At 35.6% G+C, this 57,671-nt stretch carries 49 protein-coding genes, 1 pseudogene and 1 CRISPR repeat array (1 of these 51 running past the window's edge); of the genes and pseudogenes, 5 read left to right on the top strand and 45 right to left on the bottom strand.

From position 1 onward, the window contains the following. From KHY58_RS03815 to KHY58_RS03830, 4 genes are all read right to left on the bottom strand, one after another. Positions 1 to 330 carry the 5' portion of a site-2 protease family protein gene (locus KHY58_RS03815; RefSeq protein ID WP_004698228.1) on the bottom strand. 297 nt of this gene lie to the left of the window's left edge, so only the first 330 of its 627 coding nucleotides appear in the window; the start codon lies at positions 328 to 330; the stop codon falls past the left edge of the window. 9 nt (positions 331 to 339) lie between these two features. Then, positions 340 to 1,110, bottom strand: coding sequence for a carboxymuconolactone decarboxylase family protein (locus tag KHY58_RS03820; RefSeq protein ID WP_174892416.1), 771 nt, complete (start codon positions 1,108 to 1,110; stop codon positions 340 to 342). An 89-nt stretch (positions 1,111 to 1,199) separates the two neighbouring features. Continuing rightward, positions 1,200 to 1,598, bottom strand: a complete 399-nt coding sequence (locus KHY58_RS03825) for a hypothetical protein (protein WP_004694522.1) — start codon at positions 1,596 to 1,598, stop codon at positions 1,200 to 1,202. Positions 1,599 to 1,752: 154 nt separating this feature from the next. Continuing rightward, positions 1,753 to 2,271, bottom strand: coding sequence for a MarR family winged helix-turn-helix transcriptional regulator (locus KHY58_RS03830; RefSeq protein ID WP_024061573.1), 519 nt, complete (start codon positions 2,269 to 2,271; stop codon positions 1,753 to 1,755). Positions 2,272 to 2,651: 380 nt separating this feature from the next. Between KHY58_RS03830 and KHY58_RS03835 the strand changes: the two genes are divergently transcribed. Beyond that, on the top strand, positions 2,652 to 3,242 hold the full coding sequence (locus KHY58_RS03835) for a nitroreductase (RefSeq protein ID WP_024061572.1): 591 nt from the start codon (positions 2,652 to 2,654) through the stop codon (positions 3,240 to 3,242). A gap of 186 nt (positions 3,243 to 3,428) precedes the next feature. On the opposite strand, the gene KHY58_RS03840 is transcribed toward KHY58_RS03835, so the two are convergent. Next, the gene (locus tag KHY58_RS03840; protein WP_278472104.1) at positions 3,429 to 3,746 is read right to left on the bottom strand and encodes a hypothetical protein; all 318 of its coding nucleotides are present in this window, start codon (positions 3,744 to 3,746) and stop codon (positions 3,429 to 3,431) included. Next, positions 3,707 to 3,862 carry a hypothetical protein gene (locus tag KHY58_RS03845; protein WP_219565827.1) on the bottom strand — a complete coding sequence of 52 codons (156 nt, stop codon included), beginning with the start codon at positions 3,860 to 3,862 and terminating at the stop codon, positions 3,707 to 3,709. Before KHY58_RS03845 ends, KHY58_RS03840 begins: the two co-directional genes overlap by 40 nt. Before the next feature lie 350 nt (positions 3,863 to 4,212). Between KHY58_RS03845 and pgtP the strand changes: the two genes are divergently transcribed. Continuing rightward, positions 4,213 to 5,535 carry a phosphoglycerate transporter protein PgtP gene (gene pgtP / locus KHY58_RS03850; RefSeq protein ID WP_012864979.1) on the top strand — a complete coding sequence of 441 codons (1,323 nt, stop codon included), beginning with the start codon at positions 4,213 to 4,215 and terminating at the stop codon, positions 5,533 to 5,535. Positions 5,536 to 5,643: 108 nt separating this feature from the next. Here pgtP and KHY58_RS03855 read toward each other — a convergent pair whose 3' ends face one another. The 8 genes and pseudogenes from KHY58_RS03855 to KHY58_RS03890 form a co-directional block, all read right to left on the bottom strand. Continuing rightward, entirely contained in the window at positions 5,644 to 6,417 is a 774-nt protein-coding gene (locus KHY58_RS03855; RefSeq protein ID WP_021148765.1) for a hypothetical protein, read from the bottom strand. Between the two features lie 484 nt (positions 6,418 to 6,901). Further along, positions 6,902 to 7,255, bottom strand: coding sequence for a Spx/MgsR family RNA polymerase-binding regulatory protein (locus KHY58_RS03860; RefSeq protein WP_004694510.1), 354 nt, complete (start codon positions 7,253 to 7,255; stop codon positions 6,902 to 6,904). An 86-nt stretch (positions 7,256 to 7,341) separates the two neighbouring features. Continuing rightward, positions 7,342 to 7,662 carry a HigA family addiction module antitoxin gene (locus tag KHY58_RS03865; protein ID WP_004694508.1) on the bottom strand — a complete coding sequence of 107 codons (321 nt, stop codon included), beginning with the start codon at positions 7,660 to 7,662 and terminating at the stop codon, positions 7,342 to 7,344. A gap of 401 nt (positions 7,663 to 8,063) precedes the next feature. Beyond that, on the bottom strand, positions 8,064 to 8,780 hold the full coding sequence (locus KHY58_RS03870) for a DUF554 domain-containing protein (RefSeq protein WP_008602003.1): 717 nt from the start codon (positions 8,778 to 8,780) through the stop codon (positions 8,064 to 8,066). Between the two features lie 450 nt (positions 8,781 to 9,230). Then, the gene (locus KHY58_RS03875; RefSeq protein ID WP_024061242.1) at positions 9,231 to 9,830 is read right to left on the bottom strand and encodes a DNA-3-methyladenine glycosylase I; all 600 of its coding nucleotides are present in this window, start codon (positions 9,828 to 9,830) and stop codon (positions 9,231 to 9,233) included. After that, positions 9,830 to 10,273 carry a hypothetical protein gene (locus tag KHY58_RS03880; protein WP_042977428.1) on the bottom strand — a complete coding sequence of 148 codons (444 nt, stop codon included), beginning with the start codon at positions 10,271 to 10,273 and terminating at the stop codon, positions 9,830 to 9,832. The genes KHY58_RS03875 and KHY58_RS03880 overlap by 1 nt, the downstream gene beginning before the upstream one ends. Before the next feature lie 38 nt (positions 10,274 to 10,311). Then, entirely contained in the window at positions 10,312 to 11,034 is a 723-nt protein-coding gene (locus tag KHY58_RS03885; RefSeq protein ID WP_024061240.1) for a hypothetical protein, read from the bottom strand. Between the two features lie 53 nt (positions 11,035 to 11,087). After that, positions 11,088 to 11,345, bottom strand: a pseudogene (locus tag KHY58_RS03890) (TonB-dependent receptor); the annotation flags it as partial. A gap of 144 nt (positions 11,346 to 11,489) precedes the next feature. Here KHY58_RS03890 and KHY58_RS03895 point away from each other — a divergent pair. Next, a complete protein-coding gene (locus KHY58_RS03895; RefSeq protein ID WP_008601994.1) occupies positions 11,490 to 12,824 on the top strand; it encodes a hypothetical protein in 1,335 nt (444 codons plus the stop codon). A gap of 205 nt (positions 12,825 to 13,029) precedes the next feature. On the opposite strand, the gene KHY58_RS03900 is transcribed toward KHY58_RS03895, so the two are convergent. From KHY58_RS03900 to KHY58_RS03950, 11 genes are all read right to left on the bottom strand, one after another. Further along, a complete protein-coding gene (locus tag KHY58_RS03900) occupies positions 13,030 to 13,566 on the bottom strand; it encodes a flavin reductase (RefSeq protein WP_024061238.1) in 537 nt (178 codons plus the stop codon). A gap of 460 nt (positions 13,567 to 14,026) precedes the next feature. Further along, complete coding sequence (locus KHY58_RS03905; protein WP_195213380.1) at positions 14,027 to 15,286, bottom strand: hypothetical protein; 1,260 nt, start codon at positions 15,284 to 15,286, stop codon at positions 14,027 to 14,029. A 640-nt stretch (positions 15,287 to 15,926) separates the two neighbouring features. Beyond that, a CRISPR array of direct repeats spans positions 15,927 to 17,216; the repeat unit is 36 nt; unit sequence GTTTTAGAGGTTTACAGAATTACACTACTCTCAAAC. A 64-nt stretch (positions 17,217 to 17,280) separates the two neighbouring features. Further along, complete coding sequence (csn2, locus tag KHY58_RS03910) at positions 17,281 to 17,955, bottom strand: type II-A CRISPR-associated protein Csn2 (RefSeq protein WP_024061234.1); 675 nt, start codon at positions 17,953 to 17,955, stop codon at positions 17,281 to 17,283. Continuing rightward, the gene (gene cas2, locus KHY58_RS03915) at positions 17,952 to 18,272 is read right to left on the bottom strand and encodes a CRISPR-associated endonuclease Cas2 (RefSeq protein WP_324249867.1); all 321 of its coding nucleotides are present in this window, start codon (positions 18,270 to 18,272) and stop codon (positions 17,952 to 17,954) included. The genes csn2 and cas2 overlap by 4 nt, the downstream gene beginning before the upstream one ends. Further along, positions 18,262 to 19,137, bottom strand: coding sequence for a type II CRISPR-associated endonuclease Cas1 (gene cas1, locus KHY58_RS03920; RefSeq protein ID WP_042977425.1), 876 nt, complete (start codon positions 19,135 to 19,137; stop codon positions 18,262 to 18,264). Before cas1 ends, cas2 begins: the two co-directional genes overlap by 11 nt. 28 nt (positions 19,138 to 19,165) lie before the next feature. Continuing rightward, entirely contained in the window at positions 19,166 to 23,362 is a 4,197-nt protein-coding gene (gene cas9, locus KHY58_RS03925; RefSeq protein ID WP_278472115.1) for a type II CRISPR RNA-guided endonuclease Cas9, read from the bottom strand. Between the two features lie 419 nt (positions 23,363 to 23,781). Further along, the gene (locus tag KHY58_RS03930) at positions 23,782 to 24,357 is read right to left on the bottom strand and encodes a TonB-dependent receptor (protein WP_278472118.1); all 576 of its coding nucleotides are present in this window, start codon (positions 24,355 to 24,357) and stop codon (positions 23,782 to 23,784) included. 35 nt (positions 24,358 to 24,392) lie between these two features. Next, positions 24,393 to 25,613, bottom strand: coding sequence for a hypothetical protein (locus KHY58_RS03935; protein WP_195394940.1), 1,221 nt, complete (start codon positions 25,611 to 25,613; stop codon positions 24,393 to 24,395). A gap of 662 nt (positions 25,614 to 26,275) precedes the next feature. After that, a complete protein-coding gene (locus tag KHY58_RS03940; RefSeq protein ID WP_004698126.1) occupies positions 26,276 to 26,704 on the bottom strand; it encodes a hypothetical protein in 429 nt (142 codons plus the stop codon). 5 nt (positions 26,705 to 26,709) lie between these two features. Next, positions 26,710 to 27,279 carry a hypothetical protein gene (locus KHY58_RS03945; RefSeq protein WP_278472121.1) on the bottom strand — a complete coding sequence of 190 codons (570 nt, stop codon included), beginning with the start codon at positions 27,277 to 27,279 and terminating at the stop codon, positions 26,710 to 26,712. Positions 27,280 to 27,287: 8 nt separating this feature from the next. Beyond that, the gene (locus KHY58_RS03950) at positions 27,288 to 27,860 is read right to left on the bottom strand and encodes a hypothetical protein (RefSeq protein WP_004694476.1); all 573 of its coding nucleotides are present in this window, start codon (positions 27,858 to 27,860) and stop codon (positions 27,288 to 27,290) included. A gap of 273 nt (positions 27,861 to 28,133) precedes the next feature. Between KHY58_RS03950 and KHY58_RS03955 the strand changes: the two genes are divergently transcribed. Beyond that, the gene (locus KHY58_RS03955; protein ID WP_278472124.1) at positions 28,134 to 29,552 is read left to right on the top strand and encodes a sodium:solute symporter family protein; all 1,419 of its coding nucleotides are present in this window, start codon (positions 28,134 to 28,136) and stop codon (positions 29,550 to 29,552) included. 567 nt (positions 29,553 to 30,119) lie between these two features. On the opposite strand, the gene KHY58_RS03960 is transcribed toward KHY58_RS03955, so the two are convergent. The 14 genes from KHY58_RS03960 to KHY58_RS04025 all read right to left on the bottom strand — a co-directional run bounded on the left by KHY58_RS03960 (position 30,120) and on the right by KHY58_RS04025 (position 44,091). Further along, entirely contained in the window at positions 30,120 to 31,343 is a 1,224-nt protein-coding gene (locus KHY58_RS03960) for a hypothetical protein (protein ID WP_278472127.1), read from the bottom strand. Between the two features lie 125 nt (positions 31,344 to 31,468). Next, positions 31,469 to 31,873 carry a hypothetical protein gene (locus KHY58_RS03965; protein WP_278472130.1) on the bottom strand — a complete coding sequence of 135 codons (405 nt, stop codon included), beginning with the start codon at positions 31,871 to 31,873 and terminating at the stop codon, positions 31,469 to 31,471. Next, positions 31,861 to 32,823 (bottom strand): hypothetical protein, encoded by a 963-nt coding sequence (locus tag KHY58_RS03970; RefSeq protein WP_278472132.1) that lies wholly within the window; start codon positions 32,821 to 32,823, stop codon positions 31,861 to 31,863. Before KHY58_RS03970 ends, KHY58_RS03965 begins: the two co-directional genes overlap by 13 nt. Before the next feature lie 161 nt (positions 32,824 to 32,984). Further along, the gene (locus KHY58_RS03975; protein ID WP_278472136.1) at positions 32,985 to 33,716 is read right to left on the bottom strand and encodes an outer membrane protein assembly factor BamE; all 732 of its coding nucleotides are present in this window, start codon (positions 33,714 to 33,716) and stop codon (positions 32,985 to 32,987) included. Positions 33,717 to 33,781: 65 nt separating this feature from the next. Then, on the bottom strand, positions 33,782 to 34,363 hold the full coding sequence (locus KHY58_RS03980; protein ID WP_278472139.1) for a hypothetical protein: 582 nt from the start codon (positions 34,361 to 34,363) through the stop codon (positions 33,782 to 33,784). 102 nt (positions 34,364 to 34,465) lie between these two features. Continuing rightward, positions 34,466 to 35,089: a hypothetical protein gene (locus KHY58_RS03985; protein WP_278472141.1), complete on the bottom strand. Its 624-nt coding sequence runs from the start codon at positions 35,087 to 35,089 to the stop codon at positions 34,466 to 34,468. A 67-nt stretch (positions 35,090 to 35,156) separates the two neighbouring features. After that, positions 35,157 to 35,525: a hypothetical protein gene (locus tag KHY58_RS03990; RefSeq protein ID WP_278472143.1), complete on the bottom strand. Its 369-nt coding sequence runs from the start codon at positions 35,523 to 35,525 to the stop codon at positions 35,157 to 35,159. Between the two features lie 23 nt (positions 35,526 to 35,548). Further along, positions 35,549 to 36,130: a DUF5780 domain-containing protein gene (locus KHY58_RS03995; protein WP_278472146.1), complete on the bottom strand. Its 582-nt coding sequence runs from the start codon at positions 36,128 to 36,130 to the stop codon at positions 35,549 to 35,551. A 219-nt stretch (positions 36,131 to 36,349) separates the two neighbouring features. Beyond that, positions 36,350 to 38,599 (bottom strand): hypothetical protein, encoded by a 2,250-nt coding sequence (locus KHY58_RS04000; protein WP_278472148.1) that lies wholly within the window; start codon positions 38,597 to 38,599, stop codon positions 36,350 to 36,352. A gap of 116 nt (positions 38,600 to 38,715) precedes the next feature. Continuing rightward, positions 38,716 to 39,252 (bottom strand): hydrolase, encoded by a 537-nt coding sequence (locus tag KHY58_RS04005; protein WP_278472150.1) that lies wholly within the window; start codon positions 39,250 to 39,252, stop codon positions 38,716 to 38,718. Between the two features lie 26 nt (positions 39,253 to 39,278). After that, positions 39,279 to 40,226 carry a DNA-processing protein DprA gene (locus KHY58_RS04010; RefSeq protein WP_278472152.1) on the bottom strand — a complete coding sequence of 316 codons (948 nt, stop codon included), beginning with the start codon at positions 40,224 to 40,226 and terminating at the stop codon, positions 39,279 to 39,281. 1 nt (position 40,227) lies between these two features. Further along, positions 40,228 to 40,890, bottom strand: a complete 663-nt coding sequence (locus KHY58_RS04015; RefSeq protein ID WP_278472153.1) for a phosphoribosyltransferase — start codon at positions 40,888 to 40,890, stop codon at positions 40,228 to 40,230. A gap of 274 nt (positions 40,891 to 41,164) precedes the next feature. Further along, a complete protein-coding gene (locus KHY58_RS04020; RefSeq protein ID WP_278472155.1) occupies positions 41,165 to 42,235 on the bottom strand; it encodes a response regulator in 1,071 nt (356 codons plus the stop codon). A gap of 8 nt (positions 42,236 to 42,243) precedes the next feature. Then, on the bottom strand, positions 42,244 to 44,091 hold the full coding sequence (locus KHY58_RS04025; protein WP_278472158.1) for a sensor histidine kinase: 1,848 nt from the start codon (positions 44,089 to 44,091) through the stop codon (positions 42,244 to 42,246). Positions 44,092 to 44,411: 320 nt separating this feature from the next. Between KHY58_RS04025 and KHY58_RS04030 the strand changes: the two genes are divergently transcribed. Further along, a complete protein-coding gene (locus tag KHY58_RS04030; protein ID WP_278472161.1) occupies positions 44,412 to 46,742 on the top strand; it encodes a WYL domain-containing protein in 2,331 nt (776 codons plus the stop codon). 104 nt (positions 46,743 to 46,846) lie between these two features. Here KHY58_RS04030 and KHY58_RS04035 read toward each other — a convergent pair whose 3' ends face one another. The 6 genes from KHY58_RS04035 to KHY58_RS04060 all read right to left on the bottom strand — a co-directional run bounded on the left by KHY58_RS04035 (position 46,847) and on the right by KHY58_RS04060 (position 57,360). Then, positions 46,847 to 50,755, bottom strand: coding sequence for a hypothetical protein (locus KHY58_RS04035; RefSeq protein WP_278472163.1), 3,909 nt, complete (start codon positions 50,753 to 50,755; stop codon positions 46,847 to 46,849). Positions 50,756 to 50,802: 47 nt separating this feature from the next. Then, entirely contained in the window at positions 50,803 to 51,630 is an 828-nt protein-coding gene (locus KHY58_RS04040) for an HNH endonuclease (RefSeq protein WP_278472166.1), read from the bottom strand. A 33-nt stretch (positions 51,631 to 51,663) separates the two neighbouring features. After that, positions 51,664 to 53,847 (bottom strand): hypothetical protein, encoded by a 2,184-nt coding sequence (locus KHY58_RS04045; protein ID WP_278472168.1) that lies wholly within the window; start codon positions 53,845 to 53,847, stop codon positions 51,664 to 51,666. Between the two features lie 360 nt (positions 53,848 to 54,207). Beyond that, entirely contained in the window at positions 54,208 to 54,816 is a 609-nt protein-coding gene (locus KHY58_RS04050; protein ID WP_004694448.1) for a hypothetical protein, read from the bottom strand. Between the two features lie 319 nt (positions 54,817 to 55,135). Next, entirely contained in the window at positions 55,136 to 56,002 is an 867-nt protein-coding gene (locus KHY58_RS04055; protein WP_278472170.1) for a sigma-70 family RNA polymerase sigma factor, read from the bottom strand. 293 nt (positions 56,003 to 56,295) lie between these two features. After that, positions 56,296 to 57,360 carry an ATP-binding protein gene (locus tag KHY58_RS04060; protein ID WP_278472172.1) on the bottom strand — a complete coding sequence of 355 codons (1,065 nt, stop codon included), beginning with the start codon at positions 57,358 to 57,360 and terminating at the stop codon, positions 56,296 to 56,298. Positions 57,361 to 57,671 lie beyond the last annotated feature (311 nt).

The raw sequence follows: 57,671 nt of genomic DNA on the forward strand, positions 1-57,671 counted from the left end.
GAGCATATATATAAAGGTGAATATAAAGCCTGCTATAAGACCTGCCACAGGACCTGCAAAGGCAAGCAAGCTTATATCACGTCGTGGATCTTTAAAGTAAGATGGATTAATTGACATAGGTTTTGCCCAACCAAAGCCAACAAGAATAATACAGATGGTACCAATTAGATCAAGGTGTGCCATTGGTGACAATGTGAGGCGTCCCGCCAGACGTGGCGTTGGATCACCAAACCAAGTTGCTACCTTTGCCTCTGCATATCCAAAGATAGAAAAAACGATCATAATAGCAGGAATACTTGCTAATATCTGAACCGGATTTAAATCAAACATAGAACTCCTTTATTGTTTAGCTTCCCATGCGGTGTAGCCTTCTTGAATACAACGAAGGGCATTTAAGGTACGAGGATAGCCGATATACGGCACGCATTGGGATGCGATATTAATCAAATATTGTTTGCTGTTTCCTACGTTCAAATTGCCTTGTACATGAGCCTTGAGTTGAGATTCACAGCCACCTTGAGCCGCAAGGAAGCAGAAGGTAATCATTTCACGATGAGCCACGCTAAGGCCTTTACGCGTATAGTAATCGCCGAACATATTGGCAAGCCATTTGTTGATATGACGAATATCTTCTGGCCCTTCTTGGTAAGAATTGCGCATAGACTCCCCAAAGATTTCCACTTGTTTTTCTACGCCCTTTTCTAGACGAGACTCACTAGTAATAGTGCTGCGAGAGGGATCAACAATAGCCTCTCCTCGATAGTCAAAAATCTTATTGGTCACCTTAAAGAATGGGCGCACACGTCCGATGCCAAGATAGGGCACCGCTTGATAAATGAGCTCTACCACTTCATCAGGAATAAGGCCAAAGTTTAATGCTGCCGGTAGCATTAATGCATATTCATCAACAGCTGAGGCGCCTACTAATGTAGCGAGAATGGCTAAGAAGCGATCCTTTGCCGGTACATTACGGCCTTCTTCGGTGATGACTTCATCAAAGGCAAAATTATCAAACAATACTTCAAACTCTGGATCAATATAACCTGCTGGGGCTGCAATATCAGGGAACATACGCTCCGTATAGGCTTGAGCAAATTCAGATTTAGACATAAAAAACCTCCATAAACAACACTGGTGAAAGCCCTAAAGGAGCTTTCACCAGCAATAGTTATGTAATTATTACGGCACGGGCCATCAGATTATAACGCTGGGAATTCGAAAGTTGTGCCGTATACTTCTTTCCAAGCAGCCATGAACATATTGAACTCATTTGTTCCAGGTTGAATTTGGTAAACTTGACCATCTGGAGCGTAACGATATACAGTATGTAAGCTTGGATTAACAAGATATTTGAACAATGTAGCTTCCCCGTATTGGTTATTATGCATGTTAATCACATTAACACCAAATACGTTGTTACGGCTGCTATCGATACCTTTAAACTCAGATGCTTTATCAAAGAAATACGTTTCTGTACCATTTGCACTATTTGGAACCTCTGGGTAGTTAGCTAACCCATTCCAGTTTTCTGCGTTTGCAACACCACCTACTAATAATGTACCGGCTAATACAAATGCACCTAATAAATTTTTATTCATAATGATCTCCTTTGTGCCACGAGGGCAAATCACGAATCAGTCATACTCTCACATGACTTGAATACAATACGCTATATGTATAGTATATCACATTTTTAATAAAATTTTTAGATTTCCAAAGTTACAGAATATATGCATATGAGGTTGTATCAAATTAGCCCTTCATGTTCTCTGCTGTTTTTGCATTTGCGTTATCGATTGCTTCTAGCAATTTATTAAGCAACATACGCAATTGACGTGTCTCTTCTACGTCAAATATAGGACCTGACGATTCAGCCAAGCGGCGTGGTATATGAACCGCTACATCACGTAATGCTTTGCCCGTATCAGTAAGGGTTACCATAACTACGCGTTCATCTTGACGACTGCGTTTGCGTTTCAAGAATGCTTTGGCTTCTAATTTCTTTAAAAGCGGTGTTAATGTACCGGAATCAAGGCGCAATACTTGTCCCAATTCCTTAACGGATAAATCACCATATTGCCACAATGCCATCATTACGATGTATTGAGTATATGTCAAATTTAAAGGATCTAAGTGATTACGATATGCATTAACAATTTCCTTTGCCACTACATAGAGTGGAAAGCTCAATTGATTTTCCAATCTTAAATATTCTGAATCAGGAACATCTTCTTTATGTTTGTACCCTTCAAGTACACCAATTTCTGCCATATTCTACCTCCATATGCACACAATTATCTACTAATTAATTGTACACAATTTTACGGTAAACAGTCAACGCAAAAAGCCCACTTTGAACAGATATTTTTAAATTTGTCAATTAATTAATATTTATTTTCTTATTCGTTAAGAATTAGGCGCTTCTATAGAATTTATGGGTAAAAATCATACCATAAAGTTGTTACTTTATTTATAAATTAATTTGATATTAAATTAGAAAGTTATAACTTCTGTTTTCAATGAAATCTTCTTTCGTTGCAGGCCCGTCTCCTAATAAATGACTTAGTAAAAATACGCCCCCTACTAGGTCCTTCCTTGTAGTATAATAAAAGAAATTCTATATCAAAGCTAACTTATAATAGGAGGCCTATATGAACACCTTAGAGTGCATCAAAACTCGTCATAGTACACGTAAATTTAAAGCAGATCAAGTATCTCGAGAACTTATCAATCAAGTCCTCGATTCTGGGCGCCGCGCTCCATCTGGCGGTAATACACAATTAACACATTTCATGGTCATTACAAACCAAGATGTGCTTCAAGAACTAGTAACACTCATTCAAGAAGAATACGGCAAAATGCCGATTACAGAAAATACTTTACCTTACATGGTGAATATCATTAAGATGTCCGCCGAAGGCAAATTTGTATTCCACTATAATGCGCCTGTACTCATCGTATTGGCTAGTAAACCAAGCTATGCCAACAACTTTGCTGACGTGTCATGTGCTATGCAAAACATGATGCTTGCTTGCAATGAACTTGACCTTGGTAGTTGCTGGGTTAACCAAATCCGTCATCTTCAAGATAATGAACGCATCCAAGCCAAAATGCGTGAACTAGGTCTTAGCGAAGACGAAAAAGTCTACGCTAGCCTCGCTATCGGCTACCCAGATCTACCAAATGGTCTTAACCGCCGTGAAATCGAAGCCAAAGGTTATCCTGTAACATATATTGATTAATCAACACTAGAAACCATCGATTTCATACTATAAGTGAAACAAAAGCGCTATCTATCCCACAACTCTAATTGAGTTTCCTTAGGGATAGATAGCGCTTTTTATTGACTATATTATTTTTTAACGCTCATCGATTTAGTAATCAAATCGATACATACACTCCATACTTATATTTATAATGAACTACTATTAAGCCTCAAACACGCGTTTACGAGCTGCGTTCATGAGAACGGAATGATCATCATCTACTATGTAATTAAATTTGTAAGCCCAACGCAATAGTAATGCAGAGTTTGCAACTACGAGAAGGCTCCCTCCGTTATGAACAAGGGCCCCCCACACTGGAGATAAAGTACCAACCATTGCCAAGATGATAGCTACGAAATTCAAAAGCAAGGAGAAAGAAAGATTAATTTTAATAGTAGTCATCATGCGTTTAGATAATGCCACTAAGTGAGGAATTTCCTTTACATTATCGCTGCCGGCGTTGCCAATACGAGAGCACAAGGACAGAACACAACGAGGATGGTTACGGCACGAATGATTTCTCCAGTTACCACATAGGTGCCAACCGCGGCTAATAACGCAATCACTACAATCCATGTAGCCCAACGATCAGCCAAGCTAACGATTTTCGCATTACCTTATGTCAATAACAAAATATGTACAATTATTCATATATACTCAAAAGTACAGGAAAAATGCGGATTCAATGAGATTATATTATTCATGCATAGCCTCATTACGCAAATGCATGAACAGTTATTCATATATGTATTTGCAAATCTAATAATTTTTACATAGAAGATATTTTGATATTTTCAACCTATTCAATACTATTTCACCCTAATCAATGTTATCCATAATTCAATTTTCTAATAACTATTTATTATAATAGAAAATTAAGTATAGTCGACTACATACCCTACATGGTATTATTACAAATGACATGTTGTAGAAAGGATGTGTAACGATGTCGATTTTCTCTCCTGCTCCTCATATTGAACGTTTACCTGAGGCGCAAATCGATTCCACCTACAAACGTCTTCGTCGCGAAGTCTTTGCAGGTACATTTATTGGTTATGCTACATTCTATTTGATCCGTCAAAACTTTAGTTTAGCTGTTCCGTACATGATTGCTGAGTACGGCTACACCAAAGCGGATCTTGGTATAGTTATGACCATCTTATCCGTAGCTTACGGCGTAAGTAAATTTGTTATGGGTAATGCGTCTGACCGCTCTAACCCAAAATACTTCTCCACAGTAGGTCTATTGCTTAGTGCTTTAGTTATGTTATTATTCGGCACCTTACCAGGTGTTATGAGCAGTATTCCTATCATGTGTGTTCTTGCCTTATTAAACGGTTGGTTCCAAGGTATGGGCTACCCTCCATATGCGAAAAACATGGTAACTTGGTTCTCCCGTTCCGAACGCGGTGCTTGGTGGTCTTGGTGGAACGTGTCCCACAACCTAGGTGGCGGCATTATCGCTCCTCTTGCTACGCTTGGCATCTACCTATTCGGTACATGGCATAGTATCTTTTTCTTCCCTGCCCTTATCTCTATCGTGTTAGCGATTATTACCTTTGTATTGTTGAAAGATACGCCTCAATCTTGTGGCTTACCGCCTATCGAAGAATACAAACATGAAGTAGTTCATACACATACAGCAAATGAAGAAAAAAGTACTTTCAAAGAAATCTTCTACAAATATATTTTGCATAATAAATACTTATGGTATCTTGCGATTGCAAACATTTTTGTATACTTCATCCGTTACGGCGTAGTTAGCTGGGCACCGACCTATTTAACCGCTGTGAAAGGCTTCACAAAAGAAGGTTCCCGTTGGGCTTACTTCTTATACGAATGGGCTGGTATTCCAGGCATGCTCGTAAGTGGTTACTTGAGTGACCGCGTATTCCGCGGCCGTCGTGCTCCAGCTACAATTTGCTTCATGCTATTCGTTATCTTGGCGATTCTCGTGTACTGGTTTAACCCTGCAGGCAATATTCTCATCGATAACTTAGCACTCATCGCTATCGGCTTCCTCATCTACGGTCCTGTTATGATGATTGGCCTTCAAGCAGCAGATATGGTGCCACGCGTAGCAACAGGTGGAGCTACTGGCCTTACAGGCCTTCTTGGTTACCTCATCGGTTCTGCCGGTGCTGGTGCTTTCATGGGTCTCATGGTTGACCTCTACGGTTGGGATGGTGGTTTCATTGCCCTCGTTGGTGCATGTATCCTATCCATCGTATTCCTACTCCTCACCCTTGGAGACAAAGGACAACAATAGAATACGTACTGTATAATACGTAATGTATAAATACGTACTGTACAACTCACTGTTGTATATACAAAACTCCCCTAGTAATACTTATGATTACTAGGGGAGTTTAATTATTTATGCGACGCACAAGGAACCGTTTAATACTTTCAAATTATACACGAGACCAAGTCGAGCCAAGCCATGTAATGCAGCAGCTGTTACTGGATTGATAGATCCTAACACACCAGCACCGATGATGGCAACGTGGAACAAAATAGACACGATAAGTAGGCCCAAATGGCATTGTTTTGCCTCTTTTGAAAGCCCCGCTGTTGGAGAGTTTTCATCTACGAGAGAACCCATCATGAGTGCCACAAGAACGAGTTCCAAAGAGCATGGGCAAAGGATAACTAGCAATGTAATGGTATGCATAAAGTTCTGCGTCAATGCATAGGAACCCATGGAAAGCAACATAACAGCCACAACAATAACAGATGAATAATTGTTAATGCCCTGACGCAAGGCTACAAGCTGTGTAGGCATGGTCGGCAACATATCATCATCCAATGTATAATGTACGTCACCCGTAATAAGCTGCTCTAAGAAAAAGCCACCATGTACGATGAGTCCTACATAAGCCGCCGTATGGTAATCTCCAATCGCAATAAGCGCCACCATGGCTATCACGATGAGAAAATTAGCATGAATCTCTAAATGATCCAAAATACTTTGCACGCTGTTAATGAGCAATGGCAAGCCACAAATGATGACCGTTACCCACGCCAAATCAATAGCTGGGTTCATAGGCTCCGTAAGCGCATCTAATATAATAAATAACAAGCCGAGTGCCAAAATAGCCCCCTGCGTACGCAGAGAAACCTGCGCTGATAAAGACTGTAAAAACTTCATATAGACCTCTCTATAAATGAGATACCGGCCTTACTTAATCCGGAAATAAAATACAAAACAATTTATTAAATAGTAAGGTACACCCATGCACTATGACACTAATCTTGTGTTAATATCGTACTAATATTAACCTAATAGTAATCAACTACCGATCTGAAGTACCTTTTGTTTCTATTCTAAATTTTTATAGTACCCATAGGGGTATATCTATTGTGTAAATATTATACAAAATATATAAGTTATATACAAATCAAAATTTTTGATAAATGAGAGCCCCAGTTGTTACTCTAATTTCATATTGTATAAAAAAGGAACGGACCTATCTCTAAAAACGACTTAGCTCGCTTTGTAGGCTATTTTAATAGGTCCTAGTTGTGAGCTCTAATTTCTTTATTAAAAAAGTAGAAAGAACAGGTCCCTAAAAACGACTTAGCTCGCTATGGAGGCTTTTAGGGACCTGTTCTTTCGGTTAACTAATATGAAATTAGAGCTTCAACGCCTCAACCCATTCTGCTTCTTTAAATCCAACGAGTACTTTGTCTTCAAGAACCAAGATAGGACGTTTTACAAGCATGCCATTAGATGCTAATAAAGCTAGTTTTTCTTCTTCACTAAGGTTCGGCAATTTATCCTTTAATTGTTGTTCACGGTAAATCATACCAGAAGTATTAAAGAATGCTTTCAAATCCTTGCCAGATTGTGGATACCAAGCAGCGATTTCCTCTGCTGTAGGATTTTCGGACTTGATGTCACGATCTGTGTACTTAATTTTGTGATCATCTAAGAATTTCTTTGCTTTTTTGCATGTTGTGCATTTAGGATATTCAACGAATAACATAGGTTCTCCTTATATCAATATTCAATGTTGTAACAACTTACTAATTTAAGATAATTGTACCAAACACATCGAAAACTATCAATCTCTTATTGACAGTCTACGGGTTCTAATGAAGCACAATGTGTAATAGAGGATAATACTTCATCCATCCCCTCACTAAGTTTTGCTGTACGCAAATCAACATCCATCTGTAAACGCAAGAAATACCCTTCCGAAACACCAAAGTATTTCGCTAAACGCAACGATGTATCTGCTGAAATAGATCGTGTACCATTCAATATTTCTTGAATCCGTGAAACAGGCACATGTATATCCTTAGCCAATCGATATGCAGATAGTCCTAATGGATCCATAAACTCTTCTTTTAATATTTCACTAATGGTAGGTGTAGGAATAAACTTTTCCATATTAATTTCCTCTCTATTAATGATAATCTACAAATCCGATAATCATAGAATCTCTCCTTTGATTATACCTGTTAAACAGGTATAATTCAATAACATATACTTGAAGAATAACTATGTATAAAATTAAAATTATTCTACAAACAATTTTGGTAAAAAGATTCTATAAAACATTATCTAAATCCTACACTCGCGATGACTCTATTGGTCACCTATTTCGGAATGTAATAAATTTAACCTATCATCATAATTGAACTAAAACTATCATTATTTCCCCCTCAACTAAATTGATTTTAAAAAGTAAAAAGACCTACAACCTCGACCGTATCATGTACAAAGTACACATCAAAGGTTCAGAGAATATAGGTCTCTTATAAAAATCTATGTATTATTTATAATACTAGTTATAGCAAAAATGTAAGACCCATTGCCACGAAGATGGCTGGCAAAAGGTTTGCAATACGTACTTTACCAGGCCAGATGAGGTCGATACCAACGCAGAAAATTAGAATAGATCCAACGTAGGATAGGTTATCGATGGCACTAGGTGTCATCAACGGCGCTGCAATATGTGCCATAGCCGTAATGAGCCATTGCGTAATACCTACAGGAATAAAGGAGAACAGCGCCCCTTTACCCATAGAGGATACCATAACCATAACGATGATGCCGTCGAGGATGCCTTTTAAAAGTAATGTCTGATAATTTCCAGTAAGGCCATCTTGAATGGAACCAAGTACACCCATAGCACCTACGGTAAACGTCAAAGATGCCGTGATAAAGGCGTGCGTAAACTTTGGATCACCAGCGTTGCCAGTGCGAGCTTTCACCCAGTCACCAAATACGGTAATCCAATGATTGAGGTCAATAATTTCGCCAATAACGGCACCTACAACCATGCTAATAATCATCAATAGAGGGCCCGTTGTTTGTAGAGATCCATTGACAATGACGAGCATATACTGCATGGCCCCGCTCATACCGAGGAGAAGCACGATAATACCGCTCACAATCATGAGCGTTTGCTTTAAATTTTCTTTCATAAAGCGACCAAACGCGAGGCCACATAGGCTGCCAGCTATAATGAGGCCAACATTAATGGCCGTTCCCAAACCAATCATATATTTCCCTTCTTTAATTGTGAAAGTAACACTATCAATTTACTTCAGTATAACAACTATATCGAAACAAATCAATTTATATAGCATAAAATATATAGTTGAAATTGGATTAATTAAAGTTTTTTAGGACCATACATATAGCCTGATTAATGCTGCTATAGCTTTCCCTAATACAGTATGGCTCCTTTCATAACATTATATACAGCAAAAAGCCTCTACCCAATAAGGGTAGAGGCTCTGTATAGTTTATAGCGTTGAGAGAGAACTAATGATAGACCCGCTTAGGAGAGAGAGAGTATATGTGTTTATATATAAAGCGGGCCGACATGAGATGAGTCGCTATCGCCTCATCGACTTTAGTGTACACCCAATTCCACATAACAACAAATTCAATTATGTAAACATAAGTATGAATAAAAACTATTGTTAACTAATTTATACTTATCACCCTTACGCTTCATCGTCTACAGGTAACCGTACGATATCTGCTGTTTTATTAATCTCCTCAAAGCAAGGACAGTCTTTACCGTGATCATTGATAAGGCCACTAGCTTGTAGATGCGAATAAATTGTAACAGGACCTACAAACTTAAAGCCCCGCTGCTTTAAGTCTTTGCTTATCCGCGTAGATAAACCATTCTTTGTAGGAAAATGACCTTCTGGATGGTTTTCATAAATAATCGTTTTATGATTTGTAAATCCCCAAATATAGTTACAAAACGAACCAAATTCAGATTGAATACGTTTAAAAGCAGCAGCATTATTGATAATGGCTTCAATTTTAGGACGATGCTTAAGCATCCCCTCCGTCTGCATGATGCGTTCAATGTCGCTTTCACCATAAGCAGCCACCGCATCAATATCAAAATGATCAAAGCATTCTCGAATGATGTTCCGTTTATTCAAAATCGTAAGCCAACTGAGACCACATTGGAGACTTTCAAGACAAAGATGTTCAAATTGATGTTGGTCATCATGAATTGGTCGGCCCCACTCGTAATCGTGGTATTCATGATATAAAGGCGTCGTCGGCCATTCACAAGTCGTCATCACACACCTCCATGTGCCCATACGAGGACGTCATACATGAGCGCTACTACGAGGCCCATTACGAGATAACCACCCACGTAAAATGGCACTAAATAATAAATGAATAAAAGCAAGGAATGCAAGGCTTTACGAAGCCATACAATCGGCGTAGATGTGTCGCCACCCACCTTACTATCAAGCCAATTATGGACGGTGTAAATAGGCGTTCCTAAACGGCGAATCCAGTCTGGAACACGTACCCCAGGATTCAAACCAGGGCAATAGAAGATCACTAAGGGCAACGCCACCACATCAATGACGAGCAATAGGGTTAACATAAAAGCAAACCAATCTAATTCGCCTTCCCACGTGAAGGGTTGTGCCATGAAACGGGCACCCCACAAATAGGCTTTGTATACGATATACGGTTCTAATAGCCATAATAAGGGCTTCACTACATGCATAATAAACACACTCTCTAAATTTATAAACAGTATTTTAATTATAGCATATTTCCTCTTCTTAACAACGTTTTTTGATACTTACCCACTAATCCATAGTATTTCATCAATTTTGGAAATCTACAGGCAGGATGATAATAATCAAGAACAAGAATATTTGTATTATTTAAGTTTATATATGGATCATCTCCTACCCATACTAAATTTTCACCAAATATGTCGCTTAAATATCTAAATGTTCCACCACAAATGATAACTGTAGGCTGAATAAAACCAATCTCATCTCTTAACTCAAATTTATCAAACTCAACATATTCCTTTAATACAGCATGATTAGATGTCTTTTGCCCCCCACTTTTACGTAAATTTACAATAGCAATCTTATCTAAATAGGACACTCCTGTCTTTTTTTGCTCATCTTCATTTGGTAAATGATGTAACGTCTCTACATCTGTATGTATAATACCTTGAGCCCACAAAGAAATTGTCATCCATGTATTAATTTTACTAACACCTTCTAAGTCGCTACGAATCCATTCGCACAAATCCCACGAATCGTTAGAGCCATTACCATTATAAGCTTCTTTTAAAATAAACAAAGGTCTGCAATTCGAATAAAACCATGTACTTGGGTTAATAATACCATCTCTTATAAATCCATCTGCATCATGGTTAATATCATGAGAGGCATCCTTTAATTTCCATACTAAAAATAATTTATCTATCTCTGTATTATAAAAATCAACCTTAGCATTTACCCCCATACATAATCCCCTCTATAAATACCCCTATCAATAATCTTATCTAAAAATGGAACTTAATTATCACTAATAATAATTTTCGTCACCTTGCTGCCATTGTGCTCGAAAAATATACCTACAATATTGTCACTGTTATAGCGTAGATATCCATAGAACCATCGATTATTAAAGTCTATAAAATCAGGACGGCCATAGATGTCCATCACTTTTTTCAAGGAATCGCCAACAGCAATGCCACGGGCAGTCACGGCATCACGATTGCTGACAGTCATATACCATACGATAGGACGACTATCTTGCATCAAAGAATGTCCTACAGGAAGTAGTAGCATGTAAGCAAAACACGCTCCATGTCACTTAAAAATATAGTCATTTAGTTATATAATTATACTTAATAACATAACCTACGGATTACTACAATACCAATAAATACAGAAATGTAAGCGGGAGATACCACCATGACTAAACTACCACTATTAGCGTGTACTTTCATCATGAGCACTATATTATCACCAATAGGAGCCATCGATGTTAATATTCCTGGTGCAGATTCGAAGATTCCAAAGGATGCCTACGTAAACTACCAAACCACAAACCCTGATATTGAAAAGGATGTAGCAAACTATGTGAAAACATTAAAGTTAACGGACAAGGCTAACGGTATTAATAAAAACGAAATTAAGTATACTAAAGCAGCCTCTATATATCGCGGTCAACATTACCATAATACGGTCATTTCCGTTCATGATCAATACAACCAAATTCGCCTTTCATTCCCCGTAGCAGGCATAAAAAGTGATTATCATATAGGACGTTACCAAAATCCAAGTCGAACCATTGAGGACTATCGAGTGTTAACCAATAATGGAAGTCTCAATTTAGAAATTGACTACGCAGATTTTAAAGACTACGACTGGCGTAACACCAAAACAGCTTATGAAAAGCTAACAGACAAAGACGTCCGTAATTTCTTGCAAGACAATGCAAAACGAAAGTCCTCAAAACAGATTTCTGATATAAAGGGTACTGTATTTTCATATCCTACTGTTACCTACAGCACTTGGGATAGCATGAAGATGCCACACTTTGAAAACGGTAAAAAAGCAACGCTCACCATCGACACGATTAATTTTAAATTTAAGGGCTATAACATGCGTCATCCCTTATATCACGCAGGGTTTGTCTATTATGATAACAACCCCGTTCTGAACAAGGTTCCTACAGATAAATTATTGGCTAATTATGTGCTTCCCTCTGTACAAAACCTAAATGAATTAAATCAATATTCACGCATAGAAAGCTTAAACGGTGTACAATACCGCGTACCAAAAGACGCCATATACGAAGGTGAAAGTAAGGGCTCTGAACACCAAGATATTAGATACTACAAAAAAGGAGATATAACATTCTTTGTTTCTACTGACAATGTTCCTAGAAACCCATATGCGCACGAACTTGTTATAAACGGTCATTACAATTTTAAAACTGATTTAAATACGTTCTGGGATATTTACCGTTACCATCCATCAGCATCAGACTATATCAATTACTCAGTTGTATGGAACAATAACATCCCTGGTCTATCCATACACAGCTATGAACCTAATAAGGATGATCACATCCTAACCTTTAACTCCTATGATGGGACCTATAGCTTTACCTATATCATCTTTTATCCAAGTTTTTTACATGCTAAAGAGGTTCAAAAATTACGAAATATGATTGAGTTCTTTGACTCTACCAATAATCCTAGTTTTAAAATGCAAGAACACGTTCTATTTCCAGAAGCATAGACGATTTATATCAACACCATTATAAAATAGCTTTCATAAGCATTATATTATACAAATATATAAATTAACTAACAAAAGTCGAGCAACTAAACGATAGAAGCTCGACTTTTTTAGTACTAGAAAACTAAAATATACTTAGTTAAGATGCAGCATTCACGGTATCCCAAAGAATTGTATGTATGTCTTCATTTGTTATGTGGACAGACTAGTCCTCTATGGCGTCAACTACTTCGCCAATGTACATATAATGTGGTTCCCAACGATCATGCCCAGCTTGTGTATATACAGCAGGATTAGATGCGTAATAATCTTTTACCTTTTCTGCCAAATAGGCTTCATCGAATTGGTGTTCATATAGCTTTTTACATACAAAAGTTAACTCTGCTTCTTTGAAAGTTACCCCATCGCCTGCCACAACTGGTGTTAGGCCAGAATTTGCCACCTTATTTTCGTCGCGGCCAGAATGAGAACCTAAATAACCAAGAGCCTTGTGATAGCTTTCAGGGAAGAAACTAACTGTAAAAGTATCATATTTAGCCATAAACTCTTGAGTGTAACGCGCTGGATGGATGTACACCGTCACAGTGGATATATCGCCACCATTAGGGCCCCATATGTTGCCCATACTGCCCCAACTAACCGTACATGTATTAAAATCATCAAGCATTCCAGCCGTAACAAGAGCCCAACGATTCTCAAACATGGTAAAAGCTTTATAATCCTTTGTTTCAAATGCTTTCATAAGAACCTCCAGTTTATCTCAATTTGACGATATAAATCTTTACCCCTATAATATAGGTAGATAGTCAGACGAGTCATACCGTCAGGCTCATCTCTGAAAACAAAAAAGCTTGAGAAATGGCCTTTCAGTTATCGAATCATCTAAGATAACGAAGGGCTATTTGTCTTTTGTGAGACAAATAAGCGCTATTAAAGCTCCAAAAGCAATAACCACAGTTATCACCTGTAATAAGAGCATGATTATTTCATAATCACTCATAGGCTTATCCCTCCCTTCGATGACGAAGAGAGGCCCAACCTCGTCTAACTATCCTATGCTTATTATATAGCGAACTAATATACGATACAATAAGTATTATATTATACAAATATATGAATACAGTAATAAAAGCCGAGCTAATTCTATGAATTAAAAGCTGGCGGTAATCGCTTACACCATAAAAACTTTAAAACTACATTTCTTATTGAGTTAATATATTAATCCATTCCATATACCACGGTATAAATACTGGGCTCTCTTCAAGTTTCTCCTTATAAGACCCTTCTTCTCGCCATTGTGGCTCTTTTCGTAATCTTGCCGCATCATCAAAGCCCACATATTCGATCATATCTCTCAGTTGTTTATGTGTATAAGATGTTTTACTTTCATCATAATTAATACGATAACTGTAAACGTATACAGAATCTCTCACAACATGACGAAGATAGGATTCACTATTAGGCTTATAGGAATCAACTAAAGAGCCTGCAATCCCATTGTTCCATACTACTGCATACTGTGTAGGTGTGTCTAAATCATTATATTTATGTAAAAAATATAATGTTGGGATCTTAATAATCGTTACATCTGGCTTTTCTTTCTTGATTAAGCTACGTATTACCCGCATTTTAAATCCTGTATCCTCATAGGTTCTTACATCATATGTCTCGTCTTCCACAGTTTCACTGATGAGCTTAGCCGTTTTAGGAATACGATAGTTAAAATTACCCCAATGCTCAATATTAGTATAAGCATCTAATCCAGATAATGATTCGATAGATGGAATAATATAATTACTCATCACCACTTCAGGCGCTTTATCTTGATATGGATCCTCTGTATTTACCCAACCGCCATAGGTAATGCCATAAGATGTATTTGTATCATTTGGTGTAAATTCCGTATACATTACATGGGCATTATTTGACATGAGCTTCCAAGATGTGTTCCGTAATCCTGGATACATATATTTTCCTTTACTTTCAGAATATTTATTAAGCTCTTTAGCATGCGGTGGACCGACAACTAAAAACGCACTAAGGCTTCGAACAGCAAACAAGGGCCCTTGTTTTCCGGATGGAGACTCTACAACATCACCCCGTAAGCTAACATTTGGTACGGATAATCTGATATTCTTATCCCCTTCATGAAGCAACACAACTGTAGACTGCGAATAATCTGCAAGCTCCGAAGCCTTAACAAAACCAGACCGTTCTCGATATAACTTATCCAGTTTCGATGCCGGATTTACAGACTTCGATTCTACAAATTGAATATATGACTCTACCTCTTGCTCCGCCACCTTATTAATATGTCGATAATCTTCATACGCATTAGCAGGAATACTCGCATCCGCCCCAGGCATAGGTGGCTGTCCGGCTGGCACTTCAATCTGTACAGCACTTACATTTATGGTGAAAGCAGTTGCTAGTGCCATCATAATTACACTTTTACGTAACATAGTACCCTCTCTCAATTTTTATAAAATAAATAAGCACAACCTTGTTAACATAAGTATACTATGCAGATAAGGCTGTGCCTATGATTAATAATTTTATAATTTTATAATTTAGTATATAGGATTTACCTATATTGATATTTATAAGGTTTATCTCAATTTGACGATATAAATCTTTATCCCTATAATATAGGTAGATAGTCAGACGAGTAGTGCCGTCAGGCTCATCTCTAAATCAGTAAAACATTAGGAAATGGCCTTTCAGTTATCTAGTTACACTAGGCAACGGAGGGCTATTTGCTTCTTGTAAGGCAAATAAGTGCTATTAAAGCCCCAAAAGCAATAACAATAGCCATTACTTGTAACAGGAGCATGATTATTTCATAATCGCTCATAGACTTATCCCTCCCTTCAAAAACGAAGAGAGTCCCAACCTCGTCTAACTATCCTAAATCTATTATAGAGCGAACTAATATACGATACAATAAGCATCATATTATATAAATATATAAATTAACAAATAAAGCCGAGCTACTAAAACAAGGTAGCTCGGCTTTTTATGTCATTTCACAAATTTATAATCTACTAAATTCTAATTACATTACTCTCAAACCAAATCTTTAAAGAAGGATCTAATTTGCTCGTTTTAGAGGTTTACAGAATCACACTACTCTCAAACCCTCTGCTAGTTTTGCATAATCCCAATCGCATTTTAGAGGTTTACAGAATTACACTACTCTCAAACGCGTTAGGTAAAGGGTGTCTAATTATTTCAGTTTTAGAGGTTTACAGAATTACACTACTCTCAAACATCAGGCAGCCCTTTCAGCACTTCTACGGAGTTTTAGAGGTTTACAGAATTACACTACTCTCAAACCAGAAAGCTCGGTTCATATCCTGTAGTTTTGTTTTAGAGGTTTACAGAATTACACTACTCTCAAACTACAGATTTGAGCTTATTCCTCATTAATGAGTTTTAGAGGTTTACAGAATTACACTACTCTCAAACGAATGCAGTCGGATATCAGTATGATAAGGGGTTTTAGAGGTTTACAGAATTACACTACTCTCAAACGGGGAAATAACAATATGAATGATATACAGCGTTTTAGAGGTTTACAGAATTACACTACTCTCAAACGGAGGTATTGTCAAATTCGGTGCAGAAGCTGTTTTAGAGGTTTACAGAATTACACTACTCTCAAACTGCGTATATGGGATTGCAAAAGAACCTGTTGTTTTAGAGGTTTACAGAATTACACTACTCTCAAACAAATTGTAGCCCATATCCACGACGAAGTGGGTTTTAGAGGTTTACAGAATTACACTACTCTCAAACAACAGTATCGCTGATTTAACAAAGAGCAATGTTTTAGAGGTTTACAGAATTACACTACTCTCAAACCTCCTGCCAGACGTTTAGAAAGTGTAGAGAGTTTTAGAGGTTTACAGAATTACACTACTCTCAAACGGTGAATTATATTCGGAATGTGAAGTTATCGTTTTAGAGGTTTACAGAATTACACTACTCTCAAACGTGTTCACGATAATATAAAGTAGGGTTGTTGTTTTAGAGGTTTACAGAATTACACTACTCTCAAACAATTAAGCTCGTTTTTAAGTTAGAAAATCCGTTTTAGAGGTTTACAGAATTACACTACTCTCAAACAGGCGACGAATTCCGTTCTATCATGGAAAAGTTTTAGAGGTTTACAGAATTACACTACTCTCAAACTAAATCAGCGGTAATAGTGATAGTTACTAAGTTTTAGAGGTTTACAGAATTACACTACTCTCAAACTAAATTTGCTACTATAAACTTAAAGACTTGGTTTTAGAGGTTTACAGAATTACACTACTCTCAAACTAATGGACTAGTTGTTACACGTAGTGGTAAGTTTTAGAGGTTTACAGAATTACACTACTCTCAAACCCCAAATTAAATTTGAGGCTCAAGAGTAACTCGGGCTACCACCAGGTGTAATTCTGTATACTCCTTAAATAACACAAAAATCATTATCTAAAATATACCCATTAATAAGACTTTTATCAAGATTTTCTTTAACAAAAGATCCTGTCGTTAAACAAACTAATCGTAATTGTCTACTCAACATGTTGTGATAAAATGCATTAATCTCATCATCATTTAAAACTAAATCTAGATTTACCATAATATATACCATGGGAGATAATAATGTATCAACCACTTCTATGTAGGACATGAAATCCATAATATCCCCTGTACGATTAAACTCAAAGTTAAAGCTACCTAACTTAATAAGTTCAGCAGTACCAATTTCAAGTTTATGTTGGATTGATAAAGGATATCCAAATTCTAAAGAATAGTAAAAGGCATGAAGTCGATTTACAATATCCGCTACCTCTTCAGTCATCAATAAAGCGTCTTTAGATAGTTGGTTTTGTAATTTAGTTAATAAAGTTTTACTATTTACATCTACATATAATGGATTAAGTATCATATGGCTATACTTATCTATACTAAAAGCTTTATTATTATCGTTTAAGATCCAAGGCCCTTCACCACCATCACACTGTATATCGAGCTCTGTAACCATATGTCGAAAAGCTTTACAATCTTCAAAAGATATAACGGTTACCTTATCATGAAATATCTCAAAGTCCAATATAGAATCTTGATACATTAATTTCATATCACGAGCACCCTCTCCGTTGAGTCTATAACCTCACTTTGCTTATCTCCTACTACAATCTCCATTCTTGAAAACTGTTTTTCTGTAACAGTTAACATAAACAAGCTACCACTAGGTGGCTTATTTTTACGTACATGGTCCATTATAATGTTGGCACTAGTTGTATTAAGAACTAATTTTGAGTACACAGATTCTTGTAACATGAGGAATCCTGATACAATTAAATACTTTCTAAAATTCCTATATTCTTTTCTATCTTCCGAAGTCGACGTCGGTAGATCAAACATCACTAGTATTCTCATAAATCTATAGCTCATATTCTATAAACCTAATCTCTGAAGCATCTTGATTCCGCAATGCATCAAATACACTTTTACAGTAAATGCGAATAGCAGCACTAAATGTCTGAATAGTATCATTAATTTTTACATCTTCAGATAGTAATTCTATAAGTGACAATTTAACATCTCGATTGAATTCTGTAGGTATCGACTTGATAACAACCGCATCAACAAAGCCTCTCAACGGTTCCATCAAATCAGAACCTAAATTATACGGATTAAATTGATTACAATGATTAAGACCTAGCTGAGTAATATAACCTAACGATAAAATCTCTCGATTTACCGCAGAAAGCAATATCGCATATCCATAATTCAGTGCTGCATTAATAGCATTATCCTGTTCGCGAGAAAATGATTTTCCAAACAAAGCATTAAAATATACTTTTGCAGCATGCCCCTCACGTTGAGTTTCATCATTTAGAGTCAACTCATCAAGATATTGGTATAGTAAATCTGCTTCAACTAACTCCTGATACTGTAATAGCTCTGCTTGATTCATAATCTTACGTCGTACAATTTCTGTCCATATAGAAGCTTTCAACTCTTTAGACCATTCAGCCTGTTCAAAACATCGTTTACTACTATTGTGACTACCATGTAACGGAAGAAGCTCACTGGCTGGATTCCGTTTCTCATCACAAAACACAATAGCCACTTTTTTCTTAATCAACTCGTTTAGTAGTACGGCGGTGAGACTCACCGCCGTAGATTCAACAATCAGCATATATATTTCATCAATATATACCTTAGTCGTCTCAAAGTCTTTGCGAATAATCATGTAATTCATTTTAAAATCTAACTTAGAACGACTACTTATGACTACCGTACGCCAACTCATAATAACCCCTAATACTAACACATTCGTTTTAAACTATAGTTACTTCATTAGAATATAATCCTGTAATGGATTCATTGATAACTTTAAATTCATCTTGATTACTTATTTTACTCCCCACAGTTGATCTAGATGCTGTTATTCCTAAAGGCTTAACTTCAAAAGTAGTTTTTTGATTTGTTAATAAGTTTAAAAGCTCTATCAAATGAATACTCTGTTCTTCTAAAGACATTTTTTTAAATAAACCATATCCCTTTTCTGATAATTCAGCTGCTTTATTCCCTTTCATCTTTTGATATATAGGCATTTTAAGTTTACTTACCAAGTAATCAAAGAACTCTATATTTTTCTCTTCTACGATTCTAACCTCTATCGTATGCTTATTATCAAGAGCTCTTGTTGATACAACATTTGCCTTCAAATCCTTATTATCTTTTCTCATATTATTAAACTTCTCAAGCACTTTGAGGTATGGAATCCATTCATTTGAAACAATGACTTGAATCGCATTATCAATACAGAATTTACTATTAGTTTTCCCACCCAAATAATAATAGAATCCATTAACCTTAACAAGTTGATTAATACATAGCTTTCTATAAATAATAGAAATATCTTTCGCTTGTGGAATGATAGATGCTACATAATCAATTAAATCTTGATCTGTTGTATTTCGATTCGTTAAATAAATTGGTAGTGGCACAATTTCTTTAACAACTTCTCCCTTTTTGCCGGCATATTGAACAATGATAGAGTAGGCATTCTTAATTTTTGTCATACCACCATATTTAGATACATCCGCAAATACACTAGATTTTGTTTTCATCCCAATATAGGCGCCATCTTTAGCTTTTTCTGCAACAGCAGCTTTATATACAGTCGCATCAGCTAATGCACCAGATTGTTCTAATAATCGCTTCGTAACTCGAACATCATTGCTAGCCATCATTTTCTTAACAGTGTCCATGCTTGTTTTTACATCCCAAGCTTTTCCATCTTTAGCATTTGTGCAATTTACATCATAATTGAACATCTTCGCTAAGTTATATGTACGATTAGCTCCATTCTTTTTAAAGAATGCACGGAAGTTACGAGTAAATCTTTCATGATATACATTACCAACAACAATATTTAAATAAGCATCTTTAGCATGATGGTGATGATTCAATGAGCGAACTTTGATAAAGTCATTATCATGACGGAAGTCTGTTACATTTTCAGCCTTTACAAAAACTACATCAACACCTGGGTAAAGACGACGGAGTAATGTTGTCGCTGCCTTAACTGATTGATTAGTTTCAACTAATTGACGAGCAATAAAACCACTTAAATCATCAGCTGTAAGCGGTGTAATGCGAGTAAGGCGCTCATATTTCCGTTCACTAATAAGACCTTGTTGCTTTAAGAATATCCAGAATGCCTTTTGTGCCTTTTGAATTTCTTTACTAATTGGATATGTATCTGATTTCTGAGCATTTGCAGTTCGTTTACATAACACTAAGTTATCAAAACTATCATCCTTGGTAAGGCTACGAGGATAAATATGATCAATATCATAGTTATCTGTATTTAACTGACTTAAATCTATAACTTCACCAGTATAAGCACAGCGTCCCATTTGAGTGTAGTATAAATAAAGCTTTTTACTTCTTAAAGCCGCATCATCATATTTAGCTAGTCCTGATTTTAGCCCTCCAAACTCTTCGTTCGTAAGTCCACTTAATAATGCATCATCTTTTTTTATTGCTGCATATAAATCTGATAATCGTTTTTGGCGAGAATCTTTTTTCTTTTTCTCCGCTTTATTTGACCGTGTTACTTCTACAAAGATACGAGCCGGTAAAATTTTTTTAATATGTACAATTTCATCAACGATGCGCAATGCTTGCCATACCGCACGTTTAACAGCAGGTGAAAGCGCTAAATCATCGATAATATCATGAGGGTTCACGATTTGACCTTCTGTTAATTTATCATTTATCTCTTGAATACGTTCCATAAATGAAAATCTATCGCCTAATAGTTCCATCAAGTTATAGCTAAAATCACGCATTGCTTCAATAATGGTTACAGAAGTACCGTCTCCAGCCTTATCACAGCCATCGATACCATTTAGTAATTTCTTAGAAAGACGTCCCCAATCTCGATATCTTAATTTTGACAATTTTTTGATAGCTTCATCATCAAGGCACGAAGCGAATTTTTTACGTAACGTTTCACGTAACATTTTTTTACTTTCACCAAAGATAGTAATATCCGTAATAATCTCTTCGGCCATAGACAAATCAAAATTATTACCAAGAATACGAACCATATCACGATAAGAGGCTAAATCATTTTTAATTTCTCCATCAAGACCTGTAATCTCAGGTTTATGCTTCTCAGGGATATAATTATTATCCTTTAAGAATTGCTCTATACGATTTTTAGTCATCTTCTTATGGTCTTGCTTAAATACGGCCTCAATAAGATGTTCTTTTACTGCTTTCTCTAATGGCTTACCATCAATACGCACATTATTTAGCTCGTTAAGCAACATGAACTCACTATATAAAAGAGATGATTTAGGCAGCACATCTTCACCTAACAAATAAGTACATTTATTCGTAAGGTTTTTAATAAAAGCAGCTGCTGATTTTTCCCGATCAATTTTATCATCAAAATTCCACGGAGTTACTCGTCCAGATGCTTTCCGAACCGCCCAAGCAAAACCACCATTATCTACATTATGAGAAGTGTTTAAAGGCCCTACGTAATACGGAATGCGAAACTCAAGCATTTTAATAAGTTTCTCTGCTACAGAAAAACCATCCGCCACTTCATTTAAAAATGGGAATTTAGGACCACATTTAGCAAGAATTACTTTAAGTTCTTCTAAATGTAATTGATACGGAATTACGCCATTATCTTTAATCCGTTGTAGTGGCAATAAGGTTTGTAATTCAATTTCACTAAGAATATACTCTTTATCCTTAGAATCTGGTAATCCCTCTACTACCTTTTTAGTGTACTTATAAAAATCTTCACGGTTACAACTCGTTTCCTCTGTACGACCTTGTTTAATATAGTGCACATAGTTATGCAAACCTTTTTCATCAACTTTGAACATCGCATTGTAAATGCTTCTATCAGACTTTAGTAAAGATTTCAATATAGCTAAATCATCTTTATGCTTGTTAAAAGCTTTTACCTTAGATTCAGAAATAGTAAGACCAGGTTCTTTAATAGACATGAGGATAATAGCATCATATACAGATTTACAATCATCAATAATATGAATCTCATCTCCCCAAGCTTTAGCTAGGTCATCACGTTTCTCATCATATGTATCCCCTACAATTTGTAACTTTTTAAGATCTTCATCTAAATCCTCTACAGAGCCGAATAAGTCAGTAAGGCTCGCAGATAAACCTAACACCAAATTAGCAAATGATTTAAGTCTTTTTTTATCCTCCTTGACCTGTTCTTTTTGAGTCTTACCAGAAGTATTCACTTCATCAGTAATTATATATGTATCAACAAGACGTTCTATAACCTTTGCTTTATCAGATTTTGTTTTACCTGGCTCCATAAGGATTTGACCGATAGAACCAATTGCAGCACTAGAATCAAAACAATTGAACGTAATATTTTCTAAGGCTTGTTTAAGCACATCATCAAGCGTTGAAGCATTTGAATCAAATGAAGCCCCTTCATAAAGGAAATTACCACGGTATTTTAAAATATGATGTACTGCTAAAAATAGTTTGCGAATATCATCAGTACCAGATTTCATCAATTTTGCACGCAAATGATAAATAGTAGGATACTCTTTAAAATAATCTTGATCAGTATAGTTTTTATCGATAAACAAAATATGTTTTGAGCTTTGACCGGTCGTTTTATCCTCATAGTGGTACTTACTTTCACGAAGGCGCATAAAGAATGTAGGATCCACCTGTGCCATAGCATCAGCAAACAATTCTTCTAATAGTTTTAAGCGTAATTTACGACGTTCCAAACGACGACGCATGGACCGGAATCCACGACGTGCTACAGCGGATTCTCCCTCATCAAACAAACGACTTCCCCACATTTTATGAGATCGAAATTTCAGCAACTCATAGGCCTTATTGGTTACTGCCCAGCCCACTGAGCTTGTACCAATATCTAACCCCACAAAATAATCTTTAATTGGATATCCTTTCAAATGACTTGAAATAAGTTGGTTCGATGCTTGCGTTTCCATAAGTCCTCTCCTTTGGAAATTAATAATTGACATTCATCAAATGCTTAACTATACTATAATTAATCCAACTAGTTTTGGAGGTTTACAGAATTACATTACGAGTTCAAATACAAATTAATTTACAATGCCTTCGGGCTGCCCGACGTAGGGCACCTACTCTCAATTCTTCGGAATTGAGTTTTTTATTGCCAAAATTTACTATTTAAACGTGATATATAATCTATAAGTCGCCAAACACCGTATAATTAACTTCATTTTAGCATAAAACAATAAATTAATTCATATGTTTTTCATAAATCTTATAATTATACTCATAATCGAGTACATAAAAGTTAATAAATAGTTATGTTTATAAGTAAAGCCGAGCTACTCAAAATTTAACGTAGCTCGGCTTTTTCGTCTCTTTTATTCTAATATAATTATCTATAAATCATAATTTTACTTACTTTATCGCCTTTTTGTTCAAATTGTATGCCATGCATCATATCCGTACGATAGCGATATTTCCCATAAAACCATCGATTATTAGAGTCTACTAAATCAGGTCTACCGTATACATTAAGCACTTTTCGCATGGAGTCGCCTACGGCAATGCCTCTATGTGTTGTGGCATCACGATTCTCGATCATCATATAGGTAACAACTGACTCTACACCATCCATTTTAAAACTCCCAAAGGTAACACCACCATAGGTGAGTCCTCTACTAGTTTCTTTAGTAGGCTGCCCCAAACTTGCTTTCACACTATCAAAGGTATTACCTAATGAAACACCAAGAACCATCATATCCTCGTCTGGTAAGTTATCACCTACAAGTTGTCCTCCCGCATAATGAGTATACTGCTCAGCTTTCGGCCAATCGTAAGACTGTTTCGCTGCATTTGTTTCAAGGCGATCCCACGTTTTGCTCAACCAACTTGCATCTGTCACATAACTATAACCACTTACCAATTGCAGGCCGATAACAAGCCCCGTAATCATGTATTTTCTTTTCATGTTCTCTCTCCTGAACGATCTTATAAACAACTGAATTACATTTTATCTTTACTTTGCATACGGATTACTTTATTCCGCAGTGTCTCAACATTTGCAAAATCAGAATATTCTACCGTATTACGCAGCTGAATATGAGAATATGGCGTAGCCCCATCAATATAAACTAAGCTCATTATATATACATTCTTGTCATCACGTAAGAATCGATGCATTAAAGACGTTTTTCCTGGTTGATAGTTATCTACTAAAAGACTAGGAACGCCATTATTCCAAACAGATGCTGATTGAATAGGTGCATCACCTATGATTTGACTTTCTGGCTTTATTTCCGAAATCTCGTCAATAAATGAATAGATATATTTATCATCTACTTTTACAGGTTTCTTAGCTACAATAAGTCGGATACCTGATCCACGATAGTCTCTCATTTCGGCAGAGTCCTTTAACGATTTCTGTGCTATTAGTTTGAGCCCTTTAGGAATACGATATGTGAAATTATCCCATTGAATACTTTCACTATAATGATCCATGTCATCTAACGATCGAATCGACGGAATTACATAATTACTCATAACGTGCTCGAGCTTGCCGGTAACAGGCTGATTTTTGTAGCTAAGACCTACCATATATTCTTGATTCGGTTGATTAAATAAACCAACTACAACAACCATAGCAGGCGTATTCTCACCGAAAGACTCAGTTTCAATAGCCCATTTACCATGTGTGATACCCGGATATGTAAACTCCCCTTTTCGCTCTGATTTTAATTTGCCTAATGCATCATCATAATTCTGTTTTGTACCAATCGCAAAAAATATGGAATTCTCTCTTACAATAGATAAACGTTCACCATCACTGCGTTTTGGGTAATACTTACTTGCTAATAGTAGTCCAGGAACAGATGCCCGAATGTTATTACGCTCATCATGCAACAACACAACTGCAGACTCATTAACAAGTAAGTCCATCAACTTCTCCGAATCGCTTGCTATCTGATTGACTTCATCTCGTGTTAGTCCCCAGTCAGTTACATACATGTCCATGCGTTTTTTAGATTCAGAATGTAATTTTATAACATCACTAGCTCCTACATTGCTCAAGCTACCGGCCCGATAGTTTTCATAGGCATTGGCAGGGATATTCGCATCTGCCCCTGGTATAGGTGGCTGTCCTGCTGGCACTTCTATCTGTACAGCGCTTACATTCATGGTGAAAGCAGCTAGTACAGCCATGATAATCAAACTTTTACGTAACATAAAACCCTCTCTTTTTTCTCTCACATTACAACATAAATAAGCACAACCTTATTAGCATAAGTATACTATGTAAACAAGGCTGTGCCTATTATTAATAATTTTATAATTTAGTATATGTATGATATATCTATAATTGGTATATATAAGGTTTATCTCCATTTGACGATATATCCCTTTATCCCTATAATATAAGTAGATAGTCAGACGAGTAGTGACGTCAGGCTCATCTCACAAACAAATAACATGTAGAAATGGCCTTTTCGTTTTATCTAATTTCCGAAGAAACGAAGGGCTATTTTGCTATTTCTAGACAAATAAGCGCCACAAGTGCTCCAAAGGATATCATGACTGATAAAATCCCAAGGATAATCATAATGATTTTATAACCACTCATAAGCAACCCTCCCTTCAAAAACGAAGAGAGGCCCAACCTCGCCTAACTATCCTAAGTCTATTATAGAACGAACTAATATGCGATACAATAAGCATTATATTATATAAATATACGAATAAACTAATAAAAGCCAAGTTATTCCTAACTATGAATAGCTTGGCTTTTACATTATGTAAATAAGTTAAAAATATATCAGAAATCTAATATGCGTATTTAGGAGCTTTCAAAAGCTAATGAAATATCAGTCCAATAATAATCAGAATCGGAGCTAGGTAAGAAACACAAAAATAACAATAGCTAAAACAATAATAGTGCCATACATTAATATCCCTAGCTTTATAACAAAATCTATACTATAAAAGATAAATGTCCCCACTAAAGATTGGTCTTTCAAAGAAAAGTACCAAGCTTTCACTCTATAATAAATTTTTGGTTTATCAAACGCTGGATATAGTTTCTCATGCCACAAAATAAGCCACGGTAAAACCCAAATATTCCCGAAGGTAAATATCAATACTGGCAAATAATCCCTTAATGGATATGCTTCTAATACATATCGATCATAGAGCAATGTATAGAAAGCCCAAATAGAGATTCCCCAAATAAGTAAAAGCACAAGCTTTATTAGGAGTCCAAAAACAAGTTTTATCTTTAATCTATGTTTATTCACTGTTTTAACCACTCTAGTGCCATACATAAATATTACAACTCATCATCATAAGATAGTCCAAAGATCTTTTTATAGATCAAATTAGGCAATTTATATTTTTCATCACCAAATTCAGCAGGTAGAATCATAGCTTTTAGATTTTCTGCATATATACGTTGTTGGCGAATTTGTCCATTATTGTAATAGGTACCGCCATCATTAACGGTCCCTGTAATTCCTGAACTTCCTTGCTTTGCACGCCAAATAGAGATATATGGGGTCTTATCACCTTGTTTTAAACTTCTATCATGATCATTAATCAAATGGCGCAAAGAACGATCCATTTGGTAATCGTATTGTACTGAAAGTCCTTGAATCATATTCGCAGCAGGAATGGAAACATAAATGACGGCTTCAATACGACGATGGCCATTCGGCGCCGTTACAGACTTAACAGATGAAAGATCCAAATATTTTCCATCTCCTCTTCCAGAGTCAGCACTCGAATCGATGTGTTCAAATCGTTCTGCGTTTAATAAGTCAGCTTGTGATACGGCTTGGATTTGCATTGGCAACACGAGGCAGCTTAGTAACCATAGTGAAAGTAAATATATGCGTTTCATCATCCACCTCATTGGGCCACAATATCATCAAAATGCTGCTGATATACAGATACAAACATAGCATCCGCTATATCATATATAATAGTATTATTACGGTTAAGTGGGACCTTACGCGTATCGTTTACATAATGCATTGGCTTTGTCGCCCCATCAAATGTATATCTCGCTACATCTACCCCTGTCATAGCTAAACCAGACTTACTTTCACTAGCCTCAATCAAAGCCAGCATAGACGGGCTCGGATTCATGATACGAGACGAATGAATAAGTGTCGCTAACGAATAGTTAGTATCATAATCCACGGTGAGCTGTCTCTCATTGATGATAGATTGATAAGACGTATCCATCACAATATAGTAAGTCCCGCGCAAGGAATACTGTGGCGGTGCATAGCGTAGGGCCTCAATCGAATAAGTGTTTAAATAGATATACAAGCCACCACTCTCTATGGGCCCATTCATCGACTGAGAATAAACAAGCTTAAACTGTGGCGACGTTTTCAATTCCTGATAAGTAATTGCCTCTGTAGGCATGGTGAAAGCCAGCAACACAAGAGCTAGCATCAAAATACGTTGAATCATAAAAACCTCTCTCAAAAAATGAATCTTGTCTCTCAATAAAATAAGCACAGTCTTATTAACATAAGTATACTATGCAAACAAGGCTGTGCCTATGATTAATAATTTTATATTTTAGTTCCTAATATATATACATTCTCCAACGTTCCAAGAAACTCCTCTTTGTATTTTCCCCAGTTTTTATGGATAATTAAACTATACTTGATATATGCACCGCAAGTAGTAAGGGTGATTTAGTATGAATCTCTAGATCGTGTAAATTTTTGGAGGTGTCATATGGATTCTCTGACTATTATTTGGGTTATTGTTTGCGCCTATTTATTACTGAATTTATTAGTCGGCGTGTATTGTCATATTCGTGTAAAAGATAGTACTGACTATCTACTCGCAGGTCGTCGTATTGGGGTTCTTATGACGGCAGGCACATTAGCAGCTACAGAAATCGGTGGTGGGAGCACCGTAGGTGTAGCAGCGAAAGCGTATGGTTCTTGGGGCTTATCTGCAGGTTGGTACGTCGTATCTGCAGGGATTGGTGTTATTCTCGTTGCTTTCATCGCACCGCTCTTACGGCGTGCCATGGCAACAACTGTACCGGAGATCATCGGCCGTCGCTTCGGCGCGTCTAGCCATCTCATTACTTCTATTCTGTCCATGCTGGCAACGATTACACTAGCAGGCGTACAGATTACAGCAACGGCAACCATTATTAGCGTTCTCACCGGGCTTTCAACAGAGCTCGCCATCCTCATCTGCGGTGCGGTACTCGTAATTTACACCATGTCCGGCGGCATGTGGAGCGTAACGATGACGGACGTTATCCACTTCTTCGTTCTCGTTGGGGGCTTCTCCCTCGCGGTGCCGTTTGTGTTGCACAATGTAGGTGGCTGGGAATCAGTTGTAGCTAAATTACCACCTGAACAGCTTGGCTTCACAAAGGTGGGTTGGAAAACCATCATCGGTCTCATCATCATGTACTTCATGACCTTCTCCACTGGGCAAGAGTCAGTTCAACGGTACTTCGCAGCGAAAAATGAAAGAACGGCCGTTCTCGGTTCTATCATTTGCGGGATTATTATGGCTCTATTCGCCTTTGTTCCTGCCGTATTAGGCCTTGTAGCATTAGCTGAGTTTCCGAACATCGAGGCGAACAATGCGGTGGCAACGGTAGCACTTAACCTCATGCCTCCAGTAATGGCAGGCTTCGTTATGGCCGCGGTCGTATCGGCCACACTTTCATCAGGCGCAGGCGACCTCTTAGGTGCCGCAACAGTATTTACCAAGGATATTGTGGAACATCATTTTGGTAAAAGCCTCACTGATGCTCAACTCACTAGATATAGCCGTCTATGCGTGCTATTCCTCGGTATCATCGCCATTATCATCTCCCTCGTAAGCAAAGCCATCATTCCGATGCTCGTATTTGCTTTCACAATGAGATCCGCTGGCCCATTCGCAGCATTCCTACTAGGCCTCACGTGGAAAAATGCAACAGCTGGCGCTGGCATTTGGTCCATCGTGCTCGGCTCCATCGCAGGCGTGTACTGGGAATTTGTTGGCAACCCATATGGCATTATGTCCATCATCTTCGGTTCCATCGTCAGCCTCATCGTCTTTGTGGCTGTCGTATGCATTGAAAGAGCCATGGGTAAACCACCGGCTCCTCCGGCTATACCTGATGATGTAAAAGAAATATAATCAATTTATTATAAGCTGTAACTTAATAATAGACTTAAAAGTGCTATAAAATTACAATTACAATTATAAAATTAAAACTCCTATCGGTGAAAGCCAATAGGAGTTTTCTCATTTTACAATACCATCATCAAACTGTATGCCATACACGTGTTCATCATAATTTGACGATATATAATAACCTTACTATAATATAAGAAGATAGTCAGACGAGTCGTAACGTCAGGCACATCTCGAAATTGAAAAAAGATTAGGAAATGGCCTTTCAGTTATCTAGTTACACTAGGCAACGGAGGGCTATTTGTCTTTTGTGAGACAAATAAGCGCTATTAATGCCCCAAAGGCAATAACAACCGTTATTACCTGTAATAAGAGCATGATTATTTCATAATCACTCATAGGCTTATCCCTCCCTTCGATGACGAAGAGAGACCCAACCTCGTCTAACTATCCTAAACCTATTATAGAGCGAACTAATATACGATACAATAAGGAACGAATAATAGGGATATATAGATAAATGTAGCAAAGACCGTACCAAAAGGTATGGTCTTTATGTATTTCTTTTGCTTATTTCTTTGTCTTTATTTCTGCTTTTCTTCTTAACTCTTTAGCATTTTTAAAATCTAAATATTCCATTATATTGCGTAGTTCAATATGATTATACTTTGCCTTTCCATCCTCATAGGTAAGATACATATCATATTCATACTGATCGTCTTGTATTAATTGGAATATACGTGATTGTTTACCTGGATTATGTTGATCCATAAGATATGTGGGTACACCGTTATTCCAGACTATGGCCGATTGAATTGGTATATCTCGTAATAAAGGTGATGAAGAACCATAGAGGTAATCCGCAAAAATACGATTAAAGTATCCACTCATTGCACTATCATCATGTACAATAGAACCTCTATCAATAACTAACTCTAACCCTTGACCATAATATACTCGCCTACTATACTCAGAATCAACCTTTTCTTCCGCTTTCAACATCATCCCTTTAGGCAAGCGATACGTAATATTATCCCATTTAACAAAATCACTAATACGTGCTAATTCATCTAACGGCTGGATAGAAGGAATCACGACATTAGCCATTTCTGTTTCTAGTTCCTTTACATTTGGTTGGTGAAATTTACTTAATCCAACAATATAATGTCGATTAGAATCACTATCAAATGTAACATAAGCTAGCATCATAGGACTATCATTTCTTACTGATTCATCACTTATGCTCCAATAGGCCGATTTAAAACCAGGATAAATAAACATACCTTTACGCAATTCGCTATTTTCATTATAGTTGTCCTCAGTTGTTACTATAGTACCTGAAAGCGATGCAAGTGCATAACGGTCTACAGCAAAAGACGTAATACCATCAGACTTTAAAGGAGTAAATATCCCAGTTACAGCTCTAATAGGTGCCGTCATCTTAGCATTAAAGCCATCTTCATGTAGTAGTATGACCGTAGAATCATGAGAAGTCAAATCCATATACTTAACATTTACTTTCTTAAGTGCTTCTGCATCTTCTAGACTTATCTTACGATTACGAACAAGCTCATCTATCTCTTTATATCTGAGCTTAAGTACCTCTTGTATTTCAAAATCAGGCGCTTTACGAATATCACCATAACGATAGTTCTGATACGCATTATCTGGAATACTTGCATCAGCCCCTGGCACAGGTGGTTGCCCTTCAGGAACAGTATACTGCGCCGCATAAATAGGCATGGTAAAAGCTAGCGCTACAGCCAATCCCAACAATATACTTTTTAATTTCATATAACACCTCTCAAACAACAATAAGCACGTTCTCGCAATTAGTATTAGTATACTACACTCGTGAGAACGTGCCTATGGATTAACCTAACATAAAACATTGATGTTAAATATACTTTCACTAGCAATTATCTATATAGATACATCATATGTGCATTAAAGTACTCTTTATACTCATCAATAGTGGAGAATTTCCCTTTATTCTCTTGTATAACAGCCTCAAAATCTGGTTTGTCAATTTGAGCCATCGTGTAGAAAGCAAGTGGAGACCATTGATAGGCGCTTGAGTAATTACGTCTATGTAGTAGTGGTTCATCAAAGGTTATTGCTAAATCCTGCTTGATGCGTTCTGCCGCTTCCCGATCCCCCATGTGAACAGCGAGCACAACCATATACTTAGCACATAACCACTGTACGTGATAATCTTGGAATTTTCGTTTTTCATACATAGACCACAACCGCAACAGCTCCTGCCATAGGTTTTGGTCTAATTGGTCTAAATAGAAACGATAGATTGCTTTTAAAAGAAGCATAGAATATCATTGCTATCCTCACAAGACTTAAGGTCTACGAGCCCATGTATTTTGCCATATGCCTCGGAAGGCATCTTGAAATACGGATGATCGATAGACTGAACATACTGCTCGAAGCTTTCACAATCACCTGTTTCAATATCATGATGCAACAGTAAATATTGCAAGCACTCGAGATTAAACACATTGTCCTGACCGTCCAAATCACGAATATAGTTATTAAAATATGTTTCATGAATTAATGGACTTTCTTCCTGAGCTGTGATGAGCTCTTGCAGCAACCGCTCATAGGTATCATTGCCTGTGAAAGCATGCGCCAACATGCGATACCATTTGGATAGGTGAGATATCCGCTGCACATACTCAGCCTGCCAAGAGGCAGGAGATTCGATATCTACCTCACCGATAACCGTGTCCAAAGCATCAACGATAGGCAGTAGAGAACCGTACGCCCCATACTTTCGAATAGCAGTAGAGCAAGCTTCAAGCAAACAATATATCTGGTCATAGACAGATAGACCTACTGTTGAATTAGCTAATAACTCAGTACCTTCAGCTTCATATGTAGGAGAGCTTTCATCCTTGTGCTCAGTCATACTATTAGAACTGCCCATTGTAATCTCTATGACGTCAAGCATCTCCTGTGCCTTAGTCATATGATGGATCAGGAAGTTCAAATACTCCAACGTTTTATCCAATGTAGGATATAGATCAACATGTAGCTTCTCCTGAGACAGTTGATTAATCAGATTATTTGCCAAAGGTAGGAGAATACGACCTTTCACATAGGCGAGTACGCCTTCATCTCTCTCTTCAAAAGATGACTCAGAATCCACTCTATACACTAAGGCATTCATGAACGTAAGCTCTTCCTTGCCCTCTACGAGAGGGAACAAAGACGGACGAATTTCATCGAATATGCCTGTCGTCGTAATTGTTACATTATACATACAACATCCTTTTACTATAAAACTATGTACATACTAAGAATGATACGTAATATATACCTATTGTAACATTAAACATCAGAAACGATAATTTAATGGTTTATAGATAAAAAGGCTCTACCTCAAAATAAGGTAGAGCCTTTAGCTAATCATAACTTACATCATTATGTGTTATGAACAGTCAATGAAACCTCTTTACCATCAAAGAATATGTATTCACCGTGACCGATAGAGAATGGTCCTTGGTATTTATCTTTTGAAAGTTCAGATGGCATTCTATTAAATTGATAGAAGTTGTAATAATCTAACATTGATGAATCGATACTCAATCCAGATTTTGTAAAGCGAACACCTTTACCAGTAAGAGTAATAACTGTAACCATATTATGCTCAGTCACCACTTTAAGTCCTAAATTCGTATACTTTAAAGTTTCACGACTATGCATTTTTTCAATAGAGCTTGGCGTACCAAGTAGGTCAATAACTGCTTGTCGATTCATCCCTAAATAAACGCCATTAACAGATTCATAATGCACTTTTTGTAGTTTATTGGTTAATTGATCTTTTTTATTCATGATTAGGGTTTTATGCTCACCATTACCTAACCATTGTAAATGAATTGCTTTTCTACCTTGAGCCTCTTGAATAATAAAAACCCCTGCCCCAGGATAGCCACCTACAAAATCAGCACCATCAACAATACGGCAACCATTAATATATCCATTGGAAATACTTAACACCTTATTCCCATTAGCATCATACCAATCACCTGTAACCTTTTGAGATGTGCGAATAATTAAATCTAATGGCATCTGAGCTGCTTCAACTGTTAGTGCAGAAAACAAGCATATAATACTAAAACACATACAAACAAATAACTTCAGTTTTACTTTCATTTTTATCTCCCCAATAGCCTATATATGGCAATAAATAATAGTTAATTCTTATAGTTATAATAATATTAGAGCAAATAAGGTAATAGATTATAACGCTCAACATCACTCATTACACGGCTATTACCATGTCTATTTTGTTGATATCTAATCAAAACAACTGTATCAGTATATTTGTTAAAGACAAATGACAAGCCACTATTATGTGCCCCTACATATTCACCAATATAATAACCTTTGTACTTGTCATATCCTTCTGATATCTCTCCATAAGGTTCTGTTGGGGTTTGATAAATTGAATATTTCAGTAAAGGGCCATAAGCAGCTTCTACGTCACTTCGACTCATACCTACAGTTATACCTTTATTAGTAGCATAACCGGGCTTTATAATATAGATATCTGGTTGTAATCTATTACCCCATAAAGAAACTATGACCGCATTGTCAGCTGAAATATACATATCATGATGAGAATATCTGTGGTCTGCTAACATTAATGAATAATTATAGTTATTTAAATACCCATATATATCAGGATTATTTTCTAAACTACCTAATACACCCGAATCATCAGTATGTGCTATTACACCTTGAGCTAAGCTAACACTAAAAAAAGATAACAACAATAACTTACTTATAAAGGATCTCATCACAATCCTCCCGTTATTTACACATATGAAATAAAATATCTACAAAAAAACTTATACAATACGAATAGCCAGTAACTATTATCAGGCACTGGCTTCGTATATTTAATTCTTGTTTGTTTTGTTCTTTTCGTCCTTATCAACTAATTCAAGGTACTCTTTGAAGTTATTAACTTTAATAGCTTGCCATGTGCCATCTTCAAGTTTTTTCATAAGAAGATTAAATGTAATATCTTGATTAAGATCTTTTGAGCTAAAAATAATCGGTACAATTGCATTATTTCCATCAATAGTAGCAGAGCCAATACTTTTAAACTCAAGGTCATTAACACCAGTTTTTTCTTTTACTTCATTGGCCGCTTCCTTAGACTTAGTATTTTGATTAGAATCCTCAGATTTCTTTTCAATACCATTATAGATTTCTTGGCTCAATGTTGGTACAATCTGAGATTTTAGGCCTTTAAGCATTACTTCTGCAAAACCTTTAAATGGATTATCTTTAATCAATGGATCATTCATTTGTACATCTACAAAATCATCATAACCAGCTCCTATGATACTTTCTACATCAACATGCTTTTTAAAGGTAACAACATCATGCTTTTCTACGGATTCACGAGCAAGATTTAATGAGTATACTGGTGTTTTTATAAAATACAAGAAATACCAACCTAATACGATAGCAGTAACAGCTATAAGAATAGCAATAATGGACTTCTTTTTAAACATATATATCTCCTTTGTTTTCTATCAACTACTTAATTTTCTATACTTATGTTTTAATCAATTATTAATATTACTCTTCAGGTTTGGAAATTTGATTATTAAAAGTCCGACCAATAAAAAATACCAATAAACCAAACAGGATAAATGCTATTCCCCAGACCATTAAGTCTTTAAAGAATGTTGCTGTAATAATATCTAATATGCCTGTAACTATTAATAGAAAGCCTACACGAGTAAGAACACTCATACTTTTAGATTTAAATAATAAAAAAAGTCCTCCTACAAAACCAATAGCTGATGAAAGTATTCCTATATATCCATCCACAAGACTAGCACCAAACATTCCCCCTAAAGCTCTAGCAATATTAGCTTGCCCATATAAAAAAATAGATATGATTATAATAATCAACGCACTAATAATAGTAATTGCTCTTTTCATACAATACTTCTCTCCATGTATAACTAGTTATAACTACCTTTTTCTTTATCTACTTGTTCTTGGAATTGACTATTTCTCCAAACAGAACCATCTGTAAAATGTACTTGTTTTAAAATAATCTTTCCCTTCGTAGCTCTATCAGATAAATATAATGCCCATGCACCAGATAATACACCATTTGATGCTGCTTCTCCTTGTAAGGTAAGTGGGGATGTTATATTTCCATCTCCTTGGCTAATAGCAGGTCGACCAAAATTATCAAACTTCAAAATCACAAATTCTACCGCGTCAATAGTCTTTGAGGTTACATTTATCAATTCTATGCGAGTTCTTGTAATTCCTATATCATCAGGTCCAATACTAAAATTACCAACTTTCATAGGTTGATCTGGCAGGTCAGTAACCGGCTTACCTTTTAATTCACTTGGCACATACATAGCAATTTTATCTTCTAAATTCTTTTTATCTGCCTTTAATTGTGTAACTTCTTTTTGTAATGAGCTGTTCTCACTTTTTAACTGATCTAGTTCAGCTGAATTGCCACACCCTACCATGACCAATAGTGACGTCCCTAGCAGCACTGTGCTAATCATTTCCTTCAACATATTTAATCTCCTTTTACAATACAAACATATTACTTAACTCCAATATACTATATACAGTTAAACAAATAATTATAAATATGAAACCCTTTCATAAAATGAATATAAAATGAAATAAAATAAGAGCCACCTAGAAATGTACTAGGTGACCGTTATTTATAATTAGTTATATCTATTAGTCAAATATCTGGCAAATATTAGTTGAATATAACATATACATTACTAATCAAATATATAAGTCATATACTTGCTCAAGTTTTCTTTATATTCATCTATGGTGTCACATGTTACGGTATTATCTTTAATCCAGTCTTTAAGTTTCAGTTCTGGACCTCCAAAGTTAGAGTCTTCATCACTTTTCCAAATTCCACCGTTATCGGATTCATATTGTTGCCAGCATGCTTTAGAGAACATAGCTAGATTATACGCTTTATGGTATTCTTCTTTAGCTAAGTCTAGATAACCCAAGGTTTCATTAATTTGAGCCATTATATAGTACTCGAATAAAGACCATTTATAATCACTAGATGCATCATCAATTTCGCATACGACTTCAGTAATAGCAGCAGCTATCTCTCGCTTATACCGTTCTGCTCGTTGAGTATCTCCAAAACGCATGGCAAGCTTGACCATATATTTAGTACATAATGCATAATAATCTACGCCAAACAAATAGGATATTTTATCTGGTTTCTCCCATAGGCTAGCCATTTCATTCCAAAGTTCTTTATCAATATGGTCTAAGTGGAACGTACAGAGTACTTTCAACCATAGATAAAAATCCTTGTTGGAATAGTTGGCATGAACCCCATCTTCGCTAAGGTCTAATAGAGCATGCATTTGTGCGTAATAGTCAAATTCTAAATCAAATACCGATGGATACATCTCTTTTATATAATGCTCATAGCCGATTCTATTCTTTGTTTCCACATAATATTGCAATAGTGCATACCGTAAACTATCTATACTAAAAGCATGTTCAGGATTTACGCCACCCATAAGAATAGGGTCTAGATATTGGCTATGTTTGACAGGATCTCTTTTCTGCATATCCATTAAATCTTTAAATATTGTATCTGCATTTTCATTGCCAGTGAAAGCATAGGCCAATGCACGATACCACTGGGATATGCGTGATAGTTTAACCACATACTCAACTTGCCACGTATCGGTAGTCGAGATTTGAACCTTAGCTAACTTTTCATCTAATTTATCCACAATGGGTATGATAGCGGCATACATATATTTATTAAGAGCCACACAACATGCGTCAATCATACAGTAAAACGTACAACATAGGCGTGCATCTAATGTCAGAACATTGGCTAAATCCTGGTACTTATAGATATCGCGGCCATCGCCACCTTGTTCACATATACCTTCAATAGTTGACTGTAATGAATTTCCATAACGCAGAATAAAATCAAGGTATGATTGACGTTGGTCGGGTTTCGGATACAATGGAATATTCAACCTGTCTCTTGTAAGATCATTTACAAGCTTATCGAGCAAAGGTCCAATATGATAATTCTTTACATACCCTATAACTCCATCGTTATAGGATGGCACCTCATCCTGTAACAAACGTTGTAGCTGTGAATATTGATTTCTTGAATAGATGTCTAACAATTTATCTACCCAAATATTCCACTCATCATAAACAGCTATTTTAGAGCATTCACTAATAAAATGCTTATACAAGCTTTCACAAATATCAGAGAAGAACGAATCCTCAGTTAAATTCGCTAACTGCTCACTTTCGGTAGTTCCTTCCATATTTTGTACCATATAAGCACCTAATGCATCAGCGATTAATAAAAACTCCGAATTAACTAATGTAGGCTCGTTCATTGTATACGTATTAGGAATAGATGAAACAGACACGAAATCAGGCATGGAAGCACGCTCAACATCCTCCAATATTTGTTGCACAGTTGTAACGGATAAAGGCGTATCAATATGATCCACGCCCGTCATACAGCCACAAATTCCATCTGTTGAAAAGAATCTATTTAGAAAATATCGAAGCATATGGTCATGTATATATTGAACCTCGTCCTTAGGTGATCTATGCTTTTGGAACAGCATCTTACGACCTCTGTAGCTTTTATACATAGGATACACCCTATACGACCCTTTACGCGGTTTGGATAATAATGGTTCACCATCATAGGTACCATGCTTGATAAACTCTGGCAAACAATTAATAATCTCTGTTCGTAGTTCCTCAATAGGTTTTCCAAAATCATTGCAAAGTGCCTTTACATAAGCTCGAATACGTTGCCGCTCCAACTCAAGGTCCTCACGAGCTGCCGCCACCTCCTCTGCATCATCCTCCAAAAAGGGGATAATGGGGACATTGTACTCCAAAGCAAGCAAAAATGTCATTGTTTCTTTTCCTTCTATAGGTGGAAACAACGATGGTCGAATAGCATTAAATATACCTGTTGTACTTAAGGTTAAAAATCTCATAAATCCTCCCTATGCATAACACTACATAATAACAAACTCTCTTTATTCAAACGGTTTAACATATAACAGCTATTTGCTCAATTATTACATTAAATCTTATTTCTCTATTTAATACCCTATGCAACTGTTTCCACTTTCACTTCAACAGCCATTACGGTCATACCTAGCTTTCGTAGGTGGTTAATAACCTCAGGATTATCTTCGTGAAAGCATAGTTCCTCTGGTTCACAGTCAAAGAGCACACAGAAATCTTGCACCGCATGGGATATATCATTCTCTGTTTTATTGCTAAAGCGTATCGCTCTATAATCAGTGACCATATGGTGTCTTAGCAACATGCGTATCCGTTCAGGATTAGCCGCTGTCCATAAGGCACATCGCTCACTACCATATGTGCTGAGCACACGAGCTACAGAGGAATTCAACTGAGACATATCTAAGTGGCTTTCTACATATGCTTGTTTTAGGGTAGCGATATGAACTAAGTCATACTCTGACAGCTGTGAATACCATTCCTGTACGATTTCACGAGTAATACGTGGCACGACCTTACGGGGTTCTAGTGCCATACATGCCAAAGCGTGTACATAGCCAGCTGTATTTAATTCGTCGGTAAATACCAATATATTATCTACATCTACAATATGAAACATGAGAACCCCCTTTAGTCATATACATATCAAAATAGTTTTTGCTGTGCCTCTAGAGCTGGATTTACAAGGCTTACTAGGTCATCCACCGTTACCGATGTAAACCCCGCAGCACCTACCTCACTTGGATTCGTCACTAATTGTTTTGCTTTTTGCTGTGAAAGTAGGCTACGGTTCAGTTTCATCTCTAACACTTCGCTATCTGTCGTTTCATCATACATAGCACAGGCTAGATGTCCATAGGAGTGTGCTTTTCCCATGGCATGACGGGCCCCACTATCTCCATCACGGCCTTCATAGCTTGCGATGAGCACTACAGCCTTGGCAAATAACGCTTGCAACCGATCTCTCTCTACATAACGATTAATCGCTTCATTACGACTACGTGGCCCATTGTAGTATTCAGAAATAACAAGACCACCTTTTTCGATAATTTGATGGGCCATATCCCGATGGTCTGCCGGTGAAATAGCATTTAATGGTGATGGCAAGATGGCAATTGTTTTTCCCTCATGCTCCATACAAACCTTATGTCCAATAGCATCACACCCTTTTGCTAGTCCACTTACGATATGTTGTCCGTGACGCACTAAATGCTCAACAATCTTGCTTTCACGAGCAATGATATCCTCGTTCGGCGTTGTATAACCAATAACAGCCACATTCCGATTCAAATCACTCAACAAAGACAAGTCACCCTTATAAAACAAGAGATACGGGCGATCCCCTTTAGGGGCGCTTTCATTAATAACTGGAAAATCCGCATCAAAGCAGCATACCGCGCCGTCCATCCAGTCCATGTCATCTACCGCAACGGATAGGTCATGCACTACATCATCGATGTTTGGAATATCGCTCATCATGGCGAGGAACTCATCCTCTGTTTTCCAGTTATCATGAAAGCTCTTTCTCGTTGTAATGCGACTCGTCGTATTATGGACAGCCCAGATTTTTAAAGCTATCGGTGAAATGTTCATATTATGCCCCTTTTCTATAAGAAGAACGACGGTAGGTGTATGCCACAGCATAGAATACAACACGAGCTGCGCCCGCATCATATAATGCCTGAATACAATCCTCATCAACGTTCACTGTTTTTGTATAAATATCATCAATTAAAATAACCGTTTTGTCTCGAACTACATCGGCATTGATATGGCAAGTGTCATTTGTAATCCCCACATAGGGCTCGCTACCACAATTATCAAAGCCTGGCAAATTTTTATGAATATGTGTTGTCTTCGTATTTGTATGTCGCATAATACAACTGATGCCATCTGTGATACCTGAGTATCCGTTGGCCTGTAACATTCTGACACACTCTTGCACCGCATCGCGGAAGCCCAACTGGTTAGGTGACATAAGGGCTTTAGATCTAGGTACAACGGCAACAACCGCCTCCTCAAGCTTTTCAGCCTTCATGATATCGGGTATATCCCTTTTTACTCTATCATACACTTCCTGACGGGCAGATTTTAGGACCCTAGGACAATAGTTGTTCAATGTATTTTTTAAGGTATTAAGAAAATCAGGATTTCCTGGCTCACGAAAGCGCAAATACAAGTCACGATAATAACCAACACAATCACGAGATAAATATTCATTGCTAGATAAAGTAAAACGTCTAATTAACTGTTCCATATGAACCTCCATTTATAAAAACTACATAATTATTGTTAAACCTGTGGAGTGCCCATCACTCAATTTCAAACCGTCAAGGACGGTCTCCAAACAAAGGAGATTTATGTGTGTAGAGAGGGGAAAATTTATTTTTAAAAGGAGAACTATCATGCTACTTGATGTTTCAACCCCTCAGGTTTAACTTGTGTGTTCATTATACGGATTAAACAAAAATAGAGATAATCAAAAAAACTAGGAACAAAAAAAGCCGCCTAAAAAGGCGACTATTTTTATATTACAAGGAATATTGAAGAAAATCTAATAAATACTCCTGTTTATTTATTGTTTTTAAATCAAATAGATAAGCTTTTGCTCTCTCAAAGTCATCCTTTGAAATACCACTAGGATGGGCAGCCTTATTACGTAGCTGAAGAAAAGCTTGCATACGTTTATACCACTTAGAAAAATCTGATGATGAAACACCTAGAGAAGTTATATTCTTACTTATCACATAAATACAAGACCCTAAAGTTGTAGTTTCTTCGTCCAAAAGTAAACCTTTAGCTCTTAAAAATACAGTCAACACACTTTCAAAACACTTAGAATAAGCAATAAGCATAGGGGAAAAATCAATATCTGTATCATCTTTATGGCTCTCAAAAAGGAACTCCCCTGTCGCAAGGAATTTAATTGATTGCTCATCAAAACATCTGTAACGGCGTCTAAACAATTCAATTATTTTATTAAAAATATTTGCCTTGCCAGTATTTCCCTGAGTTTCTTGATTTTCTACAGCTTCAATATATTTAAGTGTTTTATTTTGGAATTCTATCCATTCCTTTGGATCACTAATATTACTTTCTTTCCCAATCCCTAAACTTTGTAAAGCTTCATAAGCCCACTCTTTAGTTTGTTCAACTTGCTTTGCTAAAGATAATACTTCTAACTCTAAAAAATTTACTTTATCATGCAAACCATTAACCGTTGTATTCAACTCAATACATTCATTAATAGTACGTTTTAATTCTATTTCAGAAATAGGCTTAGCTTTAAAATGGATATTTACATCACTCTTATAAGTTATGTCAGAATCATCACTAGCCCCTGTTAAAAAGATGATTGGTATATTAGAGTTAATTCTTCTAACTTCTGCTACAGCCTCTGATCCAGATATTCCTGTATCAAAATGATGATCCAGAATAATTAAATTACCTATTTCTGCATTCTTTTTTAAAGCTCTAATAAAAACAGTAGCAGAATAAAATAATGTAATTTCTACATTAAAAAAATTACGTTTAATAAATGATGATAAACTATTATGTATAATGTCCTCATCATCTACAATACAAATAGTCAAACTATTCATGATACCATTCACTCCTCTTCTGCAATAGGTACTAAAAGTTCAACTTCTGCACCTTTTTCACCCTTATCATTAATAATATTATTAACATAAATTATTGCATTCATTCGGTCAGCAAAAAATTTAACATATTGTGACCCTTTCCCCATTCTCTTTTGGGTCTTATCAGAACTTTCCACTGGTTCTTTATAGATTTTTCCAAGTATATGCAATGGGAATCCACCAGCATTATCTTGAACTCTAACAGAAAAGAAAAGCCTGGAATCAACTTCTCTAATTGAGTATGTGAGAACTATTTGATCATTAAGAACTTCAGCATCTAAATCTCTATATGACAATGCATTACTGGCATTTTTAAGAAGATTCTCTACAATACTCGCTACTCGATTAAGATTAACTTCACAAACTAATTTATAATCCTGAGCATTTATATAGTCATTTACTATGAAATTAATTCCACTACGCTCTTTATCATAATAGTTCTTTGGAATATTATGATTAATACAATCAACAATTTCTGTAATATTTTTTAGACTAGTTTTATAATCTATAGTTTTAAATAGTTCTTTTTGATGAACTAAAATAGTATCCCTAAATTCAGCTAATCTAACATTTATTCCCCTCTCAATCAATTGCTCGAATAATTGCATAGAATCATCTAATCTATTCATTTCATCCAAACTCAATAAAGGTTGATCTTGTAACTTATTCTTTAATGTATGTCGACTATCAGCTAATACATTTTCAACAATTTCACTCCATGATAAATTGAGTTGTTGTAATTGCTGTCGTGTATCTCTTAACGATACTTTATCAAATTCGTCATGCATATGATCATATGCACTATAAGCAACTTGAAGTTTATCCAAAGCATCTTTTCTTTCTTGGCTTAATTTTATTAGTTCCTTTTTTTGCGCCTCTTGACTATCTCGATAATACTGCCACATCAAGCCCATTAAATAGAAAACCCAGAACACGCCCCAAAAATAAGAACTCCTAGCATAATTTTGATTTTTAAAATATACATCAGCCTGTAAAGAATAACCATATAGTAAATCAGGAAAAGTAGAAAATGTCATGGCTCTAATAATGCCCCAACTATAGTAAGGCTTATTAGCATACTTAAAATCTAACTTATATTTTGATCCATTATAGGAAAATACTCGATATTCATTAGAATCAAACTTCGATTGAATAGACTCTAATAAGTAAACTTTGGGCGTTCTATCACTTTTCTTTTTCAAGATTTCCTTTCCATCTTTTTCAATGGTAAACTCACCGGCTGTAGATTTAGCAATATCATTTATCTTTTCAAGTTTTATTTCTTCTGATAAATCGCTAGTTATAACAGCTTTAACAGAATGAAATAATAACATTTGATTTTGATATAATGCAGATCTAACGCCACTATAATATGACATATAACTAAAGAGCGTCCATACTAAACAAGCAATTAATAAGGCAGCCCCCATCGTGAGAAATTGTGATTTTCTCTTCGTAATATCATTAGAGAAAAATATGCTAATTGTAAATATGAGAATAGTAATACTTAGGATAATGAAATCATAAGAAATAAAATTATTAACTGCTAAAATACCAGCTATAAAGATAACGCCGATAATAAAAGCCGTCATTATACCCCTATATCGAATAAACCATTCTAATACAATGTGGGTTACATTACGCTGAGAAAAATAAGTCGATAAAATCCCTAACAATGTAGTTATTAAGAGTATCATCCCATAATGAATTCCTACAATTCTGCCTGTAAAGTATGTATAAATAGGAATTCCTATTGATGAAATAATACTAATTACCGTTAGTAACCTTATAAAATTAGGGAAAATCTTAGAATTCATATTTCCTCCTACAAAGCTATAGATGACTTCTTCAATTAATAGTAAAAAGCATATTATCTTCACTTCTTCTATTTAAGCTACTATTAAACTTCATCATTTATTCATCTAAATAATACCAGATTCAATAAAGAAAATCACTAAAAACATGTTTTTTATGAAATATTTTTCATAATTTATAGACTATATAAAGTTATGTATATTACACAATGTTAGTACTCATTTATACATATACGCAATAAAGGACAGATATATTTCTATATCTGTTTTTTAAAGTTTGGTATAATATTCACAAAACATTCATTTTCATGCCAGGAGGATCTATGCCAAGTGTAACGAATTATCTAAAGAACTTTACCAAAACACGCTTGTTTTTTCGTAGCTTGGCCATGGGTTTGCATACAAGAAATACAGCTTTCAAGCGAGGCATAAAGAAAAGTTTACATGATGATTATCTCAAGCGCCTCGCCTATTTTAATATGGGTTCTAAAATTCGAGATACCCAAATTGGTCGAATGCATGTACACACTATCACTAAACAAGACTTTTACTGGGGACACAATTACCTGTCTTCCTTATATTCTCTCTATGCGATGAAACCTGAGACAATCATTCTTATTTTAGCCATTATCGACACAATTAGCGAACTCAAAACTGCTTCTATTACAGACATATACGAGGCTATCAACGACCAGCCTCATATACTTTCAGTATATCAGGATTTTTTAGCAGAAAAATACCAACACACTAATAAATCGTTGCCAGATATCATCGAAAAGCAGATGATAAGCCGCCTCATTAAAAGGCTAGTAACAATCGGTATAATTGATGAAATTTCTGAACGGAATACCTATATATATCGGCTAATGCCATCAGGTATCGAAAATCTAACAGATCAGCAGCTTGAGTTATTATCTAGAGCCATATTTGTATATAAAAATATATCGCTCTTTAGTACAGCAGGTAATACGTTATTAAAGAAAACTCAGCCATTACATACTAATACATCTCTATTAGATGAGCTCGAACAGCCAACTACACAAGCTTACGAATCCCAGTATTTATTTACCTATAACAATCCGCTTCATGTGATTGATGAAAGCTTGCTCTATACTATTGCCCAAGCATTACAAGATGATAGAATGCTCGAGCTTAGCTTTTATAATAAACGTCGTCCAAAGATCCTCGTTCAACCAGTTCGAATTGAATCAGATTACATTGGCAATCGAGATTATCTAATCGCGTATCATAAACAAACGCTTGTCACCTTTCGCATTGATTCAATCAATACTATTGTTACAAAAGGTGCTTTCACAAAGGCAAATCAAATACTACAAAAGGACACTAAATATAAAACAACACTACACGTGCGCTTTTATAAATTACCTCAATACGAGCCCGTATGGGATGATTTTAACAATACACTCCGACATGTGACGATGATTGTTGAGCAAGATACTTCGCAGTATATAGATGTAGAGTTACAGGTGCAGGATGGTCAAGTTCTATTACCTGTATTGCGTACATTCTTACCATATATCCAAATTCTGCATAGTATTCCTGAAAGTATCCGAACACGTTTTAATGATAATTTACATCATACACAACATGAAACAGTGTCTGAGCCAAGTAGCTATACTAAGAAGATGCATCCTACTTGGAATCTACTTTCATCAGAGCCTACCGATTCAGAAAATGGTGCAGTATCACCTCTACTAAACGAGATGACCGCAATTACCTTCAATACGCAATACCGTATACAGCAAGATCTAATTAACGGTGTTTCATACACATTAGATGATTTGCAATACATCATAAAGCATAGACCACTATTAGATAGCTATGCACCCGTTGAGGAAAATGACCAGTACGAGCAAACCTTGCCAAAGTATTTAGTCATTTCATCCGATCAAGGCATACAACCTTTATTCTCACATTTACCAGATTTAGTATTAACCACTGCAGAACGCATGTTCCTCAAGGATTTACTAAAGGATAACCGCATCAACTGGATGTTGCCTATCGATATGCAGCAACATTTAGAACAAACGCTTGCAGAAGTTCCTACAACTTTACCAGCAAATGCATGGGCTAATAAAAGTCTTACTGTCGATAGAACCGCTGAAAGTTATACAAAGCATTGGCTATGTACACAAGCAATGATAGAGCATACAACCCTAGCTTGGGATACGCCTGAAGGAGTAATTACAATTATTCCGTGTAAGTTAGAATACAATACGTCAACAAATGGATTCTCACTTATCGGCTACCATGCAGCAGACAAAACTTTCCATTACTACTCACTAGATACATTACCAATAGTAACTGTCGGTAAAGCACCTATAGAGATTGATACAAATACCTTATACAAGGAGTATCAAGAAACAAACCGCCAAACAGTGGTCTTTACTATTTATGATTTGAATAATGCTATCGATCGATGCTTTAACGCGTTCTGTAACTATGAAATTGTAGGTTCTGAAACAGAGCCAAATACATTTACACTCAGCGTAGAATACCTGCCATTTCAAGAAAAAAATATAATATGTATTCTCTTGTCCTTAGGCACCGCAATTCGTATCCAAAAACCTACATCTTTAAAAAATCACCTTAAAGCTATTTATAAACAAGCTATTTCATTATTACAAAAATAATTATTACATAATATTTTTAACTATATCTTTTTAAGTTCATCACCTCAATCATCCATAAAAATAGAGCCTTGCTAAGCACTAAAGAAGTGGCAGGCTCTATTTTTTTAATTACGCTTATTCTCTAATTCAATTTTTTCACCGTAGGTCATATTCAAAATAAATGTATTCTCATAGTTATCAACATTAAAGTCATTACTTATAATTATAGATTTTATATTTTGGGCTTTTAAAGTAATAGAAAAATATTCATTTATTAAAAAAATTAATTTTTGTTCAAATAGAATTTCTTGTAATCGTTTAACAAAAAACATAATATTTCTTTTATCTTGCCTAAACTTTCTATACAATTTATTAAGCTCAACAAGTCTATCTTTAAGTAATGATGCTTTAGAGCTTCCTTCATCTAAAACAACTAAAAGTTCCTCATAACTACTAATTTTTTTATTGTATATTTTTTTATAAAAATTTTGAAACTCATTCAAAATAACCTTGAAAACATTATGAATGTGAGAGCTATGTATAGTACTATACCTCCACATTTTAAAGACATCTTCTTTTAATCTAAATCGTTGAATATCACCATAACAAGTTTTCTCATTATAATTCTCCTTATAAACACTCTTTCCGACATTATCACATAAAAACCTTAGTTTCAAAATAGTATTACTAGATAAGGTGCTCATTGCTCTAAGCATCAACCAGTTTTCATCAAATTTACTCATTTTAATTACATTATTATAAAAATCAGAAAGTTCTGGAACTACTAACTTATTTAATTTATCAAAGCTAGGACTAGTTCCACCTAAAGATAAAAATAATGGTGTAGAATAAATATAACTCTTGCAAATTGGAAAATACCCTTTTTTACTATAAAATATCTTTGATTTCAAAACATGATAAAGTTCACTTAAATATATTCTAAGCAGACCAATATCAATAGGAAATATGAAGCTATAGTTCATACAGTCAGCTTTAGAATCCTTAAATAGTTTCACAAAGCTAGGCCGATTATGACCAAATAGAGGACTACGACCAAATGGATCTGGATCAACAAGTGAATCTATACAACGCCGTATACAATCTTTTTCATAGATAGAAAAACTATTGTTTTTACTATTACTAATACAACAATCTATTAAACGGACGTTATAGTCATTAAGCTCTTCATCTTCATTAAATTGGCTTAAAAATAGATTCAAAAACTCTTTATAAGAGATAGCTTTTAATAGCTCATCAAAACTCTCATATGAATCCCCATCATCTAAAAGTTCACTATCATAATGATTAGTAGCAATTGCCTTTAACACTATCAATAAACTTCGTATACTTATATTGTCTACATCTTCCGGCTTCTTTTCACCTAAAAATTCAATAAAGCTATCTAAAATAGATAAAAAGCATTCACGTGGGCCTTCAAATAAGGAATGTGGTGAAACCCTAAAGTAGTTTAACCCCAGAAAATCAACTAAATCGTCCTCAGCATCATTATTATTAAGATTTATATCCCCTAACCTCTTAAGATACTCTTCAGTAAGCACATGATAATGTGAACTTAATCCCTCTATATTTTTAAAAAGTTCTATAAATAACGGTTCTGCCAAATTAGCAGTATTATCAGTTTTACTATTAAAAATAGTAGCTCCGATTTCAATCATACGATATGCTAATTTGTGTTCTCCCAAATAATATAGTCCAGATGCTACTATACCCAAAGCTATAGGCATAATCCAGCCCCAACTTTCACCATATTTACATTTATATCCATATGTAGAGCTAAATCCAGCACCAAAATCAAAAGAGTTAAAAATAGCTAAACCAATTTCTATATAAATATAGTATAGATAATCATTAGTGAATTTATTTTCAAAAAGTGATTTTTGCTCAACAAAATATGGTATTAACTCTCCATAAAATTCATATCGATGCATTTCACCATAATAACAATCAGGGTTTAAGTACTTCATATATTTAAACACTAATAAAAATCTAATAAAATCAAAAGTATTAAGATTTGCTTTTTCTACATACTTATCAATTATCTGATTAAGAAAATTCATTAATAAAATTTCTATTTCATAAGAAAAATGAGTTATGATAAATTTTTTAATCTGTAGATGATTAATAGTATATTTTACAGATTCACCAGATGTATGTTTAATTAGAACTGGTGATAGATCATTTATAATACATAACAGTTGAAAATGTTCGATACTATTATCAAGAGCATCTAAAATTTGACTAACAGAAAGAGGAATCTCACTTAACGCTAATAACGCTAATATATTTTTGATTTTTATATAATATTTCTCTGAATAGAAAAAGCCAATCTTATCAAAAAACAGTCTAAACAAATCATCCTCTGAAAGCACAATATAACGTTTTAACTCGTCAGGAATATATTTAATTATATTCGCTTCAAGGAAGGTATTCCCTAGTGCAGATTCCATATAATCCTTATTATTAATATGTATATAAGACAAATATTGCTGCATATACTGATTAATTAACTTTCTATTATTACAATCATCTGCTTCAACTATATATATATCAGAAAATACTACATTATCAAGATTTTTTCTTATCAAATAATCAAGATTTTTATTAGATCTTGATGTAATAATGATATAAATATTATCACTCAACATATCTGGAGAAGGTATAATATCTAAAATATCAGACCTACCTTCTTGAAATGATTCATCTATAGCATCTACAAACAATAGAACCTTACTTCCAAGATCATGCCCTGCGATACTAAGCGCCTCATACTCTCGCCCAAAATAATTCAAAAATTCAGCAAATTCTTTTTTATTTGTAAAAGAAGTATCATGTCCCCTTAAAACTCTTCCATTATCAGTTTGAAGAAAAACACGTTTTATACTATCTTTAAAAAATGTAAGTTCTGAAGAATATGAGTTGTTAATATAAAAACAACGCACACTGACATCAGGCAGTTTAATTGGACTAGTCTTTAATTGCTCTTTTAATAAGGGATCTAGCATTTTTACAAAAGTACTTTTCCCCATTCCTGCATCCATTCGCAAACAAAAAACACCTTTAGCATAATGCTCAATCCAATATTTAACTTTGTCTAATAAATATGTTGGTTTCACTAAGTCTTTAATATTAGAGGATAAATAGTTATACTCATCTTCCTCAAAAATCAAATCAGATCTACTACCTTTTATATCAACTTTTTCTATATGGCATAAGTCAGCATGAATATTATTTATCTCTTTAACCAATAATTTTATTTTATCTGCACTTTGATAGTCTAAATAGCCCACCTTACCATTACCAATAAAAGAATCATAAATAAAAAACTTCCCATTTAATCTTATTATAAATGGATTAAGCGATATAATACCCTCTCCCATATTAATAAGAATTTCGCCTTCATCAGGAAGTTTTTCACTATTATTTATATCTATTAAAGCATCCTTAGTATCAAGAGATATATGTATTTTATCAAATAAATCACTGTTATCATGAAGATGTCGTTTTAAAAGCTTTAAAAGTGCCTTTACTTCTTCTTTAAACTTTTCATCAAAATGTTCTGTGAACGCACCATGACCGATTCTACGATTTCTCCATTCTGCAATATTAAATGATCCATTTTTAATGTTATTAGTAGAAAAATCATCAATTATAGACTTTAATAAACTATCAAAAATTAAATTTGATTCAGTCATTTTATATAATTTTTTTGCAATCATTAACCAATGACCTGTTGATAAAGGACCAGATAATAAAATTTTAAATGGATCCGAATATTCACTAGCCACCTTTCCATTTTGTAATGTGGTAGCCATAAAAAAAATAACAGGTAGCTTAATAGATAACTCTAATATATCTTTCAGCTCAAAAATAGCACCTATCGTTTTGCCATCCTTAAACAGACGTTTTAATTGAACATATTCGTCTTTTATTATTGGCGGTAAACAGATAGTATTCTCGTCAATCCAAAGAGATTCATCTTCATATAAATCAATTAACCATTGATTTCTTTCCATAAAACCCTCCCCACAATACTACTAATTATTACCAATTCTTAGAAACCCTACGGCAATGGACTATCTCCATAACTAACTAAGTCAATATATTCACCATTTACTCCCTTATAATGTTCTAGCGCAATTATAGAGAATGCCAATGCCTTTAAACCAAATAGACATATATTTACTATAACTTGCCTATTTTTTGTAATAACTGTATATACAATATGCTTTTGTAATAAATCACTTAACCCAACCAAACAAGAGAACTCGTTAAATAAAGGACCTACTACTTTAAGCTCGGGGATTTTCTCGTTAAACTCTCCTCCTATCGCTTGCATCAAAATATTTTGAATCTTAATAAATATCTTCTCGTTCTTATCAATATGCTCACCTAAATTTTTTAAAACTACCTCGTAAGCAACCTTTAAAGCAAACAGCTTAAACCTCTCACTGTCGCTCTTATAATCAACTAAAATCTCAGTCATAGGTTCTACAAGCAACCTTATGCCCTTATTTGCGTTACTAATATACGCTTTAATAAAACTTGCTTTTCTTTTACTATTAGCTTCCCTATATTTTGATTCTGAATTTTTTCCATTCTCTATTATGCTTAAATCGTATTTTAGAATAATGCTGTTACTATTCGACTTAAATTTTATAGGAGGAATTCTATTCTTTTTCCCCTTCAGGTCATATAGAATTCTATGTAAATTTATTATTGTATCATTAATAAATGGGCCATCTACATAAGCACCTAATTTATTATTACAATCTTTGCACACAAAAGGGATAACTAAGTGATTATTTTTTTTAGATATAGTCTCTGGAATTATATGTTCATTTGTTAGATTATCTTTTGAGTTACAAAAAATACAGGATTCTGATTTCATTTTTTATGACCCTTTTATTACATATTTAAAATTTTATATATACATATAGACTAACAACGTCTCGTATGACTCTTTAAGTGGTTGACTGGTAAACTTATTTTTATTATCCATAGCCAATGCTTCGTTCTCAACCACACTATAGTATTCTATTAACCCACCATAGATAATATTATCAATAGCTGCTGCTCGTTCTTGAACGATAGTTTGAGTTAGTTGTATAAACTCTTCAGCCAATTCATGTTTATTGAACTTAACAGCTAATAGTGCAAAGTATTTATATATAATTTCCCATGGGTGCCCATTTACATGTTCAGATTTATTCCCTTTATGTAAATTTTGTGCCCAGCTTAATAGATTACGGCGTTTTTCTGAGTTCAACTCATCTACATAGAATATATATAATGCTTTTATATACACATAGAAAGCAAATTTAAAGGATTGCAACTTTTGATCCGCTTCTGTCATATCCTTCAAATAGCTAAATTGCTCCCACACATTATCGTTCCCACCAAAATACAGGACCGCATATTTTTCATAACCTTCACGGTTACCCATATCAATATAGTGGTGAAGCAAATAAGATAGTGTGATATTATAATCGATTGATTTTTTATCAAATTGAGCCAATGCTTGTTCAAAATACTCCTCAGCGTGAGTATCTTGTAAATAAGCATACACTTGACCGCACTGGCTTAATGCACGGCCTTTACTAATGCTAACTATATCATCAGACTCAACTAATAATTGACGTAAGGATGCCAATTCATCTTCGTACTCGAGAATTTCTTTAGCTAATGAAAGGGCCTCTTCATAACGATATTGATCATTGAGCATAACCACTCGGCGTTTGAGCGTTAGCAAATAGTCCTCTACATGACAATATTTAGCAAATCCTTTCGCAATTTCAAAGCATCCTTCAGCCATTAAGCTGTCTCCAATATGGTTATATGCTGTAATCCCTGCATCATAAAATGCATATTTACTAGCTTCAGATTTTTCTAGATTCGCTACTAACGGTTCTAAATGGTTATATAAATACACCAACTCATCCTGTTTCAACAGGTTAGAATTCGCATACTTGGCAAACTGGCGAACAGATTCCTCTATCGCTTCAACATCTGCGGCCTCTGAAATCCATTGCTCGATTTTCGGGAACCATTGCTCCCAATAATAGTCTTTAAAATCACTACGACTTTGTTTTGTTTCAAAAAGTATAGATAGTACTTTAAAATAGTCTTTTTGTTGATATGCCATAACAGCTTTTTCATAAGCCATATCAATATCGTCATATGTAAAGATAAGATTTTGACTAGAGCCATTAAGTCGAGTAGCCTGTTCAACAAACGATTGATGCCAAGCTAAAGGATTATCACCAGTTTTATTATGATTTAAAATTGCACAAATCGTATCTGCTAAATAGAGAAAAGCATATCGTGTAGATTCAGATTCATTAGCATTGTAATAAATAGAACGTACTGAGAAATCCTCAATCTCTAAATCCAAACGATTGGTTTCTAATAGTTTACGATCTAAAGCAGCACGGTAATTATAGTCATTTGCTACTTGGAAAAAGCGTGTATCGTTATTTTTATTTGCTTCTGGTGTACTATTTTTGAAATCAAAATCTTTATAGCCTAAATTAATATATTTCTTACAAAGCTCCTTATCGCTAGCTTTCACCGGAACCAAACGTGTGGCTAAATCAAATTTAACTTTGGATACATGCAAATCAAACGGATTATGAAAAACGAGGCGTGATACCGTCGAATAAGCCATATTCATATATAAATTACTAGCATATTCATCATTAACAAGCATACTAGTAGACTTATGATTCAAGATGGTCTTGCCTGTTCCGCTCTTAAGCATCATAACAATACGATATTGACCATTTCTCTTATATTTACCAATAGGCACGCCTTTATAAGTACATTGTTGAAAGAATTCTGGCAAGGTTTCTTGCAACTCTGTTTTCATTAATTTTACATTATATCCATTGGTATTTTGTTTATTAGTATGTAAATCCTCTGGATACTTACATTCAACCGTTTTTGCCACGGCCCGAAAATAATCATCTAGTCGCTGCTTTTCATTCCATGTATCATTATCATGACCTTTGTCATCATATATAATGCCTGCTATAAAGATAGGTTCCTTATTCCCAGCTCCCTTAAAACCTTCAAAATCCCCATTTTCATCTAACGCAATTGTAATCACACTATTCTCCTCTTACTCATATACTACCTAACTAAACAGATAAAACATATTTCTCTCTATATTTAATATAAACTCACACAATACTATTTTTAACATACACTCATATATTGTTATATATATTTTATCATCTTATCTTCATAATTAGAAATAATCCCCTGATAAATAAAACTATTTATATGAGATAAATTGTAAAATGAACATCAAAAAAAACCACCTCTTTAATAGAGGTGGTTTTATTAAACTATTGTATTGAATATATTTATAAGCACTTTATTTCAACTATATTTCTTATAGCACCTTGTATATAACCTCCTTTCCAATCTCTCCACCCTCCTACTTCTACTTTCACCGTCCAACGAGTTATCTCGTTAGGTCTCTCCAGGCGATAAATAGTTCGGCCACGACTTGAGGGTTTTGGCTGAGTTTGATGCGAGCTAGCATTTTTCTCACGTAGTTGCAGTGTTCTAGCATCGCTTCATTCAGTTTGTGTTTGACATGACGCGGGGATTGATACACCAAGATCGGTGCAAAGTCCGCCACATGAATATAGCTCGTATCGGGTTCCGGACCTTCTGTAACGATATATTCATAGGGTATAGCCACGTTAAAAAGGCCATACACCACGTCCTTGCCGATAGGGCGGCGACATTTAATATGAGCAAAGGTTAGATGCGGACCATAGGTCTTAGGCGCGGTATAGCTGCTGCGCCGACCATCGCTGGTCATGATGTAATTGGGTCTCAGCCCTTCCTGCATCGCCAGCTCTCGCGTGATCGTGCGCATCGGCAGATGGACCATTTCTTCGCGACCATCCACAAAATAACACTTCGTACTGTCCCCACCACTAGGTTGATAGGTAGGAATAAAACAAACAATGTGATTCTTTGGATTCGTATAGATCAAATCCAAGTCTTCTCCCTTAGATAGCCGAGCGGCCATCAAATCTGTTAGTTTATCATCTATTGCCATGGAATCCTCTCCAATCTAATCAGGAACATTCCTTTCAACAATACAATGAACACGTGTTCTGTGAAAGCAGATTAGCATGCTTTAATCTGCTGCTGACTTAATTGTATATCAGCCTGTATAATTTGTAAATATATATACAAAACTATAGAAATTTATGTATATTTAAAGACTTTATGATCTTGTAAAAGTTATATATACGTTGATGTGTCATTATTTTCTCATTTAAATTGAGAATTGCATATTTTATGTATATTTGTTAATCGAGATTAAAAGAAATATGCAATATATAGGATATAAATAAGAAATTAAATTATAATAACTAATGCACACGCAAGTGTTCAAAGTCCGTACTCAAATATCTACGCAGCTTTCGAATAGCTCGTTCGTGACGCCGTTGGATGGCTTGGCGGCTGCAATTCAACTCTTCACTAACCGATACCAAGCTTTGACACTCACCATAGACACGGCGCAGTAGGTCCCGTTGATCAGGAGATAGTCTGCCTAAGGCCCATACGAGGCGGGCTCGCAATCTATGCTCTTCGTCGGCACTCATTACCATATCCGCCACATTCTCGCCAGATGCGAAGATATCCATACCAAAGGCGACTTCTCCATCATCGGTGGTACGATCTGGGATGTGAATTTCACGGCGATAACGCAATCGCTCCCGCTTCCAGTACCTCATGTAACCGTACATGATGCCAGCTTTCACAAAGCCTGCGAACGGTACGGGTCCGTCCAAATCAAAGCTATAAATCGATTCTATGAGGATGGCCCAAAGATAGCTCTCTACGTCCTCGCGGAACTCACGGTTTCCCATGCGATTCGTATAGTGCAAGATGAGCGGTCGATACCTGCGACAGAGCTCGATTTGTGCCGCATCATGACGAAGCTCATCAACGGACCACGGTTGATACCCTACCGTCTGAATCCGCATATTTGGCTTCTGACAAATGGACACGAGACTCTTGTCCGACAAGGACGATAAAACTTGATGACCACAGACGAGGGTCTGTAATTTCAGTTTCTCTGGAATACTTCGGCTAGACTCATCAGCTTTCGATAATAAAGAATGAGATGGTAATGCCTGTGTTTCTAATTTTTTTGACTGATAGTTGTCATGTTGTAAGTTTGCAGTTTTAATACATGTTCTTTGTACTAAAGGTTCTTCGTTGGTATATAACATAAATCCCCTTTCCTGCCATGGCATAGCGCTTATGTACACAATACCGCGGAAAGAGTGTTTTGACAAATCCGCAATTCCTTGGAATTTCCCTATATTCTGTTATATTTGAGCCTTTATTTCTATCCAAAGTACAACATAAGTATGCGATTAAAAGGGTAATTGCTGAAAATAGATAATTACTAAAAATGACACCACATATGTAATGTGGTGTCATTTTTTAGAGGAAATATATACTATCATTGGGTAATAGTATTCAATCTTTAAATAATAGTATTCAATCTGAAATTGTCTACTTAAACCGCAATACACGCGGCTTGAACAAAGTCGTTTAGCTGCGGTTTTACATGATTATAATATACATCAGCACCATAACCGCGCACGATGTCTCCCCAGTATTTATATACATAGCGGTACCAGAAATGGAACATACTGTTCGTGAAATGGTAATCCGCGTACTTCGCGTTCCCACGACTACTTGCCTGAATGCGGCCCACGAGCCCCATGGACATAAGATCGTTCAAACGAGATGTGAACGTGCCACTTTTAATTTGGCTTTCTTGTAAAAGCTCCACGTAGTATGGTCTTTCCAAGCTAGCAAGACCCGTTAAAATAGCATTGGCACCGGTTATATTTTTCATATCTCGATGCAAAATATATTGTGTTTCTTCAAAGAGAGCTCCCGTTACTGAGAAGAACAAGTTAATAATATTCGTATCGATGCTTTCACCATTATCAAAGTATTGCACATAGGCAGGTAACCCACCAGTTACGGCAAAGACGGTGCGCAAATCATCCTTTGCATAGTGAAGGCCCAAGGATTTCATATCAACCAAGGAAAATGGTTTCACCTCAAGATATTCGGACACGAAAGGAGCAATGAGGCTGCGATCGCCAATGATGCGGCCATCGAGCTGTTCCAGACCATTAGCCATCAAAATGATGTTCAAACGGCTCGTATCTTTGTAGGTATCTAACAAATCGCGCAAGTGAATGGGAAACTGAGGAACTGCTTCCACCAGGGATGGATAATCGTCAATCACCACAGTCTGAGGTGTTTTCACACTGCTTTCAAAAAGCCTCACAAAGGCCTGCTGCAAACTCTCTACAGGCTCGAATGTATCTTGAGCATTAGCAGGAACAAAACGTGCCTCAAGAGCTCTATTTATATCAGCTACATGGACTGATTCATTGGCCATGCGCCCCGCCAAATATATCGCCTTATGACGGCGTACAAGTTGCGAAGCCACATAGGATTTACCACTGCGATGAGGACCATATACAACACATAAACTCATTTGGCCCATTGCAATTCGGGACTGGATACGCTCTATAATTTCAGCACGTCCCACAAAATTCATATACTCACCTCCAACTATTTACGGAAATTATTATATCATAATTTTAAATCATTATTAAACTTTTTTTCATATAGTTAACATAGCTTTTTATTATGTTAATTTTTTTACTCATCAAATCAGAGCTTTTATGCGATACGTGTTGCCTTACCATCATAAAAGGCCTTATAATTACTTTATTTTCATATACCTTTGATATCAACATATCCTATAAGGCGTGGTTATATAAGTTATACATTATAAGATAAGCTATACATATTAAACTATATATTTTAATCTATATAGTTTAATCCATATATTTTAAAAATGACGTG

This window comes from Veillonella parvula, assembly GCF_018366295.1.
Taxonomy (GTDB): Bacteria; Bacillota; Negativicutes; order Veillonellales; family Veillonellaceae; genus Veillonella; species Veillonella parvula_P.

Coding starts and splice junctions, on each gene's coding strand:
- KHY58_RS03860 (WP_004694510.1), bottom strand. CDS start 7,255: ATGTTATTCGTTGAATATCCTAAATGCACAACATGCAAAAAAGCAAAG.
- KHY58_RS04030 (WP_278472161.1), top strand. CDS start 44,412: ATGCCAAGTGTAACGAATTATCTAAAGAACTTTACCAAAACACGCTTG.
- cas2 (WP_324249867.1), bottom strand. CDS start 18,272: ATGAGCTATAGATTTATGAGAATACTAGTGATGTTTGATCTACCGACG.
- KHY58_RS03965 (WP_278472130.1), bottom strand. CDS start 31,873: ATGCTTCTTTTAAAAGCAATCTATCGTTTCTATTTAGACCAATTAGAC.
- KHY58_RS04005 (WP_278472150.1), bottom strand. CDS start 39,252: ATGTTTCATATTGTAGATGTAGATAATATATTGGTATTTACCGACGAA.
- KHY58_RS04020 (WP_278472155.1), bottom strand. CDS start 42,235: ATGAATAGTTTGACTATTTGTATTGTAGATGATGAGGACATTATACAT.
- KHY58_RS03900 (WP_024061238.1), bottom strand. CDS start 13,566: ATGAAAGCATTTGAAACAAAGGATTATAAAGCTTTTACCATGTTTGAG.
- KHY58_RS04035 (WP_278472163.1), bottom strand. CDS start 50,755: ATGGAAAGAAATCAATGGTTAATTGATTTATATGAAGATGAATCTCTT.
- KHY58_RS04040 (WP_278472166.1), bottom strand. CDS start 51,630: ATGAAATCAGAATCCTGTATTTTTTGTAACTCAAAAGATAATCTAACA.
- KHY58_RS03950 (WP_004694476.1), bottom strand. CDS start 27,860: ATGATTCAACGTATTTTGATGCTAGCTCTTGTGTTGCTGGCTTTCACC.
- KHY58_RS03970 (WP_278472132.1), bottom strand. CDS start 32,823: ATGTATAATGTAACAATTACGACGACAGGCATATTCGATGAAATTCGT.
- pgtP (WP_012864979.1), top strand. CDS start 4,213: ATGTCGATTTTCTCTCCTGCTCCTCATATTGAACGTTTACCTGAGGCG.
- KHY58_RS03895 (WP_008601994.1), top strand. CDS start 11,490: ATGACTAAACTACCACTATTAGCGTGTACTTTCATCATGAGCACTATA.
- KHY58_RS03960 (WP_278472127.1), bottom strand. CDS start 31,343: ATGAAATTAAAAAGTATATTGTTGGGATTGGCTGTAGCGCTAGCTTTT.
- KHY58_RS04025 (WP_278472158.1), bottom strand. CDS start 44,091: ATGAATTCTAAGATTTTCCCTAATTTTATAAGGTTACTAACGGTAATT.
- KHY58_RS04015 (WP_278472153.1), bottom strand. CDS start 40,890: ATGGAACAGTTAATTAGACGTTTTACTTTATCTAGCAATGAATATTTA.
- KHY58_RS03830 (WP_024061573.1), bottom strand. CDS start 2,271: ATGGCAGAAATTGGTGTACTTGAAGGGTACAAACATAAAGAAGATGTT.
- KHY58_RS03980 (WP_278472139.1), bottom strand. CDS start 34,363: ATGAGATCCTTTATAAGTAAGTTATTGTTGTTATCTTTTTTTAGTGTT.
- KHY58_RS03945 (WP_278472121.1), bottom strand. CDS start 27,279: ATGAAACGCATATATTTACTTTCACTATGGTTACTAAGCTGCCTCGTG.
- KHY58_RS04060 (WP_278472172.1), bottom strand. CDS start 57,360: ATGAATTTTGTGGGACGTGCTGAAATTATAGAGCGTATCCAGTCCCGA.
- KHY58_RS04010 (WP_278472152.1), bottom strand. CDS start 40,226: ATGAACATTTCACCGATAGCTTTAAAAATCTGGGCTGTCCATAATACG.
- KHY58_RS04000 (WP_278472148.1), bottom strand. CDS start 38,599: ATGAGATTTTTAACCTTAAGTACAACAGGTATATTTAATGCTATTCGA.
- KHY58_RS03820 (WP_174892416.1), bottom strand. CDS start 1,110: ATGTCTAAATCTGAATTTGCTCAAGCCTATACGGAGCGTATGTTCCCT.
- csn2 (WP_024061234.1), bottom strand. CDS start 17,955: ATGAAATTAATGTATCAAGATTCTATATTGGACTTTGAGATATTTCAT.
- KHY58_RS04055 (WP_278472170.1), bottom strand. CDS start 56,002: ATGTTATATACCAACGAAGAACCTTTAGTACAAAGAACATGTATTAAA.
- KHY58_RS03975 (WP_278472136.1), bottom strand. CDS start 33,716: ATGAAAGTAAAACTGAAGTTATTTGTTTGTATGTGTTTTAGTATTATA.
- cas1 (WP_042977425.1), bottom strand. CDS start 19,137: ATGAGTTGGCGTACGGTAGTCATAAGTAGTCGTTCTAAGTTAGATTTT.
- KHY58_RS03985 (WP_278472141.1), bottom strand. CDS start 35,089: ATGTTTAAAAAGAAGTCCATTATTGCTATTCTTATAGCTGTTACTGCT.
- KHY58_RS03955 (WP_278472124.1), top strand. CDS start 28,134: ATGGATTCTCTGACTATTATTTGGGTTATTGTTTGCGCCTATTTATTA.
- KHY58_RS03875 (WP_024061242.1), bottom strand. CDS start 9,830: ATGACGACTTGTGAATGGCCGACGACGCCTTTATATCATGAATACCAC.
- KHY58_RS03855 (WP_021148765.1), bottom strand. CDS start 6,417: ATGAAGTTTTTACAGTCTTTATCAGCGCAGGTTTCTCTGCGTACGCAG.
- cas9 (WP_278472115.1), bottom strand. CDS start 23,362: ATGGAAACGCAAGCATCGAACCAACTTATTTCAAGTCATTTGAAAGGA.
- KHY58_RS03930 (WP_278472118.1), bottom strand. CDS start 24,357: ATGAAAAGAAAATACATGATTACGGGGCTTGTTATCGGCCTGCAATTG.
- KHY58_RS03880 (WP_042977428.1), bottom strand. CDS start 10,273: ATGCATGTAGTGAAGCCCTTATTATGGCTATTAGAACCGTATATCGTA.
- KHY58_RS04050 (WP_004694448.1), bottom strand. CDS start 54,816: ATGGCAATAGATGATAAACTAACAGATTTGATGGCCGCTCGGCTATCT.
- KHY58_RS03995 (WP_278472146.1), bottom strand. CDS start 36,130: ATGTTGAAGGAAATGATTAGCACAGTGCTGCTAGGGACGTCACTATTG.
- KHY58_RS03825 (WP_004694522.1), bottom strand. CDS start 1,598: ATGAATAAAAATTTATTAGGTGCATTTGTATTAGCCGGTACATTATTA.
- KHY58_RS03990 (WP_278472143.1), bottom strand. CDS start 35,525: ATGAAAAGAGCAATTACTATTATTAGTGCGTTGATTATTATAATCATA.
- KHY58_RS03935 (WP_195394940.1), bottom strand. CDS start 25,613: ATGTTACGTAAAAGTTTGATTATCATGGCTGTACTAGCTGCTTTCACC.
- KHY58_RS03835 (WP_024061572.1), top strand. CDS start 2,652: ATGAACACCTTAGAGTGCATCAAAACTCGTCATAGTACACGTAAATTT.
- KHY58_RS03885 (WP_024061240.1), bottom strand. CDS start 11,034: ATGGGGGTAAATGCTAAGGTTGATTTTTATAATACAGAGATAGATAAA.
- KHY58_RS03940 (WP_004698126.1), bottom strand. CDS start 26,704: ATGTATGGCACTAGAGTGGTTAAAACAGTGAATAAACATAGATTAAAG.
- KHY58_RS03905 (WP_195213380.1), bottom strand. CDS start 15,286: ATGTTACGTAAAAGTGTAATTATGATGGCACTAGCAACTGCTTTCACC.
- KHY58_RS03870 (WP_008602003.1), bottom strand. CDS start 8,780: ATGATTGGTTTGGGAACGGCCATTAATGTTGGCCTCATTATAGCTGGC.
- KHY58_RS03865 (WP_004694508.1), bottom strand. CDS start 7,662: ATGGAAAAGTTTATTCCTACACCTACCATTAGTGAAATATTAAAAGAA.